The sequence below is a fragment of the Sphingomonas pituitosa NBRC 102491 genome (assembly GCF_001598435.1).
Taxonomy (GTDB): Bacteria; Pseudomonadota; Alphaproteobacteria; order Sphingomonadales; family Sphingomonadaceae; genus Sphingomonas; species Sphingomonas pituitosa.
Genome location: NZ_BCYY01000019.1, coordinates 53,142 through 101,236 on the forward strand (window position 1 = coordinate 53,142; position 48,095 = coordinate 101,236).

The 48,095-nt window shown below is 67.6% G+C and carries 56 protein-coding genes (1 of these 56 only partly in view); 24 read left to right on the forward strand and 32 right to left on the reverse strand.

All coding sequences use genetic code 11. The features are described 5' to 3' along the window. Positions 1 to 370, forward strand: partial view of an ATP-dependent protease ATPase subunit HslU gene (hslU, locus tag SPI01S_RS15440; RefSeq protein WP_066724409.1) — the 3' portion only. The gene continues 923 nt to the left of window position 1, outside the view; only the last 370 of its 1,293 coding nucleotides appear in the window; its start codon lies beyond the left edge, outside the window; its stop codon occupies positions 368 to 370. Positions 371 to 555: 185 nt separating this feature from the next. Next, the gene (locus SPI01S_RS15445) at positions 556 to 2,673 is read left to right on the forward strand and encodes a S9 family peptidase (RefSeq protein WP_066724411.1); all 2,118 of its coding nucleotides are present in this window, start codon (positions 556 to 558) and stop codon (positions 2,671 to 2,673) included. Between the two features lie 22 nt (positions 2,674 to 2,695). Here SPI01S_RS15445 and SPI01S_RS15450 read toward each other — a convergent pair whose 3' ends face one another. From SPI01S_RS15450 to SPI01S_RS15470, 5 genes are all read right to left on the reverse strand, one after another. Beyond that, a complete protein-coding gene (locus SPI01S_RS15450; protein ID WP_084253506.1) occupies positions 2,696 to 3,103 on the reverse strand; it encodes a hypothetical protein in 408 nt (135 codons plus the stop codon). 27 nt (positions 3,104 to 3,130) lie between these two features. Next, positions 3,131 to 3,865, reverse strand: a complete 735-nt coding sequence (gene gloB / locus SPI01S_RS15455) for a hydroxyacylglutathione hydrolase (RefSeq protein WP_066724415.1) — start codon at positions 3,863 to 3,865, stop codon at positions 3,131 to 3,133. Between the two features lie 4 nt (positions 3,866 to 3,869). Next, complete coding sequence (locus SPI01S_RS15460; RefSeq protein WP_066724418.1) at positions 3,870 to 4,304, reverse strand: VOC family protein; 435 nt, start codon at positions 4,302 to 4,304, stop codon at positions 3,870 to 3,872. A gap of 62 nt (positions 4,305 to 4,366) precedes the next feature. Further along, entirely contained in the window at positions 4,367 to 5,197 is an 831-nt protein-coding gene (locus tag SPI01S_RS15465) for a tetratricopeptide repeat protein (RefSeq protein WP_084253507.1), read from the reverse strand. Next, positions 5,173 to 5,904, reverse strand: coding sequence for an alpha/beta hydrolase (locus SPI01S_RS15470; protein WP_066724421.1), 732 nt, complete (start codon positions 5,902 to 5,904; stop codon positions 5,173 to 5,175). The genes SPI01S_RS15465 and SPI01S_RS15470 overlap by 25 nt, the downstream gene beginning before the upstream one ends. A 107-nt stretch (positions 5,905 to 6,011) precedes the next feature. Here SPI01S_RS15470 and SPI01S_RS23265 point away from each other — a divergent pair, with 107 nt between their 5' ends. Then, on the forward strand, positions 6,012 to 6,146 hold the full coding sequence (locus SPI01S_RS23265) for a hypothetical protein (protein WP_281179445.1): 135 nt from the start codon (positions 6,012 to 6,014) through the stop codon (positions 6,144 to 6,146). Here the strand turns inward: SPI01S_RS23265 and SPI01S_RS15475 are convergent. From SPI01S_RS15475 to ypfJ, 3 genes are read right to left on the reverse strand one after another with little or no spacing between them, the layout of a single operon-like run. Continuing rightward, on the reverse strand, positions 6,143 to 7,192 hold the full coding sequence (locus SPI01S_RS15475; protein WP_066724424.1) for a M48 family metallopeptidase: 1,050 nt from the start codon (positions 7,190 to 7,192) through the stop codon (positions 6,143 to 6,145). The genes SPI01S_RS23265 and SPI01S_RS15475 overlap by 4 nt on opposite strands. Before the next feature lie 13 nt (positions 7,193 to 7,205). Continuing rightward, positions 7,206 to 8,285, reverse strand: coding sequence for a YjgN family protein (locus SPI01S_RS15480; RefSeq protein ID WP_066724427.1), 1,080 nt, complete (start codon positions 8,283 to 8,285; stop codon positions 7,206 to 7,208). A gap of 53 nt (positions 8,286 to 8,338) precedes the next feature. Further along, positions 8,339 to 9,232, reverse strand: coding sequence for a KPN_02809 family neutral zinc metallopeptidase (gene ypfJ, locus SPI01S_RS15485; protein ID WP_066724430.1), 894 nt, complete (start codon positions 9,230 to 9,232; stop codon positions 8,339 to 8,341). 113 nt (positions 9,233 to 9,345) lie between these two features. Here ypfJ and SPI01S_RS15490 point away from each other — a divergent pair, with 113 nt between their 5' ends. From SPI01S_RS15490 to SPI01S_RS15505, 4 genes are all read left to right on the forward strand, one after another. Continuing rightward, positions 9,346 to 10,494 (forward strand): patatin-like phospholipase family protein, encoded by a 1,149-nt coding sequence (locus SPI01S_RS15490; RefSeq protein WP_066724433.1) that lies wholly within the window; start codon positions 9,346 to 9,348, stop codon positions 10,492 to 10,494. A 14-nt stretch (positions 10,495 to 10,508) separates the two neighbouring features. Next, positions 10,509 to 11,294: a 3-hydroxybutyrate dehydrogenase gene (locus SPI01S_RS15495; RefSeq protein ID WP_066724568.1), complete on the forward strand. Its 786-nt coding sequence runs from the start codon at positions 10,509 to 10,511 to the stop codon at positions 11,292 to 11,294. Further along, positions 11,291 to 11,917, forward strand: a complete 627-nt coding sequence (locus SPI01S_RS15500; RefSeq protein ID WP_066724436.1) for a DUF4893 domain-containing protein — start codon at positions 11,291 to 11,293, stop codon at positions 11,915 to 11,917. Before SPI01S_RS15495 ends, SPI01S_RS15500 begins: the two co-directional genes overlap by 4 nt. A 66-nt stretch (positions 11,918 to 11,983) precedes the next feature. Further along, complete coding sequence (locus tag SPI01S_RS15505) at positions 11,984 to 13,297, forward strand: amidohydrolase (RefSeq protein ID WP_066724438.1); 1,314 nt, start codon at positions 11,984 to 11,986, stop codon at positions 13,295 to 13,297. 48 nt (positions 13,298 to 13,345) lie between these two features. Here SPI01S_RS15505 and SPI01S_RS15510 read toward each other — a convergent pair whose 3' ends face one another. The 7 genes from SPI01S_RS15510 to SPI01S_RS15535 form a co-directional block, all read right to left on the reverse strand. Next, the gene (locus SPI01S_RS15510; RefSeq protein ID WP_066724440.1) at positions 13,346 to 13,963 is read right to left on the reverse strand and encodes a helix-hairpin-helix domain-containing protein; all 618 of its coding nucleotides are present in this window, start codon (positions 13,961 to 13,963) and stop codon (positions 13,346 to 13,348) included. A gap of 151 nt (positions 13,964 to 14,114) precedes the next feature. Continuing rightward, complete coding sequence (locus SPI01S_RS15515; protein ID WP_169804529.1) at positions 14,115 to 14,891, reverse strand: HEAT repeat domain-containing protein; 777 nt, start codon at positions 14,889 to 14,891, stop codon at positions 14,115 to 14,117. Positions 14,892 to 15,277: 386 nt separating this feature from the next. Next, positions 15,278 to 15,592: a YdeI/OmpD-associated family protein gene (locus SPI01S_RS15520; RefSeq protein WP_066724444.1), complete on the reverse strand. Its 315-nt coding sequence runs from the start codon at positions 15,590 to 15,592 to the stop codon at positions 15,278 to 15,280. 294 nt (positions 15,593 to 15,886) lie between these two features. Continuing rightward, positions 15,887 to 16,114 (reverse strand): hypothetical protein, encoded by a 228-nt coding sequence (locus tag SPI01S_RS22395; RefSeq protein WP_157084735.1) that lies wholly within the window; start codon positions 16,112 to 16,114, stop codon positions 15,887 to 15,889. 71 nt (positions 16,115 to 16,185) lie between these two features. After that, positions 16,186 to 16,602, reverse strand: coding sequence for a globin domain-containing protein (locus tag SPI01S_RS15525; protein ID WP_066724446.1), 417 nt, complete (start codon positions 16,600 to 16,602; stop codon positions 16,186 to 16,188). 90 nt (positions 16,603 to 16,692) lie between these two features. Then, positions 16,693 to 17,358, reverse strand: coding sequence for an opacity protein (locus SPI01S_RS15530; RefSeq protein ID WP_066724448.1), 666 nt, complete (start codon positions 17,356 to 17,358; stop codon positions 16,693 to 16,695). A 188-nt stretch (positions 17,359 to 17,546) separates the two neighbouring features. Then, positions 17,547 to 18,218 carry a DUF4893 domain-containing protein gene (locus tag SPI01S_RS15535; protein WP_066724451.1) on the reverse strand — a complete coding sequence of 224 codons (672 nt, stop codon included), beginning with the start codon at positions 18,216 to 18,218 and terminating at the stop codon, positions 17,547 to 17,549. A gap of 236 nt (positions 18,219 to 18,454) precedes the next feature. Here SPI01S_RS15535 and SPI01S_RS15540 point away from each other — a divergent pair, with 236 nt between their 5' ends. Further along, on the forward strand, positions 18,455 to 18,991 hold the full coding sequence (locus SPI01S_RS15540) for a superoxide dismutase family protein (protein ID WP_066724453.1): 537 nt from the start codon (positions 18,455 to 18,457) through the stop codon (positions 18,989 to 18,991). Between the two features lies 1 nt (position 18,992). Here the strand turns inward: SPI01S_RS15540 and SPI01S_RS15545 are convergent, their stop codons facing one another. Further along, positions 18,993 to 20,561: an MFS transporter gene (locus tag SPI01S_RS15545; protein WP_066724456.1), complete on the reverse strand. Its 1,569-nt coding sequence runs from the start codon at positions 20,559 to 20,561 to the stop codon at positions 18,993 to 18,995. A gap of 81 nt (positions 20,562 to 20,642) precedes the next feature. Here SPI01S_RS15545 and SPI01S_RS15550 point away from each other — a divergent pair, with 81 nt between their 5' ends. The 3 genes from SPI01S_RS15550 to SPI01S_RS15560 all read left to right on the forward strand — a co-directional run bounded on the left by SPI01S_RS15550 (position 20,643) and on the right by SPI01S_RS15560 (position 23,792). After that, positions 20,643 to 21,113, forward strand: a complete 471-nt coding sequence (locus tag SPI01S_RS15550; protein ID WP_066724571.1) for a low molecular weight protein-tyrosine-phosphatase — start codon at positions 20,643 to 20,645, stop codon at positions 21,111 to 21,113. 18 nt (positions 21,114 to 21,131) lie between these two features. Further along, positions 21,132 to 22,247, forward strand: coding sequence for a zinc-binding dehydrogenase (locus SPI01S_RS15555; RefSeq protein WP_066724459.1), 1,116 nt, complete (start codon positions 21,132 to 21,134; stop codon positions 22,245 to 22,247). 159 nt (positions 22,248 to 22,406) lie between these two features. Next, positions 22,407 to 23,792, forward strand: a complete 1,386-nt coding sequence (locus SPI01S_RS15560; protein WP_066724462.1) for a methyl-accepting chemotaxis protein — start codon at positions 22,407 to 22,409, stop codon at positions 23,790 to 23,792. A gap of 15 nt (positions 23,793 to 23,807) precedes the next feature. Here the strand turns inward: SPI01S_RS15560 and SPI01S_RS15565 are convergent, their stop codons facing one another. Further along, positions 23,808 to 24,278: a monooxygenase family protein gene (locus tag SPI01S_RS15565; protein WP_066724465.1), complete on the reverse strand. Its 471-nt coding sequence runs from the start codon at positions 24,276 to 24,278 to the stop codon at positions 23,808 to 23,810. 56 nt (positions 24,279 to 24,334) lie between these two features. On the opposite strand from SPI01S_RS15565, the gene SPI01S_RS15570 reads away from it, so the two are divergent. Next, on the forward strand, positions 24,335 to 24,892 hold the full coding sequence (locus SPI01S_RS15570; RefSeq protein ID WP_245653622.1) for a TetR/AcrR family transcriptional regulator: 558 nt from the start codon (positions 24,335 to 24,337) through the stop codon (positions 24,890 to 24,892). On the opposite strand, the gene thpR is transcribed toward SPI01S_RS15570, so the two are convergent. Next, the gene (gene thpR, locus SPI01S_RS15575) at positions 24,874 to 25,410 is read right to left on the reverse strand and encodes an RNA 2',3'-cyclic phosphodiesterase (protein ID WP_066724468.1); all 537 of its coding nucleotides are present in this window, start codon (positions 25,408 to 25,410) and stop codon (positions 24,874 to 24,876) included. The two genes, SPI01S_RS15570 and thpR, sit on opposite strands and share 19 nt — an antisense overlap. 161 nt (positions 25,411 to 25,571) lie before the next feature. On the opposite strand from thpR, the gene SPI01S_RS15580 reads away from it, so the two are divergent. The 3 genes from SPI01S_RS15580 (at position 25,572) to SPI01S_RS15590 (ending at position 27,793) form a co-directional block, all read left to right on the forward strand. Next, positions 25,572 to 26,339, forward strand: a complete 768-nt coding sequence (locus SPI01S_RS15580) for a Bax inhibitor-1/YccA family protein (RefSeq protein WP_066724472.1) — start codon at positions 25,572 to 25,574, stop codon at positions 26,337 to 26,339. Between the two features lie 135 nt (positions 26,340 to 26,474). Further along, positions 26,475 to 26,834: a hypothetical protein gene (locus SPI01S_RS15585; protein ID WP_066724478.1), complete on the forward strand. Its 360-nt coding sequence runs from the start codon at positions 26,475 to 26,477 to the stop codon at positions 26,832 to 26,834. Between the two features lie 11 nt (positions 26,835 to 26,845). Further along, positions 26,846 to 27,793 carry a cation diffusion facilitator family transporter gene (locus SPI01S_RS15590; protein ID WP_066724482.1) on the forward strand — a complete coding sequence of 316 codons (948 nt, stop codon included), beginning with the start codon at positions 26,846 to 26,848 and terminating at the stop codon, positions 27,791 to 27,793. Between the two features lie 35 nt (positions 27,794 to 27,828). Here SPI01S_RS15590 and SPI01S_RS15595 read toward each other — a convergent pair whose 3' ends face one another. Together SPI01S_RS15595 and SPI01S_RS15600 are read right to left on the reverse strand one after the other, a co-directional pair. Further along, a complete protein-coding gene (locus SPI01S_RS15595) occupies positions 27,829 to 29,577 on the reverse strand; it encodes a transferrin-binding protein-like solute binding protein (RefSeq protein ID WP_157084736.1) in 1,749 nt (582 codons plus the stop codon). Positions 29,578 to 29,671: 94 nt separating this feature from the next. After that, a complete protein-coding gene (locus tag SPI01S_RS15600) occupies positions 29,672 to 30,070 on the reverse strand; it encodes a response regulator (protein ID WP_066724488.1) in 399 nt (132 codons plus the stop codon). A gap of 144 nt (positions 30,071 to 30,214) precedes the next feature. Between SPI01S_RS15600 and SPI01S_RS15605 the strand changes: the two genes are divergently transcribed. Continuing rightward, positions 30,215 to 30,400, forward strand: coding sequence for a hypothetical protein (locus tag SPI01S_RS15605; protein WP_066724489.1), 186 nt, complete (start codon positions 30,215 to 30,217; stop codon positions 30,398 to 30,400). Between the two features lie 4 nt (positions 30,401 to 30,404). On the opposite strand, the gene SPI01S_RS15610 is transcribed toward SPI01S_RS15605, so the two are convergent. Both SPI01S_RS15610 and SPI01S_RS15615 read right to left on the reverse strand, forming a co-directional pair. Continuing rightward, positions 30,405 to 31,121: an HAD family hydrolase gene (locus tag SPI01S_RS15610; RefSeq protein ID WP_066724495.1), complete on the reverse strand. Its 717-nt coding sequence runs from the start codon at positions 31,119 to 31,121 to the stop codon at positions 30,405 to 30,407. Between the two features lie 6 nt (positions 31,122 to 31,127). Continuing rightward, positions 31,128 to 32,336 (reverse strand): toxic anion resistance protein, encoded by a 1,209-nt coding sequence (locus SPI01S_RS15615; RefSeq protein ID WP_066724497.1) that lies wholly within the window; start codon positions 32,334 to 32,336, stop codon positions 31,128 to 31,130. 189 nt (positions 32,337 to 32,525) lie between these two features. Here SPI01S_RS15615 and typA point away from each other — a divergent pair, with 189 nt between their 5' ends. Further along, positions 32,526 to 34,370, forward strand: coding sequence for a translational GTPase TypA (gene typA, locus SPI01S_RS15620; protein WP_066724500.1), 1,845 nt, complete (start codon positions 32,526 to 32,528; stop codon positions 34,368 to 34,370). 199 nt (positions 34,371 to 34,569) lie between these two features. On the opposite strand, the gene SPI01S_RS15625 is transcribed toward typA, so the two are convergent. After that, positions 34,570 to 35,097, reverse strand: coding sequence for a rhodanese-like domain-containing protein (locus SPI01S_RS15625; protein WP_066724504.1), 528 nt, complete (start codon positions 35,095 to 35,097; stop codon positions 34,570 to 34,572). Next, positions 35,094 to 35,405: an ArsR/SmtB family transcription factor gene (locus SPI01S_RS15630; RefSeq protein WP_245653623.1), complete on the reverse strand. Its 312-nt coding sequence runs from the start codon at positions 35,403 to 35,405 to the stop codon at positions 35,094 to 35,096. The genes SPI01S_RS15625 and SPI01S_RS15630 overlap by 4 nt, the downstream gene beginning before the upstream one ends. A 67-nt stretch (positions 35,406 to 35,472) precedes the next feature. On the opposite strand from SPI01S_RS15630, the gene SPI01S_RS15635 reads away from it, so the two are divergent. Next, positions 35,473 to 35,823 carry a carboxymuconolactone decarboxylase family protein gene (locus SPI01S_RS15635; protein ID WP_066724507.1) on the forward strand — a complete coding sequence of 117 codons (351 nt, stop codon included), beginning with the start codon at positions 35,473 to 35,475 and terminating at the stop codon, positions 35,821 to 35,823. Between the two features lie 75 nt (positions 35,824 to 35,898). Here SPI01S_RS15635 and SPI01S_RS15640 read toward each other — a convergent pair whose 3' ends face one another. Further along, complete coding sequence (locus SPI01S_RS15640; protein WP_157084737.1) at positions 35,899 to 36,999, reverse strand: hypothetical protein; 1,101 nt, start codon at positions 36,997 to 36,999, stop codon at positions 35,899 to 35,901. Positions 37,000 to 37,336: 337 nt separating this feature from the next. On the opposite strand from SPI01S_RS15640, the gene SPI01S_RS15645 reads away from it, so the two are divergent. Further along, positions 37,337 to 37,954, forward strand: a complete 618-nt coding sequence (locus SPI01S_RS15645) for a hypothetical protein (RefSeq protein WP_066724513.1) — start codon at positions 37,337 to 37,339, stop codon at positions 37,952 to 37,954. Here SPI01S_RS15645 and SPI01S_RS15650 read toward each other — a convergent pair. Next, positions 37,848 to 38,261 (reverse strand): EVE domain-containing protein, encoded by a 414-nt coding sequence (locus SPI01S_RS15650; RefSeq protein WP_066724516.1) that lies wholly within the window; start codon positions 38,259 to 38,261, stop codon positions 37,848 to 37,850. The two genes, SPI01S_RS15645 and SPI01S_RS15650, sit on opposite strands and share 107 nt — an antisense overlap. Positions 38,262 to 38,386: 125 nt before the next feature. On the opposite strand from SPI01S_RS15650, the gene SPI01S_RS15655 reads away from it, so the two are divergent. The 3 genes from SPI01S_RS15655 (at position 38,387) to SPI01S_RS15665 (ending at position 40,758) form a co-directional block, all read left to right on the forward strand. Then, on the forward strand, positions 38,387 to 38,752 hold the full coding sequence (locus SPI01S_RS15655) for a hypothetical protein (RefSeq protein ID WP_066724518.1): 366 nt from the start codon (positions 38,387 to 38,389) through the stop codon (positions 38,750 to 38,752). Between the two features lie 68 nt (positions 38,753 to 38,820). Next, entirely contained in the window at positions 38,821 to 40,461 is a 1,641-nt protein-coding gene (locus tag SPI01S_RS15660; protein ID WP_066724520.1) for an FAD-dependent oxidoreductase, read from the forward strand. A gap of 15 nt (positions 40,462 to 40,476) precedes the next feature. Beyond that, entirely contained in the window at positions 40,477 to 40,758 is a 282-nt protein-coding gene (locus SPI01S_RS15665) for a DUF3297 family protein (protein ID WP_066724523.1), read from the forward strand. Between the two features lie 48 nt (positions 40,759 to 40,806). Here the strand turns inward: SPI01S_RS15665 and SPI01S_RS15670 are convergent, their stop codons facing one another. From SPI01S_RS15670 to SPI01S_RS15680, 3 genes are all read right to left on the reverse strand, one after another. After that, entirely contained in the window at positions 40,807 to 41,508 is a 702-nt protein-coding gene (locus tag SPI01S_RS15670) for a hypothetical protein (RefSeq protein WP_066724526.1), read from the reverse strand. A gap of 27 nt (positions 41,509 to 41,535) precedes the next feature. Further along, positions 41,536 to 42,303 (reverse strand): hypothetical protein, encoded by a 768-nt coding sequence (locus tag SPI01S_RS15675; RefSeq protein WP_157084739.1) that lies wholly within the window; start codon positions 42,301 to 42,303, stop codon positions 41,536 to 41,538. 264 nt (positions 42,304 to 42,567) lie between these two features. After that, positions 42,568 to 43,191, reverse strand: a complete 624-nt coding sequence (locus SPI01S_RS15680; protein ID WP_066724530.1) for a DNA-3-methyladenine glycosylase family protein — start codon at positions 43,189 to 43,191, stop codon at positions 42,568 to 42,570. A gap of 63 nt (positions 43,192 to 43,254) precedes the next feature. On the opposite strand from SPI01S_RS15680, the gene SPI01S_RS15685 reads away from it, so the two are divergent. Next, complete coding sequence (locus SPI01S_RS15685) at positions 43,255 to 43,572, forward strand: 2Fe-2S iron-sulfur cluster-binding protein (protein WP_066724585.1); 318 nt, start codon at positions 43,255 to 43,257, stop codon at positions 43,570 to 43,572. A gap of 21 nt (positions 43,573 to 43,593) precedes the next feature. On the opposite strand, the gene SPI01S_RS15690 is transcribed toward SPI01S_RS15685, so the two are convergent. Together SPI01S_RS15690 and infC are read right to left on the reverse strand one after the other, a co-directional pair. Continuing rightward, positions 43,594 to 44,478: a glycoside hydrolase family 16 protein gene (locus SPI01S_RS15690; protein WP_066724532.1), complete on the reverse strand. Its 885-nt coding sequence runs from the start codon at positions 44,476 to 44,478 to the stop codon at positions 43,594 to 43,596. Then, positions 44,478 to 45,014 (reverse strand): translation initiation factor IF-3, encoded by a 537-nt coding sequence (infC, locus tag SPI01S_RS15695; RefSeq protein ID WP_029623153.1) that lies wholly within the window; start codon positions 45,012 to 45,014, stop codon positions 44,478 to 44,480. Before infC ends, SPI01S_RS15690 begins: the two co-directional genes overlap by 1 nt. A gap of 226 nt (positions 45,015 to 45,240) precedes the next feature. On the opposite strand from infC, the gene SPI01S_RS15700 reads away from it, so the two are divergent. Continuing rightward, positions 45,241 to 45,936 carry a hypothetical protein gene (locus SPI01S_RS15700; protein ID WP_066724543.1) on the forward strand — a complete coding sequence of 232 codons (696 nt, stop codon included), beginning with the start codon at positions 45,241 to 45,243 and terminating at the stop codon, positions 45,934 to 45,936. A 39-nt stretch (positions 45,937 to 45,975) separates the two neighbouring features. On the opposite strand, the gene thrS is transcribed toward SPI01S_RS15700, so the two are convergent. Continuing rightward, a complete protein-coding gene (thrS, locus tag SPI01S_RS15705; protein ID WP_066724546.1) occupies positions 45,976 to 47,976 on the reverse strand; it encodes a threonine--tRNA ligase in 2,001 nt (666 codons plus the stop codon). Between the last annotated feature and the right edge of the window lie 119 nt (positions 47,977 to 48,095).

Sequence of the window (48,095 nt, forward strand, 5' to 3'; positions counted from 1 at the left end):
GCTGCAGGGCCGCCTGCCGATCCGGGTGGAGCTGAAGGCGCTGACCGAGGAGGATTTCGTCGCGATCCTTTCCGACACCAAGGCGAGCCTGGTGCGGCAATATGCCGCGCTGCTCGGCACCGAAGGCGTCTCGATCGACTTCACCGAGGACGGCATTCGCGCGGTCGCCAAGATCGCCGCCGAGGTGAATGCCGAGGTGGAGAATATCGGTGCCCGCCGGCTGCAGACGGTGATGGAGAAGCTGCTCGAGGAAGTCAGCTTCGAGGCCGAGGACCGTGGCGGCAGCGCCGTGGTGATCGATGCGGCCTATGTCGACCAGCAGCTCGCCAGCGTGGCGCGGAACACGGATCTCAGCCGCTACGTGCTGTAACGCTGCTCCCTTGAGCCCCTCCTCCTTGGAGGAGGGGTTGGGGGTGGAGGGATTCCAGGACGCCTGTTGATCTCGGTGAGACACGGCCCCACCCCCAGCCCCTCCCCTAAAGGGGAGGGGCTTGAGTAGCATCTACCCCAACGATCTGTCAGGTTCCCGCGACCGAATCGATCCCGGGGGATTCCATGAAGAAACTCGTAATCGCCACGCTGCTGGCCGGTGCCGCCGCGGCACCGCTGCTCGCCCAGACCGGCACGCCCACGCCGCCGGTCGCAGCGAAGAAGCCCTACACCGTCAAGGCACCCTTCGGCGCGACGCGCGAGGACCCCTATTACTGGCTGCGTGACGATACGCGGAAGAACCCCGAGATGCTCGCCTATCTCGCCGCCGAGAATGCCTATGCCGATGCGGTGCTGGCGCCGACCAGGCCCAAGGCGGACGCGCTGTATCGCGAGATTGTCGGCCACATCAAACAGGACGACGCGAGCGTCCCCTACGCCAGGCACGGCTATTTCTATTACACCCGCTTCGATACCGGTGCCGACTATGCCGTGGTCGCGCGCCGCAAGGGCAGCATGGCCGCGCCGGAACAGATCCTGTTCGATCAGCCCATGATGGCCAAGGGCAAGAGCTTCTTCCAGATCGGTACCTGGCGGGTGAGCCCCGACAATGCCCGCATCGCCTGGGCCGAGGACACGGTCGGGCGGCGGCAATATGTCCTGAAGGTGAAGGACATCGCCACCGGCACGCTGCTCGCCGACACGGTGTCGAACATCGAGGCCGGGCTGGTGTGGTCGGCGGACGGCAAGACGATCTTCTATGTCGAGAAGGATCCGGTGACGCTGCTCGGCACGCGGGTGAAGGCGCATGTGCTCGGCACCCCCGCCTCGGCCGACCGGCTGGTCTATACCGAGAAGGACGACACCTTCTACATGAGCATCGGCGCCACCACCGACGAGCGCTATATCTGCATCAACCTCCATTCGACCGTGAGCGACGAGCAGCGCTGCGCCCCCGCCGCGAACCCGGTGGACTTCAAGCCAGTCGCCCCGCGGGAGCGCGACTTCCTGTACAATGCCGATCATCTCGGCGGGCGCTGGATCGTCCGCACCAACTTCCAGGCGCCCAATTACCGGATCATGGTGGTGCCCGATGCCAAGGCGGCGGCGGGCCGTGCGGCCTGGACCGATCTGGTGCCGACCAGCGACCAGGTCTTCATCGAGGGCTTCCAGCCGTTCAACCGCTTCCTTGCGATCGAGGAGCGATCGGGCGGCAACAAGCGGCTGCGGATGCTGACCCCTGCCGGGAAAAGCAGCTTCGTCGGCGCGGACGAGCCTGCCTATGTGATGAACCTCGACGTCAACGAGGATCCGGCCAGCCCGGTGCTGCGCTACACCTATGGCTCGCTGGTAACCCCGACCACGACCTATGAGGTCGATGCCGTAACCGGCAAGCGCACGGTGCTGAAGGTGCAGCCGGTGCCGGGCTATGACGCCTCCAAGTACGTCACCGAGCGCGTCTGGGCGACCGCGCGCGACGGCACCAGGGTGCCGGTGAGCCTGGTCTACGCCAGGACCTTCCAGAAGAACGGCACCGCCGCACTGTTCCAGTACGCCTATGGCAGCTACGGCAATTCGACCGATCCCAGCTTCAACCCCATGCTGCCGAGCATGCTCGATCGCGGCATGGTCTATGCCATCGCGCATATCCGCGGCGGGCAGGAAATGGGTCGCCACTGGTATGACGACGGCAAGATCTTCCACAAGAAGAACAGCTTCACCGACTTCGTCGACGTGACGCGCTTCCTGGTGGACCAGGGCTATGCCGCCAAGGGGCGCGTCGCGGCGATGGGCGGCAGCGCGGGCGGGTTGCTGATGGGCGCGGTGGCGAACCTGGCGCCGCAGGACTATCGCGTGATCATCGCGCAGGTGCCCTTCGTCGACGTGGTGACGACGATGCTCGACACCTCGATCCCGCTGACCACCGGCGAGTTCGACGAATGGGGCAACCCGGCCGAGAAGCGCTATTACGACTATATGCTGAGCTATTCGCCGTACGACAATGTGACGGCGCAGGCCTATCCGGCGCTCTATGTCGGCACCGGGTTATGGGACAGCCAGGTGCAATATTACGAGCCGACCAAATGGGTGGCGAAGCTGCGCGCGACCAAGACCGACGCGAACCCGCTGGTGTTCCGCGTCAACATGGAAGCGGGCCATGGCGGCAAGTCCGGCCGGTTCGAGCGGTACCACCAGAATGCGGAATATCTCGCCTTCGCACTCGACCAGCTGAAGGTGCAGTGACGGGTCCGGGGGCGGCTGCCGGTCAGCCGCCCTTCGGCCGGGTATAGGGCGTGAACTTGCCCATCCGGCAATAACCGCTGGGAATGCTCGTCCCCGGGGTCAGCACGCGGAACTGGTCGTTGCGGCAGAGCTGCCCGCCGCGCATCTCTACGATCACCGTGGTCAGCGGCGCGAGCGAGGGGCATTCGGCGACCAGATCGTTGCGATACAGTCGCGCGCCCTGGCGGTAGATCAGCGTCCGCGTGTCGATGATCTGGGGCCCGTCGATCATGCCGGGATTGATGCAGTCCTGCGGCTTGCCCGGTACCCGGTCGCCCAGTGCATCGGCGAGCTCGCGTCGTGCCTGGGCATCGCGCTGCGCCTGATATTCGGCATTCTGGACGCAGCCGGCGAGCGCCAGCGCGCCGGCGGTGATGATGACGAAACGCATCCTCTTTCTCCTTCCGGCTCCTGCGACTCAGCCGGCAAAACTATCCTTGGCCGCGCGACGTTCGGCGAGCATGCGCGCATCGGTGGCGCGGAGAAAGGGGTTCGTCGCCCGCTCCGCCGCGATCGTGGTGGGCACGGTCGCCTCGCCCGCCGCCCGCAGCCCTTCCACTTCCGCCAGGCGGGCGGCGATCGCGGCATTGTCCGGCTCGGCGACCCGCGCATAGCGACCGTTGGAGAGGGTATATTCGTGCGCGCAATAGACCTGCGTCTCGCCCGGCAGCGCGGCGAGGCGCTGCATATTGGCGAACATCTGCTCGGGCGTGCCCTCGAACAGCCGCCCGCAGCCCATCGCGAACAGCGTGTCGCCCACGAACACCAGCGCGTCCCCGGCGAAGTGGTAGGCGATGTGGCCCGCCGTATGCGCCGGCACTTCGAGCACGGTCGCGCCGTGGCTGCCGATCGCCACCGCGTCGCCTTCGCCGACCAGCCGATCGGCGGTGGGGATCTTCGCTGCTTCGGCGGCAGGCGCGATCACGGTGCAGCCGGTCGCGGCCTTCAGCGCGGCGTTGCCGCCGGTATGATCGGGGTGCCAGTGGGTGTTCCAGATCGCCGTCAGCGTCCAGCCTCGCTCGGCCAGCGCGGCCAGCACGGGCTCGGCCTGGGCGGGATCGACCACGATCGTCTCGGCCGAGACGGGATCGTGGACCAGCCAGACGTAATTGTCGCTGAGCGCAGGAATGCGGACGATCTGGAGCGCGGTCATCGCCTCACCATTCGCCGGTATTCGGCATCGATGCCCAGGGCTCCTGCGGCGGCAGATGGCCGTCCTGGAGCAGCTCGATCGAAATGTTGTCGGGCGTGCGGACGAACGCCATGTGGCCGTCGCGCGGCGGCCGGTTGATCGTCACCCCGGCATCCTGCAGCCGCTGGCAGGTTTCGTAGATGTCGTCGACCTGGAAGGCGAGGTGGCCGAAGTTGCGGCCGCCGGTGTAGGTTTCCGGATCCCAGTTGTGGGTCAGCTCCACCTCGGCGGTACCGCGGCCGGTTTCGGGATCGATGTCCGCATCGCTGGCGAGATAGATCAGCGTGAAGCGGCCCTTCTCGCTGGTGATGCGGTGCGTCTCCTTCAGGCCGAGTAGCGCGAAAAAGGCGATCGTCGCATCGGGATCGGTGACGCGGATCATGGTGTGGAGGAACTTCACGGGGCACTCCCTGATTGGCTTTGTCTGCCAGATAGGGGTGCCCGGCGCCAGGTTCCACCCGGCTATTTGGCCGGGGCGGCGTCGAACTGGGCGAGCGCGGCGCGCGCGGCGGTCGCCTGCGGACTGGTCGGCGCGGCGACGAGCACCTTGTTCCAGGCCGTCTTGGCGGCGGCTTCGTCGCCGCTCGCGGCAGCGATGTTGCCGGCCTCGAGCTGCACCGCGGCGTCGTCGCCGGCGCGCTTCACCGCCTCGGCGATGTCCTTCTGCGCACGCGGCAGGTCGTTCATCCGCCGGGCGAGCGTCGCGGACAGCAGCCAGGCGAGCGGATCGTCGCCCGCCTTGGCGATCGCCACATCGATATCGGCCCGCGCCCCGGCATTCTCGCCCGCGGCGACCGCAGCGCGGGCACGATCGAGATAGGCCTCGCCCAGCGCCAGCCCCTTGAGCATGCCGCTGGCCAGCGCGGCGTTGATCGCGGCGCGGGCCTTGGGCGGCTTCTTGGCGGCGAGCCAGGCATTGCCTGCCTGGGTCCAGTAAATTGCGGCGCGGGTACCATCCTTCGCCGTCTCGGCTTCGCCTGCGGCTTCCTCGAAAGCGGCGGCGGCGGAATCCCAGCGTCCCTGGTTGGTATAGGCAACGGCGAGGCACTGGCGGGCGAACATGCCGCCCTTGTCGGCGCCCCATTTCACCGCCTCGTCGATCGCCGCACCCGGGTCGCCGGTGGCGAGGTCCATGCACTTGGTGAAGCGCGGCGGCTCGCCCGCGGGCGCCGGTGCAGCGGCCTTGGCCGCCGCGGCGCGCGCGCGCTCGGCATCGCGCAGCACCGGGCCGGACTTGGGCGGAAGCGCCGTGGTCTGCTGCTGGGCGATCAGCAGGAGGAGGGGGAAGAGCATGCGGTCAGTACGTCCTCGGTGGCGCGGAGCAGCAGGCGGATGTCGGCGTCGCGCGACAGGCGGTGGTCTCCGCCCTTGACCAGCGTTACCTGCACATCGTCTGAACGGAGCGTGTCGGCAAGGCGCAGCGCCAGTTCCCACGGCACTTCCGCATCGCACTGGCCCTGGAGCAGGCGCACGGGGCCGGCAAAGCCGATCGGCGCTTCCAGCACCAGATTGGCCTCGCCCGAGGTCCAGAAGGGCAGGGTGGTGACCATCGGTTCGGGGCCGTAATCGCTGGGCTGCTCGAGGCGGCCCTGCTCGGCGAGCACGGCCTTCTCCGCGTCGGTGAAGCCCCAGCGGGTGAAATCGGGGGCGGCGGCGATGCCGACCATGCCGATCACCCGCTCCGGCCGCGCCTGCGCCACCAGCAGCATCAGCCAGCCGCCCATCGACGAGCCGACCAGCACCACGGGCCCTTCCGCCAGGCTGTCGATCATGTGCAGCGCATCGTCGCGCCAGCTGGCCAGCGTCTGGTCCTCGAATGCGCCGGGGCTTTCGCCGCAGCCCGCATAATCGAAGCGGAGGAACGCCTGGCCGCGTGCCTGCGCCCAGGCCTCCACCGCGAGCACTTTCGACCCCTGCATGTCCGATCGGTAGCCGGGCAGGAAGACGATGGTGGGCGAGGCGCCGGGCGTGTGGTGGTGGGCGAGGGACGGGCGGGTCATGCGCGGCGGTGTAGCCTTTCGTGCCGCTCGCCGCCAGCGACGGAACCGATCACCGACATCGGGATTGATCGTAGGACATCGCCGGCCCGAAGGAGTACATACGAGGCATGAGCACTGTAGAAAAAGCCATCGCCCTGCCAGTCCGCCGGTTCGTCCCGGGCACGCAGCTGATCTTCGGCGCCGCGATCGCAGTGTCGGGCCTGTCGGTGCTGGCCGGCAAGCTGATCGGCCTGCTGCCCTAACGCGAAGGCGAATCGCCGCACATCGTGCGAAGCGCCTGCCACTGCGCCGCGTCGAGCGCCGGCCGGTAGGTGGCCCCCGCGCGTGCACTTTCCTTGAAGGTGCGTTCGCGCGACGACGAAAGCGGGTGCGAGGAGAGATAGTTCAGCAGCAGGCCGGCATTGCCGGGCTCCTTGTCCTGCTGCGCCAGGCGGGCGAACAGCGCCGCGGTGGGCAGGGGAGAAATGTCGGCGGCCTGGAGCCTGCCGATGGCATAGCCGTCCGCCCCGGCTTCGGCCTTGCGCGAATAGCGGGCGTTGAGCAGTGCGTTGCCATAGCCGCTGATGTTGCTGCCGAAGCCGCCGAGCAGCAGCTTGAGGCCATATTGGCGGACCAGCGATTCCATCCCGTCGTGATGCGCGACATGGCCGAGCTCATGGCCCAGCACGCCGGCGACCTCGTCGGGCGAGGCTGCATTCTGGATCAGCCCGTCGAACAGCACGACCTGGCCGCCGGGAAAGGCGACGGCGTTGACCATGGGCGCGTGGACGACCCGGATGGTCACGTCTCCGTCCTGTCGCAGCCGGGCACCCAGCGCCTTCAGCGCCGCATTCCCCTCCCGCGTCGAACAGGCGTAGGTACCGAGATTGCCGACCATCAGCCGCCCCATGCGCTGCTCGACCGATTTCGGGATCAACCGTGCGATCAGCGGCGGCAGCTTGAGCGTGAAGCCCACGGTGAGGATCGCCAGCACCGCGAGCACGCCGATCGAGCGCCACAGGCCGAACCGATCGATCCACTTCCCGTAGCGCGCCGGCTTTGGCAGCTGGACGGCGATTTCGGACGGCGGGAATTCCATGAAGGTGATCCGCCAGCCCGGCCGTCCCTTCAGGCCGAAGGCGCGTTCGTGGTGGGAAGTGCCGTGTGGCTCCAGATCGGCAAAGGCATAGGGGCCGGGATCGGCATCGTCGCCATGCAGCGTGAAATAGCGTTCGTCGGCACCCGGCACGATGGCCGGCATGCGCCGTTGGCCGCTGCGGCCGTCATAATGCCAGACCCGGGTTTCCACCTGTTCCCCTCCCTCAGAATGCGCCCATGTCCAAGCTATCGAACAGTCCTTCGCCCTGGCGGGGGGCGGGGGTGGTCGATTGGGTGAACTGCTCCGCGTCCAGCATACCATAAGCGCGAAGATGCCGAACGAAGAAGGCCCAGTTGCGATAGCTGACGAACGCCGCGCCGACGCCCAGCGTGCAGACCACCAGCGCGGCATTGCCCAGCGTCAACTTCAGCCAGTCCATCGTGCGGGCGGTGAACTCGAACTCGAGATGGCCGAGCGTGAGATTGTTGATCCCCTGGCGGAAATAGGCGGCGTAGTAGCTCAGCCCGACAAGACCGAGCAGGCCGGCGAACAACAGGTACAGGACGATGCCGCCGCCGATCACGAAGAGCGGGTTGGGCTGGCCGTCCGCTGCCTTCAGGCCAACGGCGTAGGCCAGCAGCACGGCGAGGATCACCGTCATCAGCGGGACGAGATAGAATGGCAGATAGCGCCGCATCAGGCCGTTGGTGAGCGCGCCGCTGCGGAAGGGATAGGGGCCGAAGCTCATCGCGTTCCAGCGCTCGTTCCACATGCTGATCATCGCCCAAGGCACCAGCAGGCCGAACACGAAGCTGCCGACCAGCGAATGCCCCACATAGGAGAGCGCGTAGCGGAACCCCTGTGCGTCGCTGCCGCCGCGAATGCCGTGCCAATAGGTGCGGCTGAGGCGATAGCGAAGCGCGCGGAAGATCGCGAGACCGCCCAGTGCGAACAGGAAGCCGTAGCTCAGCGGGAACAGCAGCACCCCGACGATGCGGCCGATCGTCGAACCCTGCAGTACCAGCCCCCCGGCCAGCAGGTTGAGCGCGGCGATCGGCACGAGCACGAGCAGCATCACCAGCAACGAGCCGAGGAACAGCTCGCGGCCGGTGCCGGTCCATTCCAGCCGATCGTCGATGAAGCGTGTCTGGCTCCACAGGTAGCGCCGGGTGCGGGTCCGCGCCCAGAAGCTGTACAGCCCCAGCGTCACCATGGTGAGCAGCAGGTTGGTGAAGGCGATCGGCGCGTATTCGCGCCAAGATCCGGTGAATTCGAACGCGCCGCGTTCGCTCTCATGTTCCATGGAAGTCCCCCTTTGGCCGCCAGCGCTAGCGGCCAAAGGTTGACGTTATATGATCATTGCGCAGCGGTGAAGGTGTCGCACTGGCGCGGGTCGCCGCTTTCCAGGCCGCGCTTCAGCCACGCCATGCGCTGCGCCGAGGTGCCATGGGTGAAGCTGTCCGGCACCACGCTGCCCTGCGCCTCGCGCTGGAGGGTATCGTCGCCGATCGCGTTCGCGGCGGTCATGCCTTCCTCGATGTCGCCGGGTTCCAGCCGGTCGCGGTTTCGCGCCGCCCAGACGCCGGCATAGCAGTCGGCCTGCAGTTCCAGCTTCACCGACAGGCGGTTGCCCTCGGTCTTCGAGCCGCGGGCCTGCGCCTGCGAGACTTCGGTGGAGGTGCCGAGCAGGTCCTGGATATGGTGGCCCATCTCGTGCGCGATCACATAGTCGCGGGCGAAATCGCCCTTGGCGCCGAAGCGGTTCTGCAACTCGTCGAAGAAGGTCGTGTCGATATACACGCCGTCGTCGCTAGGGCAGTAGAACGGGCCTACCGCCGAGGTAGCGGCGCCGCAGCCGGTGTTCGCGCCGCCCTTGAAGAAGTTGATCGTCGCGGGCTGATAGTCGTTCCGCCCCATTTCCTGGAAGATCTTCGCCCAGGTGAGGTCGGTGCTGCGCATCACCCGGCACGCTTCGAGCCGCCGTTCGTTGACGCGGCATACCTGCTGGCCGGACTGGCCCGCCGTCGGCGAGCGCCCGGCGCTGCCGCCGCCGCTCGATCCCAGCATGCCGCCGCCGCCACCCAGGCCGAACATCACCAGCGCGATGATGCCGATCAGCACGATGCCGCCGCAGCCCATGCCCCGGCCGAGGAACATCGGCAGCAGGCCCAGCAGCGGAAAGCCGCCGCCACCGCCGCCCGAGCCCAGGTCGCGGGCATTGTCGGTAGGATCCAGATCGTCGAGCCGCATCGGGCCTCCCCATTGTTTGCTTGGCGTCACAATGCGCCAGCGCGCCGTGCGTTGCACGCGTTCTGACGAGGTTCGTATTGCTCCGCAGCATGGGATGGGCCACATCGCGTGCCATGGCCGATGCCGACTCCCGCCCGCACCGCCGCCGCCATGCCGCACCAGGCATGCCGTTGCCGGACACCGTTGCCTTGGTGCTGCAGGGAGGCGGGGCACTCGGTAGTTTCCAGGCCGGGGTGATCGAAGAGCTGGCCACCGCCGGAATCGACGTGGACTGGGTGGCCGGGATTTCGATCGGTGCGGTCAACGCCGCGCTGTTCGCCGGCAATCCGCCCGAGAAGCGGCTGGGTGCGATCCGCGCCTTCTGGGAGCAGGTCACCTCCGCCCTGCCGGACTTCTCGCTGCCGCTGAACGATCAGCTGCGCGAGATCGCCCATGAATGGTCGGCCGGCGCGGTGATGCTGGGCGGCGTGCCCGGCTTCTTCCGCCCGCGCCCGATCCCGCCCGCCTTCGCGGTGCCCGGTACGCCCGAGGCGCTGAGCTTCTACGACACCAGCCCCTTGCGCGAGACGCTGGACCGGCTGATCGACTGGGATTTGCTCAACGACGGGCCGGTTCGCCTCTCGGTCGGCGCGGTCAATCTGCACAGCGGCAACTTCCGCTATTTCGACACGCGCGACGAGCGCATCGACGCACGGCACATCATGGCGTCTGGTGCGTTGCCGCCCGGGCTGCCGCCGGTCGAGATCGACGGCTGCTGGTATTGGGACGGGGGACTCGTTTCCAACACCCCGCTCACCCACGTCCTCGATCGGCAGGAGGCCGAGATGCTCGTCTTCCAGGTCGACCTGTTCCCCGCCGAGAACGCACTGCCGCGCACGATCATGGACGTGATGGGGCGCGAGAAGGAAATCCGCTTCTCCAGCCGTACCCGCGCCATTTCCGACGAGCGGCTCCGGCTGCGCAAGGCGCGCGAGACGGTGAAGGCGCTGCTCGACAAGCTGCCCGAACATATCGCCGACGAGCCCGAGGTGAAGGCCGTGCGCGATCTCGTGACCGAGTACCCGGTCAATGTCGTGCAGCTGATCTACCGCGCCAAGCTTTGGGAAGGCGGCTCGCGCGACTTCGAATTCTCCACGCGAACAATGCTCGAGCATTGGGAGTCCGGCCGCGTCGCAGTGGCCGAGACGATGGCCAATGCACGGCTCGTCGCGCAGAACATCCTCGACGGCAAGACTGCCGCCTTCGATCTCACCCAGCGTTAACAAGGAGTATGGCGATGTTCCTCAAGGGCAAGTCCGCGATCGTCACCGGGTCCACCTCGGGCATCGGCCTGGCATACGCCAAGGCGCTGGCGGCCGAGGGCGCGAACGTGCTGATCAACGGATTCGGCGATGCGGATGCGATCGAGAAGGAGCGCGCCGCGCTGGCGGAAACCAGCGGCGGCAAGGCGCTGTACGACGCGGCCGACATGACCAAGCCCGAGGCGATCGCCGCCATGGTCGCGCGCGCCGAGGCCGAGTTCGGCGCGGTGGACATCGTCATCTCCAATGCCGGCATCCAGCATGTCGCGCCGATCGACGAATTCCCGATCGAGAAGTGGGACGCGATCCTCGCGATCAACCTCAGCTCCACCTTCCACCTGATGCGCGCGGCGATCCCCGGCATGAAGGCGCGCAAATGGGGCCGGATCATCTCCACCGCCAGCGCCCACAGCCTGGTCGCCAGCCCCAACAAGGCCGCCTATGTGGCCGCAAAGCACGGCCTGGCCGGCCTCACCAAGACGGCGGCGCTGGAGGTGGCGACGCACGGCATCACGGTGAACTGCATCTCGCCGGGCTATGTCTGGACGCCGCTGGTGGAGAACCAGATTCCGGACACGATGAAGACGCGCGGTCTGACGCGCGAGCAGGTGATCAACGACGTGCTGCTCGATGCCCAGCCGACCAAGGAATTCGTGCTGCCCGAGCAGGTCGCGGCGCTGGCGCTGTTCCTGTGCCGCGACGAGGCCGCGCAGATCACCGGATCGAACTATTCGATCGACGGCGGCTGGACGGCCGAATGATGCGGCACACGCTCGTCGTCCTCGGTCTCGGCGCCACGCTGGCGGGATGCAGCGTCTATCGCGAGGCGACCACGCCGGGGATGGACACCAGCCTCACCTGGCGGCGGATCGCCACGGATGTCGATCGCACCAAGCTGCGCAACTGGCGCAAGGCGTGGAGCGAGGCGCTGCCGCTCGCCCGCGCGGCCGACGCGAAGCTGATCGACGGCGATCCGGCACTGTTCGATCCCGACCGTGCGCAGGCCGATGCGATGCCGCCGGCCGGCGCCTATCGCTGCCGCATCTTCAAGCTCGGCGGCGGCGGCACCGCGGTCAGCGCGATCGTGACCTATGACTGGCGCCCCTGCGCGCTCGGCGAGGACGGCCAGCTGCGCCATTTCCGCATGGACGGCGGCGTGCAGCGGCCGGAGGGGAACTTCTTCCCGGACCTGACCGCGCGGGTCATCTTCCTCGGCACGCTGGAAGTGGGGGACGACAGCGCGCCGCTTCGCTACGGCCTCGACGACCGGCGCGACCTGATCGGCTATGGCGAGCGGATCGGCGACAAGCGCTGGCGGCTGGTGCTGCCCTATCCCTCGTTCGAATCGAAACTGGACGTGATCGAGATCGCACCCGCGGTTTGACATCCGCAGTTTGACAGGGGCGCGGCCAGGCGTGACACTCGGGCCGATGATGCGAAAGGGGCCCCGATGTTCACGTCTTTCCTGCTGGCCGGGGCGATGAGCCTCGGCACGCCCGCCGCTGCCGCCGCCGATCCGGTGCGCGATGCCACGGCGAAAGCGATGCCGCAGCTGATGGCGCTCTACCGCGACCTGCACGCCCATCCCGAACTCAGCCTGCACGAGGTGCAGACCGCCGCGAAGCTCGCTGCCGCCGCGCGCGAGGCAGGCTATGACGTTACCGAGAAGGTGGGCGGCACCGGCGTCGTCGCGGTGCTGCGTAACGGCGCGGGCCCCGTGCTGCTGATCCGCGCGGACATGGACGGGCTGCCGGTCATCGAGAATACCGGGCTGCCCTTCGCCTCCAAGGTGCGCGCGACGACCGACGAGGGGATCGAAAGCGGCGTGATGCATGCCTGCGGGCACGACACCCACATGGCGAGCTGGGTCGGCACGCTGCGCAACCTGGCGGCGATGAAGGACCGCTGGCACGGCACCGTGGTGATGATCGCCCAGCCTGCCGAAGAGCGCGGCCGCGGCGCCAAGGACATGCTGGACGACGGGCTGTTCACCCGCTTTCCCAAGCCTGGCTATGCAATTGCCTTTCACGACAGCGCCAGCCTGCCGGCCGGGCAGATCGGCATCACGCCGGGCTATGCCCTGGCCAATGTCGACTCGGTCGATCTGGTGGTGAAGGGGGTGGGCGGCCACGGCGCCTATCCGCACACGACCAGGGATCCGATCGTGCTTGCCGCGCGGATCGTAACGACGCTGCAGACGCTGGTCAGCCGTGAGATGGACCCGCAGCAGCCGGCGGTGGTGACGGTGGGCGCGATCCATGGCGGATCGAAGCACAACATCATCGGCAACGACGTGACGATGCTGCTCACCGTGCGCAGCTTCACGCCCGAATCGCGCCAGCAGCTGCTCGACGGCATCGCCCGCATCGCCCGCGGCGAGGCGATCGCGGCGGGCGTGCCGGAGGACCGGATGCCGGTGATGAAGGTGAAGGACGAATTCACCCCCGCCACCTTCAACACCCAGCCGCTCGCCGGGCGGCTGCAGGGCCTGTTCGCTACGCGCTTCGGCAAGGACCGGGTGGTGGAAACCAAGGCGGTGATGGGCGGCGAGGATTTCAGCCGCTACTGGCTGGCCGACAAGAGCATCCAGAGCACGATCTTCTGGGTGGGCGGCGTGCCCCAGGCCAAATGGGACGCGGCGCAGGGCGGCAAGGCGATGCTGCCGTCGCTCCACAGCGCCGAATGGGCGCCCGATGCGGAGGCGGTGGTCGGCACCGCGACCGAGGCGCTGACCGCGGCGGCGCTGGACATTCTGAAGCGGTAGGACTGAAGCGGTAGGACGAGCGTTCCCGGTCGTGCGCCCGGAATAGCCTCAGAGTTTGCCGAACACCGCCTCATAGCCAGCGGTGTCGCCGGTGGCGAGGAAGCGCGCCTGCTCGATCCAGCGATCGCGCGTCATGCGGCCCTGGAAACTGCCAAGCTGAGCGTCGAGCGCCGTGGCGGCTGCCTCGTCCAGCGCCGCCAGCTGGGCGAAGCGGGTGATACCCAGTTCGTTGAGGCGCGCAGCCAGCTTGGGGCCTACGCCCTTCAGCCGGGTGAGGTCGTCGCCGTCGGTCTCGGACGCTGCCGGTGGCGGCGCGGCGTTGGTGTCGGCGGCGAGTGCGGCCGAAGGCGCCGCGACCGGTGCGGCGGCGGCGATCGGCTCGTCGTCGAGCGGCGTGGGAGCGGTATCCGGCAGCGGTGCGTCGGCAGCGCTCGGCGGCGGCGACAGCGTCCCCATCGGCTCGGGTGCGTCGGCGACGTCGAGCTCGCCCCGCTCCGCGAGCTCCGCCCGCGCCTGGCGACGGCGCATGGCAAGCCGGGCACCCCAGACCAGGATGAAGACTGCCAGCGCCGCACCAAGGGCGATGAGGACGAAGGAGGTGGTCAGCCAGCCCGTCTCGCTGGTCGCGGCGACCGCGCCATAGCCCTGGGAAACCTGATCGTTCATGCGCGCCGCTCCAAGATTTCGGTTGCCTGACCTTCCCTTAGCGCGCGGTACAGCAACGTCCAGCCATCTGCGTGCGGGGCGGGGCGCAGAGATTGGCGACCGAAGCATGGCAGCCGTCGACAGGCAGTGAGACAAAGCGGCGTCTCAACGCCTAGCCGCGCGCTCCACCCCATCTCTGAAGCCGCTGCAGCGCGCCGAGCAACGTTTCGGTCGCCAGATCTCCGCTTTCGGCAAAACCGAGTAACCTGGCCGCCGCTTCGCGTGCGAAGATATCCTCCGGATCGTCATGAAGCATCGTCTTCAGGAAGCCCAAGGCCCGCCGATCGCGTCGGCGGCCAAGCCCGATGATCGCCTCGTACCGAACGTCGGCATCGTCGTCCGATAGACGTGTTGCCAATGCCTCCCGAATTTCCGGCGAATCGTCTTCACTTTGTTGGCCGAGACCGAATGTTGCCCAGTTGCGGACGTCGGCGCATCGATCCTCCATCAACAAGAGAAGCGCGGCGGTAGCGGCCAGCTGGTCCACCGCCCCGAGTGCGAACGCTGCGGCGTAGCGGATGCGTTCCCAAGGATGGTCTGCGAAAGGAATGATGTACGAAGCGGCGCGCGCGCGATCGATGTGCTGAAGCGCGAAGATCGCGCTGAAAACCACCTGGCGATCGTCGTCGTCGAGAAGCGGAAGGACGGCCGAGAAGCAATCCTCCGGAAAGGTTCGTTCCGGTAGGCCGATTTGCCCGAGAATATCTGCGGCTCGGGCACGCTCCGCAGGATCATCCGATCCGATCAGCGCAACGGCGCGATCAAGGACCTCGCGTGATCCGCGCCAATGCAGCGCAGCGACGGCGTCCCACGCGGCATCCTCGTCCGCTTCCAACGCCGCTTGAAAGAGCTCGGATACAGAGTGGATGTCACGCGCGGGGCTGGCCATGCGATCCGCATACCCGTCAGCGCCCATGGCCGCTATCCAGAGTAGCCTCCAACCGCGTCAGGGTGCGATCCGGGATCCGGTTGCCGGGCGACCTCGCCTGGAGGAAGCCCGGTGCAGGGAAGGTCGGCCGGGCGGTCGCCGCACGGCTGCCCGCTTCGGGCTTGCCCCGCGGCGTCCGGCCCGCAGGCGATGACGATCCGCCTCGGGGCGCCAGGCGCAAGACAGATGCGCGCACCTTCCCGACGATGGTGCATGGGCGGCGACATCGGCGTGCAACCGGTGCGGAACCGCGTCCGCACGCGCGACCCGGAGGCGAGCCGGGCCTGGCCGGCATCGTGCGCAGGACGGACGCGTGGTTCCCGCAGTCGGCCGCGCGCCTCCGCTGATCACGCGCGCGTCTTCCGCTTCTGGTCGACCAGAACGGCTCGTTGCCAGGGGCCCGGCGCCTTGTCCGTACGGTGGATGCACCCCGCCCAGCAGCATGGCCGCTTCTTGCCTTCCAGCAGTTCCTCGCAGGTTCGCCGGATGCGGCGTTCGCGAGTGGCGGGCTGCCTCGCATCCTCCACCCAGCAGATGAACTCGTTGCGGCCCAGCGGCGTGAGGCCAGACCAAAGCGAAAACAGCTTTTGGTCTGATCGGATCGCGGCCTGCAGGTCGTCGCCTGCGTCATGAACCATTCCCTGGGGGAAGGTGCTTTCCATACGGCCTCCGAACTGGCGGACTCGAAACGGTGCTCCCGCAGGTCGGGATCCGTCGGCTGCGGAGACTGCACGCGCTGCCGCCAGATGTCGATGACGGAGGCACTTCCGACCGGCAGTGGCGCAGTACTGGGCGCAGCGCGGCCCCGAGCATCGCCGAGCCGGCGTTCCCGGCCCCTCTGGCAGACCGCCCCCCGAAGAGTTGCGGGCCTGCCAGGATATATGTCCCGGCAGACCCGTCCCCCGCGCTTGCGCGCTGCGGGAAGCACGAGAGGGGGTTAACCCGCGCCGCCCGTTTCAAACTGCTCCCTTCGCCTTCGTCCCTTTCGCGCGCGCCGGTCTTTCGATCGGGCGGGTCGGGCGATGGCAGTGATGGCAAAACGCGAAATCGAACAACTGGCTGAGCACCCACGCCTGCTCGGCGACGCTCCATTCCGCCCATGCTTCACGCGTCACCCCCAGGCGGCCGCAATGCTCACAAGCGACTTCCAGCGGCGTATCGACGGGGGTGATCCGCGCGTTCATCACGCGGCCCCTTGTAGCGCAAGCGACCGGGCATGCGCCGGTGACCTGCTCCGAAGCGGATCAACAAGGGGTCAGGCGGTAGCGGCGTCGGCGACGGTGCGGGCCTGTACGGCCATGGCGCGGCACATGCGGTGGAGCGCTTCGCTCATCTGGCGGGCGGTTTCGGGTTCTATGCCCGGATCGGCGGCGATCGCCCGGTCCATCGCGTGCGCCCATTGCGCGGCAGTCTGCGCGGTGACCGTCAGCTGGCGGTGAAAGCCCATGATGCACATGCCCGGTCGTTCCTCGAACCAGTCGCGCGGACCGCCGAGCCAGGCGACGAGAAAGCGGGTGAGCGAGTGGCGCAGCGCGGTCAGGTCCGGCTGGTGCATCGCGTGGAGCGCCGCATAGGCGGGGTCCTGCTCGACCAGATCGTAGAAGCGGTCGACGATCGCGCGGACGGAATCTTCGCCGCCGACGCGGTCGAAGGGCAGGGAGGACTCGGACATGGAGGCGCCATAGCCGAAAATGGCGGGCGCGGGTTGACGGGAATCAACCGCGTGCCGCCCTCCCGTTTCCGGAAGGGCGGCGCTCGGGGCTTAGAAGTGCGCGATCACACCCGCCATCGGGCGGAAGCTCTTCGCGTCGCTGAACGTGTTCATCTCGAGGCGCAGGCGGACGCCGCTCTGGCCGGTGATGCCGCCCAGGCCGATGTCCTTCGGGCCGACCTCGACGCCGATGCCGTAGGTCATCGCGTGATAGTCACGGTTGGCGTTGGCGATCTTGTCGAAATTGACCCACTGGTAGCCGACCTTGCCGTAGATCAGGCCGCTCTCACCGGCGCGGAGACCGAAACGGCCGGCGGCGCCATATTCCCAATCGATGTCGCCGCTCACGCCCTTGGCGACGTTACCTTCGGCGCCGACGAACACCGGGCCGAGCGGCACGTTCACGCCCACCACGCCCTGCACCATCGCGCCGTCGAGGCGATACTTGTTCGGCTGGATCGGGATGCCGGCATTTTCCTGACGGTCGAAACGCTCCCAGCCGCCGAGCACGCCGACATAGGGCTCGATGCCGAAGGCCCTGGAGCCGTCCGGCGCGCGCGGCGTATCGTCCTGCGCGGCAGTGGTGGACATGGTGCCGCTGCTGTCGGCGGTGGTCGTCTCCATCGTGCCGGCGCCGGTGGTGGCGTCCTGGGCGAAGGCGGGGACGGCGAAGGGAAGCGCGGCAGCAGCTGCCGCGACGGCAATGATCTTACGCATGGGGGGATAACCTCTACGCTGGTGAAACACACATCTCCCGGCGCTTGCCCGCTGCAACAGGCGGGGCGGCCGGAGATGGGCGCACAATGCCCCAGCGATCGGCAAGGTTGCATCGCGGCGAAGCTTTGGTCGACAAGTGTTGCACCGCGGCAACGGTTTCTGTCGCCGCGATGAACAAACGTTGGCCTTCAGCCCTTGGGCTGAACCTCCGCAGGCACGGGGGTCAGTTCATAGACATCGACGCTGCCGGGCAGCGCGCCCGGCACCGCCAGCCGCCAGCGAAAGGTGCCGAACCGCTCGACCATGCCCACCACGTCGCGCGCGCCGGGATTGCCGTAGCCGATGTCGTTCGCCCCCGCCTTGGACTGGCGCGCGCCGAGGAACACGTAGCGCTTGCCGTCCGGGAACACATAGCCGGCGACGATGTCGGTCCCGGTCTGCTTGGCGAGGCCGAGCGGGGCGTCGTCCTTCTGCTCGTCCGTGGCGGAGATGTAGCAGAAGCCTGCCGGGCTCGGCTGCACCAGCACGCGGCCGGCGGGGCCGGGCTTCAGGTGCAACGTGCGGCAGCGATAGGAACCGGGCGGCAGCGCCGGATGCGGCTGGCCGGCATCGGGATCGAGCACTGCGCCCTGCAGCCTGCGCACCGGCGCGCGGACACCGTCGTACAGCTGGCGCCAGTGCGTCGGCAGGCTTTCGAGCCGCGGCATGTCGGCATCGGCGATGCGGGTGCGCCACAGCGGCGGCGGCGGCGGCATCTCGACGAGCGTTATCGGATGGATTCCCACGGCCCCGGTGCCGGTCTGGGTCTGACAGCCGGCAAGCATGGGCAGAGCAAGCATCGCGAAGGCGAGCCGGTGCATGGTATATCCCCTGTGAATCTACAGGACGCGCTATGCCGCGACGGTCCTCACAAGCACAGTCGTAAAGGAAAGTTAACGAATAGTAAAAGCTGCGATGGGCGTGCGGTCTGGTGCGACGAGCCGACGCGGCCCGCCGTGCTACGCCGGCGGATCTGCTGAGCCCCCCGCATTGGCCTTGGAACCAGACGCGCGAAGGCCCATTAGGCGGATGCAAGGATATGGCCGGGAGACTGAAGATGAAGGCTTGGGAAATCGGCGCGAGTGCGGCAGCCATCGGCGCACTGCTGGGCGGCTGCGCGACGACGCAGCAGAACGCACGCTATATGGCCGGCCACTTTCGCGCGCAGGCGGAACTGCACGATGCCGCCGGCACGGTGGTCGGCACCGCCGTGGCGGAGCAGGTGGAGGGATCGATCCGCGTGCTGGTCGACGTGAACGGCATCTCGCCGGGGCCGCACGGCGTGCATGTCCACACCACCGGCACCTGTACCGCGCCCGACTTCGCCAGCGCCGGCGGCCACTGGAACCCCGGTGCCACCAAGCACGGCAAGGAAAACCCGATGGGCCCGCATGCCGGCGACCTGCCGAACATGAAGGTCGACGAGAAGGGGCATGGCCATATCAGCTTCACGCTGGCCGGCGGCACCTTCGACCAGCTGATGGACCAGGACGGCGCGGCATTGGTCGTCCATGCCGGCGAGGACGATTACAAGTCCGATCCGGCGGGCAACAGCGGCGGGCGGATCGCCTGCGGCGTGTTCCAGACGGCCTGATCTACACCGCTTCGCCGGCGGCGCGGGCGCGGGCGAGCTTGCTCGCCTCCGCCGCCGGCAGCAGCCGATAGGCGCCCCAGATCGCCGCCAGCGCGAGCGGCACGCTGGCGAGCAGCGCCAGCACGCCCGTCGCCAGGTCGCCGGTCAGCGTGGCGATGCGCCCTGCGCAATAGGGCCCGAGCGCGAGCCCGATCAGCGTGGTGCCGATGAAGAAGGCGGCAGTGGCGGTGCCGCGCATCCGGGGCAGCACCAGGTCCTGCGTGGTCGCCGCGGCCGCGCCGAGCCCGCCGCAGATCAGGAACTGCGCGATCGGCAGCATCACATAGGCCATGGTCAGGCTCTTGGCGGTGAAGAGCAGGATGATCGGCATGATCGGCGTCAGGCACGCGAACAGCAGGACGTGGATGCGCCCGACCGGGCTGCGCGCGCGCAGGGCGTCGGCGATGCGCCCCGCCAGCGTCACCCCCAGAAACCCCGCCAGCGCGACCGGCGCGCCGATCCAGAAGCCGAGCGATCCCAGCTGTTCGGGCGGAATGTCGAAGGCGCGGCGGATGAAGCTGGGCGCGAACCCCGCCATCGCATAGGCAAGGAAGGTGTTCAGGCCATAGGCCAGCACCACACACAGAAAGGCGGGCGAGCCGACGATCAGCGCGTAGGTGGGCGGGTCGCGCTGCTTGAGCGCGGTTGCCCAGCTGTAGACGGCATAGGCCCCGATCCCGACAGCGATCCATTGCGCCGCCGGCTCCCCGAGCGCGACGAGCAGCGTGACGAGGCCCGCGACCAGCGCCAGCACCGCCAGGTTGCGTGCCAGCGCGGCCGTGCCCAGCCGGGCGGCGCCGATCAGCGTGAACGGCGGGATGATCGTCAGCAGTTCTTCGAAAAAGGCGCGAAACGGCGCGGGGTGGGGCGGCGTCGCCATGCCTTCGGAAAGGCCGCGCGGCGGCTCGCGCAGGGTGACGATCCAGGCGGCGACGATCAGGCCGGGCATGCCGACCGCGAGGAACGCCGCCTGCCAGCCGACCAGCCCCAGCGGCCCGCCGCCCGGATAGGCCTGGTTCCAGCGCTGGACGATCAGCGCGCCGAGGAACAGCGACAGGCCGCCGCCCAGATAGACGCCGGAGGAATAGAGCGCGAGCGCGGTGGCGCGCAGCCGCTTGGGAAACCAGTCGGAGATCAGCGAATAGGCGGCGGGCCCGGCGGTCGCCTCGCCGACACCCACGCCCATCCGCGCCAGTCCGAGGACCAGCCCGGTGCGCGCGAAGCCGGACAGCGCGGTCATGCTCGACCAGAGCGCGAGGCCTGCGGTCATCAGCCGCACCCGGTGCCAATTGTCCGCAAGCCGCCCCAGCGGGATGCCGAACAGCGCGTAGAACACGCCGAACGCGGTGCCGTAGAGAAAGCCGATATCCTGGTCGCGCAGGCCCAGGTCGCGCTTGATGTCGTCGGCGAGGATGGCAACGATCTGGCGATCGATGAAGTTGAGGATATAGACGAGCAGCAGCAACGACAGCACGTACCAGGCATAGGGGGTCGCCTTCGCCCCGTCGGGCGTTGGGGGCATGCTGGCCATATCCTCTCCTTCGGCGTTGGTCGTGCCGTTGCCAGCCAGGCTAGCAGAGCGTACCCGTTTTACGAAAGGATGATTTTCGCGATGGCCGAACCGGCATTCCTGTTCGTCTGCTTGGGCAATATCTGTCGCTCGCCGCTGGCCGAGGCGGCGTTCCGCGCGGCGGCGGAGGACGCGGGCGTCGCGGTGGTCGCCGATTCGGCGGGGACCGGCGGCTGGCATGCGGGGGAGGCGCCCGATCGCCGCTCGATCGCGGTCGCCGCCAAGCACGGCATCGACATTACCGGCCTGCGCGCCCGCCAGGTGACGCGCGCCGATTTCGAGCGGTTCGACCATATCCTCGCGCTCGATCCGCAGAACCTCGCCGATCTGCGCCGGATCGCGCCGCCGGGCCCCCGCGCGCGGCTGCGGCTGCTGCTCGATGCGGTGCCCGGCTGGGAAGGCCGCGCCGTCGACGATCCCTATTATGGCGGGCCCGAAGGTTTCGATCGCACCTGGGACGAGGTTCGGGCGGCGGCCGACCGGCTGGTGGAAGAACTCGTACAGACCCGTTGAACAACAAGGAGAGGGACCATGGCATTCACCGGACGCGAACTGCGCTCGACGCTCAGCGAGGACGGCACGCTGCGCCTGTCGCTGGAACAGGTGACCTATGAGGAGCCGGCCGCCGACGAGGTGCTCGTCCGCATCGAGGCGGCACCGATCAACCCGAGCGATCTCGGCCTGCTGCTGGGCCCGGCCCAGGTCGACAGCCTGCGCGAAGACGGCGACGCGCTCGTCTTCGAAGTGCCCAAGGGCCGGCTCGGCAGCATGAAGGCGCGGCTGGGACAATCGATGCCCGTCGGCAACGAAGGTGCGGGCACGGTGGTCGCAGCGGGCGCCGATGCCGCGCAGCTGATGGGCAAGCGCGTTTCCGCGATCGGCGGCGCGATGTTCGCCGACTACCGGCTGCTCAAGGCGCGTGACGTGGTCGAACTGCCCGAGGGCACCGCGGCGGCGGACGGCGCGGCGATCTTCGTCAATCCGCTGACCGCGCTCGGCTTCGTCGAGACGATGCGGCGCGACGGGCACAGCGCGATCGTCCACACCGCGGCGGCCTCGAATCTGGGGCAGATGCTGCAGAAGATCTGCCTCGCCGACGGCGTGCCGCTGGTCAACATCGTCCGGTCCGAGGAACAGGCGGCGATCCTGCGCGAGATCGGCGCCACCCATATCGTGAACAGCCGCGACGAGGATTTCCGCGCAAGGCTGACCGACGCGGTGGCCGAAACCGGCGCCACCATCGCCTTCGACGCGATCGGCGGCGGCACGCTGGGCAGCGACATCCTGCAGGCGATGGAAGCCGCGGCGGTGCGCAAGATGACCGAATATAGCCGCTACGGATCCGACCAGTTCAAGCAGCTTTACATCTATGGCGCGCTCGACCTGGCGCCCACCACGCTCAACCGGCTGGCCTTCGGCTTCCAGTGGAGCGTGTCGGGCTGGTTGCTGATGCCGTTCCTGCGGCGTGCCGGCATGGAAACCCTGGGCGCGATGCGGCAGCGGATCCTGGCGGAGCTGACCACCACCTTCGCCAGCCGCTATACCCGCACCGTCGGCCTGGCCGAGGCGCTGCAGCCGGACGTGCTGCGCGCCTATGAGCGCAAGGCCACGGGCGAGAAGTTCCTGATCGATCCAGGACTGGGCTGAGCCGATCGCTTCGTCCCATTTCCGGTTGAATTTCCGGACAAATTGTTTCCGTCGCATGTCGGAACGAACCTTTCGGCCGCTTGCCCTCTACAATGCAGCTGGGTGGGCTGAACGCGGGGCCGGCAACCAATGCCGGCACCCGACGCGCGAGGGACGGAAATGCTGCATTGGTTGGAAGTAAAGGCTCCTATTCGAGAGAAGCTGAAGGTCGCCTTCGGATCGATGATCGGGATCATGACGGTCTTGGCGATCCTCAATCTGGTGCTGCCGCACTGGGTGATGCTGGGGCTGAACGTGGTGGTGATCGTGGCAGGGTTCGTGCTCACCCGCATGTTCAGCCGCATCATCGCCGACCCGTATGTGACGACCGTGGTGCGCATGGAGGGCCTTGCCGCCGGCAACCTGGCGGCGCCGATCGCGCATACGGACTATGAGGACTGCGTCGGCCGCATCTCGCGCGCGATGCTGGTGTTCCGCGATGCCGCGGTCGCGCAGCGTGAGGCCGCCGAGCAGCAGGCCGCGGTGGTGCAGGTGCTGGGCCAGTCGCTCGAACGGCTCGCCAAGGGCGACCTGACCGCCGACGTCACCGCCGATTTCCCCGGCGCCAATGCGGTGCTGAAGAGCAATTTCAACGAAGCGCTGGCCGCGCTGCGCGAGCTGGTGCGTTCGGTCACGCTCTCGGCCGAGACGATCAGCACCGGCTCGGCGCAGATCGCCGTTGCGTCCGAGGACCTGTCGCGCCGTACCGAAAGCGCGGCCGGAAGCCTGCAGGAAACCGTCCACGCGATCAGCGAGATGGACCAGCGGCTGCGCAGCACCGCCAGCAGTGCCAGCCAGACGGTGGCGCGCGCCGATGGCGCGATCACCTCGGTCCAGGCGGGCCGCGACGTCGCCGACGAAGCCGTCGCCGCGATGAGCCGCGTGTCGGAAAGCGCGAAGGGCATCGACGACGTGATCGAGGGTCTCGACAAGATCGCTTTCCAGACGCGCGTTCTGGCGATGAACGCCGCGGTGGAGGCCGGTCGCGCCGGTGAGGCGGGCCGCGGCTTTGCCGTGGTCGCGGACCTGGTCTCGGCACTGGCGATGCGCGCCGAAGAGGAAGCCGGTCGTGCCCGCGATCAGCTGACCACCACCCAGGCGGACGTGACGGCGGCGGTGGGCATGGTCCAGCGGGTCGATGATGCCTTCGCCGCGATCGCCACCGATGTCCGCGAAGTGCACGACCTGCTCGGCAGCATGGCCAGCGCGAACCAGGCCCAGGCCTCGTCGATCGGCGAGATCAGCACCGCGATCACCGTGATGGACCAGGCGACGCAGCAGAATGCCGCGATGGTCGAGGAGACCTCGGCCGCCGCACGCAACCTGAGCGGCGAAGTCGAGACGCTGAAGCGTTCGGCGCAGGCCTTCACCGTCGGCGACGGCCACAATGCGCGGATGAACCTGCCGCTCCGCCGCCCGGTGATCGCCGGCAAGCGCCCCGCAGGGCAGGGCCGCGCTGCGGCGCCCGCGCCCGCCATGGCGGACGGCGACTGGGCGTCGTTCTGACGACGGCCGACCGGTTCAGCCCTCCACCCCGGCATGGGCGTGGAGGCGCTGCCGGGCCGACAGCAGCGGACCCACCGGCTTGGCGAGCGGCGCGAACAGGCCGAGGCCTACCCGCTGGCCGGGCAGGTTGACATACACCGCCTCGATGCCGCGGGCGCTATAGGCCTCGTGCCAGAAGCCGGCGCCCTGCGGATCCTTCAGAAAGTCGCCCCACCAGCCCTTGTGCGGCGCGCTGCGGGTGAACGTCTCCAGGCTGGGCAGGTCGCGCCAATATTGGCGGAAGCCGACATGGTTCCAGCCGAACAGCATCCCGTCCTCGGCCAGCAGCCCGTCCGGCGGGTTCTTCTTGATGTCGGCGAGCCCGCGGCCGATCCGCATCATGGCGGGGAGCGCGCGCCAGCGGCGCAGCTTGAACCCCAGAATCACGACGATCAGTTCGGGATAGGCAGCGAGATCGACGGTTTCGCGGAGCGTGTTGGCTTGCATGGCGAGTCTCCTTGTTTACACTGTACACGGTACGGTTGGTTTACGGTGTAAACAAGGTGGAAATTACAGATGGACTGCGCGCGCGGCTGATCGGTGCCGCGACGGTGCTGCTGGACGAGCAAGGCGAGGCCGGGGTGACGCTGCGCGCGCTCGCCAAGGCGACCGGCGTGTCGGCGATGGCGCCCTATCGGCACTTTGCCGACAAGGCGGCGCTGCTCGGCGCGGTAGCGGAGGCGGGGTTCGCCGAACTCGCGGCCGTGCTTGCGGAAGCGGATCGGGCGGAGCCGGCCAAGGCGGCATTGGTCGCGCAGGGGCGCGCCTATTTCCGCTTCGCGCAAGCCCATCCGGCGATGTTCCGGCTGATGTTCGGCGGCGTGCCCGGCTGCACCGTCGCGCCCAAGGACTATGGCGAGGCCTTCGCGATCCTGTCGCGCCGCGTCGCGAGCCTGGCGGAAGGCGACCCCGGCCCGGCGACGCTCACGGCCTGGGGCGTGGTACATGGCCTCGCCACGCTGGCGCTGGACGGCAAGGTGCCGGCGGACGACGGCGTCATTACCAGTGCGATGGCGCTGGTGGCGGAGGGGATCGCCGGCGCTCAGGCCCGCAACGGGTAGCGCTCGATCGCCTCGTAGCTTGCACCCTCGCGGCCAAGGTGGCTCTCGTAGAGGAGGAAGCTGTCGACGGTGAACGGCGCGCTGGCGAGCCCGGCATGCGTCTCGAGGAAGCGATCGTTGGCACCCGCCGCCGCGTTCATCCGGGCAAGCGTGACGTGGGGCAGATAGGCGCGGCGTTCGGGCGCCAGACCGAGGCGGACCAGCGCCTGGTCGATCTTCTGGTGCAGCTGGGTAACGGCCTCGTGCGGCCGCAGCCCCGCCCACAGCGCGTTCGGACGTCCGCGCGAGTCGAATTCGCCGGCGCCGGCGACGGCCAGTTCGAACGGTGCGAAGCGGACGTTGCCGAGCGCGATCGCGACCTCTTCCGCCACCGGTCGTTCGACTTCCCCGATATAGCGCAGCGTGCAATGGAGCTGCCCGTCATGCTGCCAACGCGCGCCCGGCACGCCGCCGGCAAGCGCCAGCAACTGGGCGCGAATCGCAGGGGGCGGGCGGAAGCCGACGAACAGACGATGCATGTCGCGCGTTCTAGCGGACCGGCCAGCTTGTTCAAAGCGAACGGAAAGTCGAGCCGCGCCGTGTATCGAAACGTTGCTGGACCCGGTTTTGCTTGAAAACCACTGTGGCGAAGCCGATATTCGCAGCATCCGGCACTGCGCCGGGAAAAGGAGTTTTTCGAATGGCTAACTGGTCCGATCCCCGCACGAGCGAGTCGCCCTTCGCGACCGCGAGTGCACGCGCCGCGGCGCATGACGCGGGGCTCCGGTCGTACATGCTGTCGGTCTACAACTACATGCTGTCCGGCGTGCTGCTGACCGGCATCGTCGCGCTGGCGTTCGGCAAGGTCGCTTCGCTGCAGGCGCTGCTGTTCCAGCTGGTGGAAACCAGCCGCGGCACGCAGCTGCAGCCGACGCTGCTCGGCTGGGTGGCGATGATCTCGCCGCTGGCGATCGTGTTCGCGATGAGCTTCGGCCAGAGCCGCATGTCCGAAGGCACGCTGAAGGCGCTGTTCTTCGCCTATGCCGGCCTGCTGGGTGCGTCGCTCTCGACGATCTTCACCACCTATACCGACATGTCGATCGCCCAGGTGTTCTTCGGCACCGCCGCCGGCTTCGGCGCGCTGAGCCTGTATGGCTACACCACCAAGAAGGATCTGTCGGGCTTCGGCACCTTCCTGATCATCGGCCTGGTGGGCCTGCTCGTCGCGTCGATCGTCAACATCTTCCTGCAGTCGGGCATGATGAGCCTGGTGATCAGCGCCGTCGGCGTGCTGATCTTCGCCGGCCTCACCGCCTATGACACGCAGAAGATCAAGAGCATCTACAGCTATGTCGCCGGTACCCCGGAGCAGGGCAAGGTCGCGATCATGGGGGCGCTGAACCTCTATCTCGACTTCATCAACATGTTCCTGTTCCTGCTGCGCCTGTTCGGCAGCTCGCGCGACTGATCCTGCGCGAAATTTGATGCGACAAGGGCCCGACGGAGCGATCCGTCGGGCCTTTTGTTTTGCCCGCTTCCGTCACGACGGAACGCGAATCCACGCCGAACCGTTTTCTCCCGGTAACGCTCAGGAGAGTGCAGCATGACCAACAATCCCCTCGACCCCGCGATGGACCGGATGTCGGTCGCCCCCGACCCCCGCGCCGACGACGAAGCCAAGGGCGCCGTCCATTCGGCCGATGCCGGCACCGACGCTTCGATCGAGGAGCGGCTCGCCCGGGATCCGGCGAGCAAGGAAGCCCGGCTTGACCGCGCGCTGGACGAATCGATGGACGCCTCCGATCCGCCCGCCTCTACGCAGCCGGTCCACAACAACCAGATCCCCGAAAGCTCGGGCTATGACGCCAAGGCGGAGGCCGCGCGCGCCGGGGACAAGGATGCTACTCCCAAGGAAGACCGGGGCCTGATCGACAAGGCCCTGCACAAGCTCGGGATCGACTGAGGCAGGCGCGGATGGCCGCTTCCCCCGCGTCGGGCTGGCGCGCCAACCTCGTTCTCTATGCGGCGCTCGGCGCCAATATCGGGATCGCCGTCGCGAAGTTCGTCGCGGCGGCGATCACCGCGTCGTCCTCGATGCTTACCGAGGGCGTGCACAGCCTGGTCGACAGCCTCAACCAGATCCTGCTGCTTTACGGCCAGCGCCGCGCGAAGCGGCCGCCCGATGCGCAGCATCCGTTCGGCTATGGCCGCGAGCTCTATTTCTGGGCGTTCGTCGTCGCGATCCTGATCTTCGGGCTGGGCGCGGGCGTGTCGGTATATGAGGGCTATCTCCACATCCTCGATCCGGAGCCGCTGCGCGATCCGCTGGTAAACTACATCGTGCTCGGCATCGCGACCGTGATGGAGGGCAGCAGCTGGGTCATCGCGATCCGGGAATTCTCGCAGAGCAAGGGCGATTGCGGCTGGTGGAAGGCGATCCGGGAATCGAAGGACCCTGCCGGTTTCATCGTGCTGTTCGAGGATTCGGCTGCGCTGGCCGGCCTGGTTGTCGCCGCCGCGGGCGTGTGGGCGAGCCATGCCTGGGACGATCCGCGGATCGACGGCGCCGCCTCGATCGCGATCGGACTGATCCTCGCCGCGGTCGCGACGCTGCTGGCACGCGAGGCCAAGGGGCTGCTGATCGGCGAGCCCGCCAATCCGGACCTGATACGGCAGGTGCGGTCGATGCTCGAGGCGGAACCCCGCATCACTGCCGTGAACCATGTCCGCACCATCCACACCGCGCCCGATCGCGTCTTCGTGGCGATCAGCGCCGATTTCGACGACAGCCTGGCAATGGGCGAGGCCGAGACGCTGATCGAGCGGGTCGAGGCCAGTCTGAAGGCCGCGCTGCCGCAGCTCAGCTCGATCTATATCCGTCCCGAAAAGCGTGAGGATGCGGAGGTGGCGGTGCCGGCCTGAACCACGGGCGGCGCGATGCCGCCCGTGGCGAAAGGTCAGCGCCGCTTGGCCAGCGCGGCGCCGGTGATCGACGTGTTGGGGGCCACGCTGTTCGACGGCAGGTTCAGATAGAAGGTTGCCGCCACTTCGCCTGCATCGGGCCCGAAGAAGTTCGCGGCCAGCGTGCCGAGCGTGCTCTGATCGCGGATGAAGCTGGCGTCGCCGGTCGCGCCATAGGACGACAGCGTTCCGGCGAAATCGAAGCTGCCGAAGTTCACGCCGGCACCGTTGCTCATCGCCTTGCCCGCCAGCACCAGCGTCGCGTTGAGCTTCGCCGCGCTGAAATCGACGACGAAGCGCGAGGACCCCGTTACGTCGTATTTCTCGCCAGTGGTGTAGGTGGAGCCGGTGCCATAGGCGACGCCGGAATATTCCGCCGTGCCGGTACGCGCCGCGAACATCGCCGTGGGCGTGTTGAAGCCATAGACGAAATACTGGTCCACCCGCGGCTTGTTGCTGCTCCCGATCACCTCGGTGGTGATCCAGTGGCCGAACGTGGCATAGGTCAGCGCCAGTTCGGTGTTGGCGCTGCCGGGCTTGTACAGCTCCAGCGTAACCGGCTGCTGATACTGGCTGTCGTAGGACGTCGGGAACGACTTCTTGTAGGTGGTGAAGTTCGGGTTGGTGCTGGCGATCTTGTCCGCCAGGGTGAATTGCCCGCCCGAATAGCCGCTCGAGTAGCTGGAGGCGGTGAACGTTTCCGAATTCTGCCAGGTCAGCTGGCCGCCGATATTCCTGCCGAACCGGGTATAGAATAGCTGTTCGTGGGTCAGGTTGGTCAGCGTGAAATTGTCTGCCCGGAGTGTCTGGTCGCGCGCGCCGACGAACGAGCCCGCGACGGAGAGGCCCGCCGCATTGTTGGCGGAGAAAGTGGCGCCCAGTTCCTCGCCGTTCGGGCCGTAGAAGCGGCCCGCAAGCGTGCCCCCGGCCTGCCCCAGCGCGCCGGAATAGCCCAGCGTGCCGCCGAAGCTGCCGTCCGCGGCGATCTTGCCGCCGGCGTTGAATTCGAGGCCACCCCCGAAGGTGCCGCCACCACTTACAAGCTGCATCTCCTGGAGAGAGCTGTACGCGGAGAAGAGGCCCTGTTCCAGATCGAGGCTGAACGTGCCGCTGCCGCTGATCGAGCGCGGTTCCCCGCCCGGTGCGGAGACCAGGCCGAACGTGTCGATCTTGTACGCCGCGGTGCCGGTACGCGGCAGCACGCCCGCCGGCGTCGGCAGGCCATAGGTGAAGCTGACATAATCGGTATTCTGCCGACCGTCCGCCGAGCTGTTGCGCTGCCAATAGCCGAGGCGGACATAGCGAGTGGCCGCCAGCCCGGAATAGCCCGACTTCAACAATGTCAGATAATCGTTCGAGCCGGTCCCGGCTTTCCGATAAACGGTCTGCTTCGCATCGTCGCTGGTGATGTCGGCGGTGCCGAACGTCTGCGCGCGATCCGGGACGCTGACCGTGTAGCTGTTGGCCGCGGCATCATAGCGTACGGTGAGAGCGCTGCCGTTGGCCGCGCCCTGGATACCGGTGCTGGTCTTCAGGTCCCAGATGGCGGTGTTGACCGCCGCATCGTTCGTGAAGCTCTGGCTGGTTCGCAGGTCGGTGAGACTGGTATTCGTCGGCGCGGGTGGAAGGCCCCCACTGCCCCCGCTGCCGATGCCCCCGACGCCGCCATTCCCGCCGCCGCCACCACTGCACGCGCCCACCATCAGGCAGGTAGCGGCACCTGCCAGCAAAAACGTCTTCTGCACGAATTCCCCCCATATGGTCTCCGGGAATTTCTAGCGTGTCCCCGGCGAAAGCAAACCCGAATTCGCGTGCCAGATGTGCGTCTTGCGCAGCGATTTACGCACCCGGCGTGCTTTGCTCCGCCTTCACTTCGAGCGCGCTGAGCAACTCGTGGCCGCGGAGCGGCTTCTCCAGCAGGGCGGCATAGCCGCCCGCAGTGGCGCGAGCGACCAGGCCGGGACTTGGATAGGCGGTTACCAGGATGGCCCGGCCGCTCCAGCCCTTTGCCTGAAGGTCGCGGAGCAACTGGACGCCGTCGCCGTCCGGAAGGCGGTAGTCGGCGACCAGATAGGCAGCCTCGAACGCCAGCGGATCCGCGAGCGATGCGGCGGCCGCGCTGTGCGCCCGCACCCGATAGCCCCGACCATGCAGCAGCAGCTGGGTCGCGCGGCGAACGCCATCATCGTCTTCGACGAGCAACACGCTGGGGCGCTGGGCGGGGTGGGGCGTGGTCATGGATCGGGCCTGATCGCTTCGACTGCCACGACGCGCCTGTCCCGTCTCTACGCAAACCTCCTAGGGTTGGCTGGCCGCAGATACCGGACCGCTGGCCCAAGGGGCGGTTGCGGCCCGACGGGAGATGCGGCACCCTCGGTCCCGATGTTCTTTGACGAGAATCGCACCTGGCCGCGGCCCGAGCCGAGCCGGCCTACCCCGGCGACGCCGGGCAAGCGGGAGCGATTCCTCGCGCGGATGTTCCTGCTCTACGCGCTGATCCTGCTGCTGTTGCCGGTCAGCGCGAGCGGGATCGCCGACCTGATCCACTACGTGCTCGCGCTGTTCTGAGCGTTCAGCCCAGCTCGTCGTCCTTGTACTTGATCTGCAGGAAGGTCCCGCGCGTCGCCAGCGCGTCGAGGTCGCCCTGCGCCAGCTGCGCGGTCATCTCGGCGATTTCCTCGTCGATCACCTGCAGGCCCTGCGCCAATTGCTGGTCCGGCGTCATGCCGTTGCGCGGCACGGTGCGGAGCGGCTCGGGCACGCGGCCATAGCCGTTCACCAGCTCGGGCAACTGCTCGCCGATCAGCTTGCGGACCTCGTTCGCGGCGGGCGAGGCTTCGTCCAGCCGCGCGAGCTGCGGTGCCAGCGTCTCCAGCTTCACCCCGATCGAATCGACGAGCGTGCGGGCCGGGGCGGGGAGCGCCAGTCGCTGCGTTTCCAGCCAGCGCTCGGTGGTGGCGGGCAGCGCCTTCAAGGGCACCTGGACCAGCTGCTCGACGCGCGGCGCGCTGGTCACGGGCAGCGAGGCGAACACCAGCGTCGCGAGAATCAGCAGCGCCATCACCGCCAGCGCGCCGAACATGCCGATGCCGGTGGGCAGCAGCATGCCGATGACGATCGCGGCGATGATGATGACGGCGTCCGCCGCAGCGATGCGGCCGAGCCGGGCCAGGATCTCCGCCTCGCGCCGCTTGCGCGTGCGGGTGGCGAGCGCGCCTTCGGTGCGGGCGCGGGAGCGCTCGATCAGTTCCTCGCCGCGGGCGAGCAGGCGGTCCACGTCACTCGGCATTGCGGCTTACATTGCCTCCAGCTTGAAGCCGTCGGACGGGCCGCCGAGGCGGTTCTGCTCCGCCCCTTCGGCGCGGGCGATATAGCCCTTCGACTTCTCGACCTCGTTCGACAGGGTGTTGACCGTCACCTTCATGCTGTCGAGCGCCTTCAGCTTGAACGTGTCGATCGCGTCCATCGTGTCGTAGATGTTCTGGAACGCGCGCTGGAGCGTCTCGACCGGGATGGTCGCGCTTGCCGCCTGCTCGTGGATCGCCGCGGTCTGGCTCTTGAGCAGCTGGCCGGTCGAGTCGATCAGGTTGGCGGTGGTGGTGTTGAGCGCGGTGATCTGGTCGAGCACCAGCTTCTGGTTGTTCAGCGCCTGCGCCACGGTAACCGCGGTGCGCAGCGCCGAGACGGTAGTGGTCGAGGCGCGGTCGACGCCCTTGATCAGCTCGACATTGTTCTTCTTGACCAGATCGAGCGCGAGATACCCCTGCACCGTCACCGCCATCTGGGTGAGCAGGTCCTGGGTGCGCTGGCGGACGTAGAACAGTGCGGTCTCGCGGATCGCCTTGGCCTTGGCCGGATCGGTGTGATCCAGCTCATTGGCCTTGTCCTCGAGCTTTTCGTCCATCGCCTTGGAGAGATAGATCATCTGCTCCAGCCGGCCCATCGCGTTCCACAGGTTCGCGCGCTCGGTTGCGATCGCGGCATTGTCCTGCAGCAGCTCGTCCTTGCCGTTCGACAGGCTCTTGAGCACCGCGTTGATATGGCTCTGCGACGACTGGTATTTGCGGAAATAGTTGGTCAGCCCGCCGCCGCCGCCGAAGATCTTTGACAGGAACCCGTCCTTGCCGCCGATCAGCTTGCCGTTGCGCGAGGGGTCGAGCTCTTCAACCGTCTTGCGCAGCGCCAGCAGATCGGCGCCGACGCCGCCTTCGCTGCCCATCGCGCGCACCGGGCGATCGAGGAAGCGATTCGACTGGCCGGCCGCATCCCGGATTTCCTTCTGGCCCATCGCCGCGATCGCATCGACGCGCTTGCCGAACTCGGGCGAGTTCACGTCCTGCGCGATCAGATCGTCGATGAAGCCGTCAACGCGCTTGTCGAGCTCGGACTTCTTGGTGTCTTCCACCGGCACGAGCCCGGACGCCTTTTCGGGTGCCACGACCGGGACGGGATCGGGGGGCGTGAGCACCAGGTTCTGATCGGCCGTCGCAGTTTCCGTCGCCATCGTCACTCTCTCTCCAACTCCGTCCTGCAACCATGCAGGCGAAGCGCGCATCCCGCAAGTGTGTCATGTAGATAGCACACACCAGGAATCAACCGGATGGCCCTCGCGATTGGGGGGGCCTTCCCGCGACGCACCATTTCGGCTATGGGCGCGCCGGTACCCGCGCTCCCGCGCTAATCAGGAAATCGCATGAACCTCCGCAACGTGGCGATCATCGCCCACGTCGACCACGGCAAGACCACCCTCGTCGACCAGCTTTTCCGTCAGTCCGGCACCTTCCGTGACAACCAGCGCGTCGAAGAGCGGGCGATGGACTCCAACGACCTCGAGAAGGAGCGCGGGATCACGATTCTCGCCAAGCCGACCTCGGTCGACTGGACTCCGCCGGGTGCCGATGAAGCGATCCGCATCAACATCGTCGACACGCCTGGCCACGCCGATTTCGGCGGCGAGGTGGAGCGCATCCTGAGCATGGTCGACGGCGTGGTGCTGCTGGTCGACTCGTCGGAAGGCGCGATGCCGCAGACCAAGTTCGTGACCGGCAAGGCGCTGGCGCTGGGCCTGAAGCCGATCGTCGTCGTCAACAAGGTCGACCGCAGCGACGCGCGCATCCAGGAAGTGCTGGACGAAGTGTTCGACCTGTTCGTGTCGCTCGACGCCAATGACGAGCAGCTCGACTTCCCGGTGCTCTACGCCTCGGGCCGCAACGGCTATGCCTCGACCGACATGGACGCGCGCGAAGGCACGCTGATCCCGATGTTCGAGACGATCGTCAGCCACGTGCCGGCGCCGAAGGTCGAAGTCGAGGACGTGCCCTTCACCTTCCTGGTGACGCTGCTCGACCGTGACAACTTCCTGGGCCGTATCCTCACCGGCCGCGTCAATTCGGGCACGGTGAAGCTGAACCAGCCGATCCACGCGCTGGATAACGACGGCAACATCATCGAGACCGGTCGCGCCTCGAAGATCCTGTCGTTCCGCGGGCTGGAGCGCGTGCCGGTCGAAGAGGCCAAGGCAGGCGACATCATCAGCCTCGCCGGCCTGGCCGTCGCCACCGTGTCGAACACGATCTGCGATCCGTCGGTCACCGAGCCGCTGCACGCGCAGCCGATCGATCCGCCGACGCTGTCGATGCGCTTCGCCGTCAACGACTCGCCGATGGCGGGCCGCGAGGGCACCAAGGTGACGAGCCGCATGATCCGCGACCGCCTGTTCCGCGAAGCCGAGTCGAACGTCGCCGTGAAGGTGACCGAGGCCGCCGATCGCGACAGCTACGAAGTCGCCGGCCGCGGCGAGCTTCAGCTGGGCGTGCTGATCGAGACGATGCGCCGCGAAGGCTTCGAGCTGGGCATCAGCCGCCCGCGCGTGCTGTTCGGCGAAGACGAGGACGGCAAGAAGACCGAGCCGTACGAAACCGTCATCATCGACGTGGACGAGGAATATTCGGGCACGGTCGTCGAGAAGATGAACCTGCGCAAGGCCGAGATGACCGACATGCGTCCGTCGGGCGGCGGCAAGACCCGCATCACCTTCTCTGCCCCGTCGCGCGGCATGATCGGTTACCACGGCGAGTTCCTGTCGGACACGCGCGGCACCGGCATCATGAACCGGCTGTTCGAGAAGTACGGGCCGCACAAGGGCAAGATCGAAGGCCGCAAGAACGGCGTGCTGATCTCCAACGGCGCCGGCGAAGCGCAGGGCTATGCGCTGGGTCCGCTCGAAGAGCGCGGCATCCTGTTCGTCGGCCATGGTGAGGCCCTGTATGAGGGCATGATCATCGGCGAGAACGCCAAGACGGAAGACCTTGAGGTCAACCCGATGAAGGCGAAGCAGCTGACCAACTTCCGCGCTTCGGGCGGCAAGGACGACGCGATCCGCCTGACCCCGCCGAAGAAGATGACGCTGGAACAGGCCATTGCGTACATCGACGACGACGAGATGGTGGAAGTGACGCCGAAGACGATCCGTCTGCGCAAGCGCTACCTCGACCCGAACGAGCGCAAGCGCGCCAGCCGGGCGAAGGCCGCCGACTGATCCTCTCGGGACAGTTGAAGAAAAGAGCCCCTGCCGGCGACGGCGGGGGCTTTTTCGTTGGAGGCGTTCGGCCTCCCCTCGACTGTCATCCCGGCGGAAGCCGGGATCCATTTGCCAGGACGCCGGGGCTTGAGCCTAAACGGAGGCCCCAATGGTTCCCGGCTTTCGCCGGGATGACGGTTGGAGGGACAGGCGCGCCTCAGGCCGCCACCTGGTTCCACGGCATGCGCTGGAGCAGCAGGCCGAGGCCGCACCAGCCGCTGAACCCGGCAAAGGCGAGCATCCCGCCGAAGAACCCGGCCGCGTAGAAGCCCGTCGAGAACCCGGCGAGCCCCGCCAGCGTGCCGGCGAGCACCAGCAGGCCGACGATCATCTGCACCTGGCGGAAGATCGAGACGCGCGGCGCGCCGTCGCCCGCCAGCGGGAGCCCGGCAGCCGCCCAGGCTTCGATCCCGCCTTCCAGGTTGCGCACCCGGTCACCGAGCGTGCGCCCGGCGACGGCGCAGGCCTGGCCGCCGCGCGCGCCCTTCTGGCACTGGAAGATCACCACCCGCTCGGTCGGCAGATCGGCATCGGCGAGCAGCGCCGGCAGCGCGCCCAGCGGCATCGAGACGGCGATGGGGATGTGGCTGGCCCGGAACTCGTCGGGCTCGCGCACGTCGATCAGCACGGCCGCGCCGCTGGCGAGCAGGCGCTGGGCCTCGGTGGCCGAAATCGTCGCGGTCATGCGTTGTCCTTTCCGCAGAAATGGGCGTGGAGCACCGCCATCAGGTCGCGCGCGGCGGGGTGGGTGATCGAATAGAACAGCGTGCGATGCTCGCGCCGGGCGGTGACGATGCCTTCTTGCCGGAGCTTGTTCAGGTGCTGCGACATCGAGGTCGGCGCGAGGCCGGTCGCCGCGATCAGCGCGCCGACGCTCTGCTCGCCTTCCACCAGCGCGCACAGGATCATCAGCCGGTGCGGATTGGCGAGGCCGGAGAGCAAGGCGGCGGCGCCGGCGGCCTTGGGCGCCATCGCCTCCATCAGGAGATTCACGGGGGGGCTTGCGTTCATTCCATGGATATATCAATTCATGGATATACGAATCAAGAGGAAGTTGCCCATGGCCAAGGATTATCGCGCGCTCACCCAGGACATTTCCGCCTATTCGGCGCAGCTGCGCAAGCTGGCGCCGGAGACGATGGCGGGATTCCACGCCCTGGCGAAGGCGGCGGGCGCGGACGGTGCGGTGGACGCCAAGACGAAGGAGCTGATCGCGCTGGCGATCGGCGTCACCCAGCGCTGCGACGGCTGCATCGGCTTCCACGCCAAGGCGCTGGTCGGCATGGGCGCGACCCGGGCCGAGGTCGCCGAGGTGCTGGGAATGTGCGTGTACATGGGCGGCGGCCCGGCGCTGATGTACGCCGCCGATGCGCTGCGGGCCTATGATCAGTTCGCGGAAGAGGCCGCCTGACACGGGCGGCTGCAGCCCGATTCTCCTGCAAGGCTGGTGCTCGGCTGAGCCGGGGCGAGATCCTCGCCTGTGGCATCAGGGCTTCGATCTGGCGGATCGTTTCGGGGAGCGGATCGGGCGGCGCACGATCCTTCGGAATTCGGCATCATCGCGGAAGTCTGCCAGGTCATCATCCGAGCTGTCGGGACTCGCAATGGCCCACAGGCGGTCCGCGAAGGTGCGGTCGATCGTCACTGCCCGTCTGCTGGCATCCAGTGCATTGTCTCTCGCCGACGATAGCTCTTGTGCGCTCGCTCCGCTGTCACGCAGTGCCCGATGCTGTTGTCCAAAGGCGGCTGCGAGATAGAACCAGTACTCTCCAGTGCTCGACAGGGCGGATGCGGAGAGTTGCGCTGCGAGGTCTATGACCTCCTTGTAGCCTTGTTCTTGATAAAGAAGGTTGAGCATCAGGTCCAGGCCGTTGCTGACGGAGACCTTGTTGCTTTTGGCGATCGCCTGGATCGCGGGGTCTTGCGAGATGGGCGCCAGCGCCTTGGCTGCATCTACTAGGGCCTGGCGCGCCGGACCCTCGACCGGGGTGCGCGCGATTTCGCTGTTCGTGAGATCGCGTTCGGCGCGGTTAAAGGCGCCCGACAAGATGATCCGGGTATAGAGGTACAACGCAAGGAACCCCGCGACGCACCCGAAGATCAATATCATCGGCGCTACCGCGGGAAGTGTGCCCGCGGAATAGGTTCCGGCGGCTTCTGGAAAGACCTTCGCATTCCGTGCAATGAACGATCGAAACCCGTTGAGGGCAGTGTTGATAGAGCCCACCTGGCTCAATCCGACGCCGACCAGCATCGTGGTCAGCCAGTCGGAAATGCGCTCCAGATTGGTGTTAGATCGAAGCAGGCGCGTCGAGCCGGCGGTGCCGGGTACTGAATTGGACGCGTTGAGCGCAGCCTGCATCTCGCCGCCCTCCGAAAGAAGCCGTGGAACCGCGAAAAGGAAGCCGAATGCTCCACCGACGGCGCCCGATGCCAGAAAGATGCAGCAGCTAATCCCGACCGCTGCACCCCAGCCCGTTAGAGGAGAGGCGCAGATCGCGAAAAGCAGGATAGCTGAGATGCCAGCGCTAATCCTGCCGAGATACGGAAAACGGCCCGGCGGTTCTGCATATGCTGTATCAGTCATGAGGCTCCCCCCCCTCCGGATGGCAATAATATGCCTTGATGATGGGGTCGTGCAACATTGCATTGACTGGCGTGGATCGTTCCCGCCGTCGGCTGTCGAACTTGGTGCCGCAGATTTCTAGGAATGACCGCCAGGATATTGGCTATCGCATATTTGAGGAATTACTTTCTTCCGGAGATGTCCGGCTTTTCTGCATCGAGCGCCGGCCCGACGGTCCCTTCGCGGAGAACGCACATGGCGCGGCACGCCTTTGGCGGTCATGCGAAGGGGATGCGGGCATGGCTTTTGTTTTGCCCACGTGATGGTCTAAAAGGCGGAACTTGCCTGGAGACCGTCCATGTTGCTGGCCGCCTTGTTGATGGGCCTGTTGCCCCAAGATCAGGCGCCTGCGCCCGCCGCGACCACCACGGTGAACGCGCCGCAGCAGGCGGCGAACGGCGGGCAGCGCTGGTCGGTGCTGGCGGACCCCTGCGCCTCCGCCCAGACCGGCGGCGATCAGGTCGTGGTGTGCGGCAAGGGCGAGCAGGCGCCGCGGCTGCCGCTGCCGGGCGAGCGCGGCCCGCCCGACCGGCCGATTCCGAGCAATCCGGAGCGCACCGGCATCGGCGCGCTGGGCGCGGTGCCCACGCCGTGCGCCGCGCGGGTGGGCGGCTGTCAGGTCGGCGTCGACATCTTCGGCGGGGCAACCACGCTGGTCCGCGGCATCGGCAAGATCATCGATCCGGACAGCTGCTGCGAGGAGCCGGGCGAATCGCGCAACTTCTTCAAGCTGGTCGGCGATGCCGGCAAGGGCGTCGGCCGGGCGTTCAGGAAGAAGCCCGACAAGTCGAAGCGCGTGCCGATCGACCTCAACGATCCGGTGCCGTTCCGCTCATCTCCAGCAGCACCGCCCATTCCTCCGGCCGAACCGGCGTCACCGACAGGCGCGACTGGCGAACCATCTCGAGGTCCTTGAGCCGCGGTTCGGCCTTGATCTCGGGCAGGGGGACGGGGGCGGCGAGCTTGCGCAGCGCCTTCACCTCGACGCTCGCCCATTTGCCGTCGTCGCCGTCGGGCTGCCAGGCGCGGACGATTTCCATGATGCCGACCGCGGCCTTCTGGATGTTGGAATGGTAGAAGATCGCCTGGTCGCCGGGCACCATGTCCTTCAGGAAGTTGCGCGCGGTATAGTTGCGCACGCCGTTCCATTCGGTGGTGCCGTCGCGCACCAGGTCGTCCCAGCCATAGACATCGGGTTCGGAGCGAAGGATCCAATAGGCCATGCCGCCCGTTACCCAGCTAAACCGCGGCTGAACAGCCGGTTCCGCACCGATTAAGCCGCGATTGCCTATCGGAAGCCATCGGCGCCGGTCGACTCGTCGGCGCCCCGAGGTGAGGAGCGAGGAGTATGAACCATCTGGCCAAGAAGCTGGTGCTGGGCATTGCCACGGGCGCGAGCCTGCTGGCCGCCGTGGCGCCTGCGCAGGCGCAGGACTGGCGCTATCGGCGGCATTATTACCGGGATCGCGGCGGCGATGCGGCGGGCGCGGCGCTGGTGGCGGGGATCGCCGGCATCGCGATCGGCGCGGCGCTGTCGAACGACCGGCGCTATGATTACGACCGGCGCTTCTATCGCGAGCGCGGCTATTACCCGACCGACGGCTATTGGTACCGCGACAACTACCCGCGCTATCGCCGTTACGAGGTTTGCGACGTGCGACGGGTCTGGGATCCGTATCTGGGCCGCCCGGTGCTGATCCGCTATTGCGACTAAACGGCGCGTGCGCGCGACCATATCTTGAGATGGGTCGCGCGCTGCGCTGCGCGCGTTAGGGTGTCGCCATGGCACCCACCGAATCGCTCGACCCGGCCGATCCCTATGCGCGATCCGCCCAGACCTTCCCGGTCCTGACCGACGAGATGATGGCGCGCGTTGCCGCCTTCGGCAGCGCGGAGGCCGTGGACGGCGGCGCGATGCTGTTCCGTCGCGGCGATCGCAGCGTCGATTTCTTCTTGTGCCTGTCGGGCGGGATCGAGATCATCGATACCGACGCCGAGGGCCACGATCATCCGGTGCACACCCATGCCCGCGGCCAGTTCACCGGCGAGCTCGACCTGTTCAACGACCGCAAGATCCTGGTGAGCGCCCGCGCGCTGGCGGACACGCGGGTGGTGCGGATCGACCGCGCGTCGTTTCGCCGGATGATGACGGCCGAGCCCGATATCGGCGAGATCGTGATGCGCGCCTTCATCCTCCGCCGCGTGGGCCTGCTGCGGCACAGCGATGCCGGCGTCGCGCTGGCGGGGCCGGGGCACGGCGCGGACATGGGGCGAATCGAGACGTTCCTCACCCGCAACGCGCTGCCGCACCGGCGGATCGATACCGACACCGATCCGGATGCGGCGGGCTTTCTCGAATGTTTCGCGCTCACCGCGGCCGATCTGCCGGTGGTGGTGCTGGAGGGGCGCGTGCTGCGTAACCCCGGCAATGCCGCGCTGGCCGATGCGCTGGGCCTGGCGACCGCGCTCGATCCGGACAAGGTCCATGACGTTGCCGTGGTGGGCGCGGGGCCGGCGGGTCTCGCCGCCGCCGTCTATGCCGCGTCCGAAGGACTCGAGACGATCGTGATCGAGGCGGTGGCGCCGGGCGGGCAGGCGGGGACGAGCTCGAAGATCGAGAACTATCTGGGCTTTCCGACCGGCATCTCCGGCCAGGCGCTGGCCGGCCGCGCGCAGGTGCAGGCGCAGAAGTTCGGGGCGCGGCTGCTGGTCTCGCGCTCGGTGACGCGGATCGAGTGCGAGGAACGGCCGCTGCGGCTGCACCTCGACGACGGCGCCAGCCTGCTCGCCCGCGCGGTGGTGGTCGCCACGGGCGCGCGCTACCGCAAGCTCGACCTGCCGCGCTATGCCGAGCTGGAAGGCAACGGCATCTATTACGCCGCCACCGCGATGGAGGCCGGGCTGTGCGCCGGATCGGAAGTGGTGGTGGTCGGCGGCGGCAATTCGGCGGGGCAGGCGGCGGTGTTCCTTGCCCGCCATGCCGCGCACGTCCATGTGCTGGTGCGCGGGCCCGGGCTCGCCGCGACCATGTCCCGCTACCTGATCGACCGGATCGAGGCATCGGACCAGATCACGCTCCACCCCTTCACCGAAGTCACCGCGCTGGAGGGAGCGCGATCGCTGACCGGCCTCGAATGGACCGATCGCAGGAGCGGTGCGGTGGAGCGCCGCGCGATGGGCGCGCTGTTCGTGATGATCGGCGCGGTGCCCAACACCCATTGGCTGGAGGGCTGTGTCGACCTCGACGGCGGCGGCTTCGTGCGCACGGGCAGCGGCGAGACCTTCTTCTGCTCGTCGGCGCCCGGCGTGTTCGCGGTGGGCGACGTGCGCGCCGGATCGGTGAAGCGGGTCGCGTCGGGCGTGGGCGAGGGATCGGTGGTCGTCTCCGCGATCCACCGCTATCTTGAACCCGCGGCCGAATGACGGCATGAGCCGGGCATGAGCGATACCCCTCCCGATCGTCTGTCGGTCAACCCGAGCAGCCCCTATTTCACCCGCGAACTGCTGGAGCGCGGCGTCGGCATCAAGTTCAAGGGCGTCGAGCGCCGCGATGTCGAGGAATATTGCATCTCCGAAGGCTGGGTGCGCGTGGCGCTCGGCAAGAAGACCGATCGCAAGGGCAACCCGCTGACGATCAAGCTGGTCGGCCCGGTCGAGGCCTGGTTCCAGAGCGGCGGCGAAGCGGCGGCCGAGACCGACACGGACAGTGCCGAGGGCTGATCCCGCGTGGCGGTGGCGGGCCGGTTCAGGCCGCCCCGCCCGTTTCCCTCAGTAGCGGACGTCCAGGACCACGATCGTCAGCCGTCCGTCGATACGTCCGGCCAGCGTCACATTGCCGCCGGGCCAGTCCGGCCCGTTCATCGCGGCGATCGCGAACACCTCCATCCGGATGGCGAAGAACGGTTCGAAGGTCTTCGGCCAGGGCCGAGTGACCAGCGTTTCCGCTGCCTTGTCGTCAAACCACGCCGAATAGCTCCAGCGCGTGCCGACATGGCGGAGCGCCGAGCCCTCGGGCGGCGCGGCGCCGGGTTTCTCGACGATCCGCCGCGCATCGCAGCCGATCGGGCGGAGCCGGGCATTGGACAGCGTGCCGCCGACATAGTCCGCACCCAGCGCGAAGCAGGTGCCGTCACTGCGCTTGAGATTGAGCGGCAGATAGCCGAGCCCCCATGCGTCGACGAAGCGCGCGCGGCGGGTTTCGGCGACGGTATAGGCGCCCACCACCTTGGCAAGTGCGTGCGCCGCATTGGCATAGCCCGGGAGCATCCGAATGCGCTGCCCGATCGCAGACCGATCCAGCGCCTCCAGACGTGGCAGGCCGGGTTCCGCAGGCTCGGCCACGGCCGGGCCGGGCGTGCCGGGATAGCCGGCGGGCGGCACGAACTGCGCCAGTGCGGCGCCGGGCGCCAGCGAGACGAGGGCGGCGAGCAGGCGCATGCCATAGCGAAACACGGCCTTTCCGTTCCCCATGGCTCGAAGCAATCCCCGCTCCACGTCCTATCGTGCCGCCGCTGCCCGCGACAGCTTGAGCATCCCCTCACCGACCGTCGCGCGAGCGGCGGCGCGAGTCAGGCTGATGGTCTGCCCCTGCTTGATGCAAGCGGTGAAGGCGGGCTTGAGAGCGTCGATCGCCGCGCTTTCCTCCGCGCTGCCGGGCTGGGCGAGCAGCAGCGCATGGGCGTCGGCACTATCCTCGCGGGCGACGCAATCGCCGAACAGGCGGCTGGCGATAAAGTCTCCCGGCAACTCCGCCGCATCACCGTCGAACTCGTCGGACAGGAGGAGCGGCGGCAAGGCCTTCAGCCCGGCTACCGGGCCGGTCTTGCCGAATTCGCGTCGGTAAAGCGACGGGTACAGCGCAGCGCGGAAGCTGTTCGGCTGGAGCCGCATCTCGATCTTGCTGTGCATCCGCGCAGCGGCGCGATTGAGGCAGGTGAGGTCGGCCGCCTTCAAGCCGGCTTCGCCGAAGCCCGGCCGATCAGGGATCGTGCGGAGAAACGCCTGAATGGCAGGCTGCCGGGACTTCTGCGCGGTGACGCAGTCGGTGAACTCCGCAAGGAGCCGCAGCTTTTCGGTCGTGCTCGGTTCTTCCGATGCGGGCCGGGCCACGGCAGTAGTGGCGGGCAGCAATCCAAAGATCAGCGCGAGATGCGTCAGTGCTTTACGTGCCTGCATGATCCCCTCCTGACTCGTTCTATTGTCGAGGAAGTGTCGCATGAGTTGGAGACGGCCCAAAGCAAATTGTCGTGCTTTGCAATCGTTCATCTACATCTTTTGCGATTGCGGGCAGGCACATTTGCAAGGCGCGACGCTCCTCCGCTCAGGAGCAAGGCAATCGCATATGGCCAAAGAATGCCGTCATCCCGGCGGAAGCCGGGATCCATTGGCGCTGAAGGGACGGTTCTTTCCCTCAGCGCTCAGGGCAATGGATCCCGGCTTTCGCCGGGATGACGATGGTTTTGGAGGCGCCGACATCCCCCGGGGCTCAAATGCGATAACCCTACCCTCAGGAGGGGGGCGGCAAAGCGTTCAGATCGCGCTCTTGATCATGCCATAGTGGTGCCAGGCGAAGATCGCCGCGGCGCCGCGGTGCGGGCGCCAGGCCTCGGACCATTCCCGCGTCTGCTTCTCGCTCGGGCGTTCGGGATGGCCGAGGATGCGCCCGATCTCGATCTGCACCGCCAGGTCGCCTGCCGGCCAGATGTCGACCCGCCCCTCGGCGAACAGCAGATAGATTTCCGCCGACCAGCGGCCGATACCCTTGATGCGGGTGAGCGCGGCGATGGCTTCCTCGTCGTCTCGCGGCAGCGCGGCGAGGTCGAGCGTGCCGCTGGTAACTTCCCCGGCGAGGCTGCGGGCATAGCCCATCTTCTGGCGCGAGAGGCCGGCGCTGCGCAGCAGCTCGTCGCTCGCCGCGGCGAGCCGTGCGGGATCCTCGGCATCGCCGAGCGCAGCGCCCAGCTTGTTCCAGACCGACGCGGCGGCGGCCACGCTCACCTGCTGCCCGACGATCGTGCGCAGCAGCGTGGCATAGCCTGGTGCTCGGATGCGCGGCTCGGGATAGCCGGCGCGCTCCAAGGCGGCGGCGAAGGCGGGTTCGATCGCGGCCAATGCGTCGATCGACCCCTTCAGCTGGTCGGCGGTCAGGCCCATATACTGGCTCCTTGAAACGGGCCCGGTTCACCGGCATGGACGCGGCGAACCAAGGAGATGCAGATGCCCCAGCTTACGGTCGTGACGCGTGACGGAACCGAACGCACGGTAACCGGTGAGGCCGGTCTCAGCGTGATGGAAGTGATTCGCGACAATGGCTTCGACGAACTGCTGGCGCTGTGCGGCGGCTGCTGCAGCTGCGCCACCTGCCATGTCCATGTCGACCCGGATTTTGCGGACAAACTGCCGAAGATGAGCATGGACGAGGACGATCTGCTCGACAGCACCTCGGATCGCGACGCCACCTCGCGGCTGTCGTGCCAGTTGCCCTTCACCGATGCGCTGGACGGCCTGCGCGTGCGGATCGCCGCCGAGGATTGAGGACGGGCAGGGGCGGGCAGGTCACCGCCCCTTTGCCTGGTCCGCAGTCTGCCAGACGCGCACATAGTCGACTTCCATCCGCGACGGGAAGGCGGCGGGATCGACGCCCTGCATCCCGCCCCAGCCGCCGACGGCGACGTTGAGCAGCAGATATTGCGGCTTGTCGAACGGCCAGGTGGCGGGATCGCCCCGATGGTCGTTGTCGAAGCGCATATAGGCGTGCCCGTCGACGCCGATCAGGATGCGGTCCTTGTTCCAGTCGAGCTGATAGCTGTGGAAGGCGGTGCAGGCGTCCGCTACCCGCGTCGTCGCGCCCTTCTGGGTGTGCTGGGCGTGGTTATAGGCGCCGGTGTGGATGGTGCCGTGGACCGTCTGCGGGTCCCAGCCGACCAGTTCCATCACGTCGATCTCGCCGAGGCGCGGCCAGCCGGCCTTGCCGTCGGTGCCGAGCAGCCAGATCGCCGGCCATAGGCCCTTGCCGCAGGCAAGCTTGGCGCGCACTTCGATGAAGCCATAGGTCCAGCTGGCGAGGCCGCGCGTGAGCAGGCGGACGGAGCTGTATTCCTGGCCGCCATAGTCGGCCTGGTCGGCAAGCCGCTCGCGACGGGCCTCGATGATCAGGCGGCCGTTCTCGATCCGGGCGTTTTCGGGCCGGCCGGCGGCATAATATTGCAGTTCCTGGTTGTACCAGCCCTCGCGGTTGCGGGCGGTGTCATAGGCCCAGCGCTTCCGATCGGGCAGGCGGCCGGAGTCGAACTCGTCGGCCCACGCGAGTCGCGCGCCTTTCGGCACGGCGATCGATTCGTCGGTTGCGGCAGGAACAGGCGGCAGGGCGGCGGTCTGCGCGACCGCCGCTGCCGGCAGGAACCAGGCGGCGGCGGCCGCGAACGACCGCCGCAAGCGCATCACTTGGGCGAAAGCACCATCAGCATCTGACGGCCTTCCATGCGCGGATAGCTCTCCACCTTCGCCACTTCCGCCGCATCCTGCTGGACGCGCTGGAGCAGTTGCATGCCGAGCTGGCCATGCGAAAGCTCACGGCCGCGGAAGCGCAGGGTGATCTTCACCTTGTCGCCTTCGCCGATGAACTTCAGCACGTTACGCATCTTCACGTCGTAATCGTGATCATCGATGTTGGGACGCATCTTGATCTCTTTGATCTCCTGCGTCTTCTGGGTCTTGCGTGCGAGGTTCGCCTTCTTCTGCGCCTCGTACTTGAACTTGCCCACATCGAGGAACTTGGCGACGGGCGGATCGGCGTTGGGCGACACTTCGACGAGGTCGAGACCGACCTCGGCTGCCTGCGCCATCGCCTCGCGCGTGTACATCACGCCAAGGTTTTCGCCGTCCTGGTCGATCACGCGAACCTTGGGCGACTGGATGAATTCGTTAAACCGCGGCCCGTTCAGCGGCATCGCGGGCGCCATCGGGCGCCGGGGCATGGGAGAACGTATAAGACTGGCTCCTGTAGTTAGTCAGCGCCCTATATAGACAATTCCGGCGCCCGAGAGAAGGTCCCCTACGGACCATTTCGCTGCGATATTGCGCGGCAAGTGCAGAACATGGACGGAAAATCTCGCGCGAGCCGCCGCCATGTGCCTGTTTCGGCGTCTATAATCCATGCAGCGCCGGCGGACATCTCCGCGTGCCGGCCTTGTGGGGAACAACATGCAGCGACTGTTTCGTGCGGCGGCGTATCTTGCCGTGATGACGCTTGCCGGCCAGGCGCTGGCGCAATCCACCGGCGACGATCCGCAGGGCAAGGCGAGCGTGGGCGTGACCGCGGGCTCGCTCGGCGTGGGGCCGGAAATCGGCTATCGCTTCGACCAGCATGTCGGCGTGCGCGCCAATGGCGGCTTTCTGGGGCTGGATCATGGCTTCAGCTCGGGCGGCATCGACTATGAGGGCCGTGCCGGGCTTTCGTCGGTCGGTGCGATCGTCGACCTCTATCCGTTCGGCGGGGGGGTCCGCATTTCGGCGGGTGCGCGTTACAACGGCACCGACGGCAATGTCCGCGCCACGCCCAATGGGCCGACCCGGATCGGCAGCCTGGTATTCACGCCGGCGCAGATCGGCACCATCACCGGCCGCGCCGACCTGCGCGAATTCGCGCCGCAACTGACGCTCGGCTATGGCGGCAAGCTGCGCAAGGGGCTGGCCTTCACCGTCGAGGCGGGCGCGCTGTTCCAGGGCGCGGTGCGGATCCGCGACTTCACGTCCAACGGCACGCTGGCGACCGACCCGACGGTAGCAGGGGCTACCTACCGCGACGAACTCGCCAAGCAGCGGCAGAAGCTGCAGGATTCGGCGAACGACTATCAGGTCTACCCGATCCTTCAGGTCGGGCTGAAGTACCGCTTCTGAAGGGGGCGGGCGGCGCCCAGGGGTGCCGCCCGCAGTCCGTTACTCGGCCGCGGCCAGATCCGGCGCCAGCGCCTCGGCCTTCAGCCGGGCGATCGCTTCGTCCAGGCTCAGCATGGTCTGGCCCTGGCTGCCGAGGACGCGGAGCGCGACGGTGCTCTCCTCCGCCTCGCGCTTGCCGACGACCAGCAGGTTGGGCACCTTGGCGAGCGAGTGTTCGCGCACCTTGTAGTTGATCTTCTCGTTGCGCAGGTCGCTCTCGACGCGGATTCCCGCGGCCTGGAGCTTCGCCACCACCTCACGGGCATAGTCGTCGGCGTCGGACACGATCGTCGCGACCACCGCCTGCACCGGCGCGAGCCAGGTCGGCAGCTTGCCGGCGAAATGCTCGATCAGGATGCCGATGAAGCGCTCGTACGAACCGAAGATCGCGCGGTGGAGCATCACCGGGCGGTGGCGCTCGCCGTCCTCGCCGACGTAGCTCGCATCGAGTCGCTCGGGCAGCACCCGGTCCGACTGGATGGTGCCGACCTGCCAGGTACGGCCGATCGCGTCGGTGAGGTGCCATTCCAGCTTCGGCGCGTAGAAGGCGCCTTCGCCGGGGAGTTCCTCCCAGCCATATTCGGGGGTGGCGAGGCCGGCGGCGACCACGGCGTCGCGCAGCTCGTTCTCCGCCATGTCCCACATTTCCTCGGTGCCGAACCGCTTCTCGGGGCGCAGCGCGAGCTTGATCGCATAGGTGAAGCCGAAATGCTTGTAGACCCGGTCGGCCAGCGCGCAGAACGCCTTCACCTCGTCGACGATCTGGTCTTCGCGGCAGAAGATGTGGCCGTCGTCCTGGGTGAACTGGCGGACGCGCATCAGACCGTGCAGCGCGCCGTGCGGCTCGTTGCGGTGGCAGCAGCCATTCTCGACCAGCCGCATCGGCAGGTCGCGATACGACTTGATGCCCTGCTTGAAGATCAGCACGTGCGCCGGGCAGTTCATCGGCTTGAGCGCCATCCACTGGACGTCGTCCGACACCATCGGGCCCTCGTCCTCGATGTTCGGCGTCTCGTCGGGGATGACGAACATGTTCTGGCGATACTTGCCCCAGTGGCCGGACTGCTCCCACTGGCGCGCGTCCATCACCTGCGGGGTCTTCACTTCCTTGCTGCCCGCGCCGTTGACCGCGCGGCGCATATAATCCTCGAGCACGCGGTAGATGACATAGCCGTTCGGGTGCCAGAACACCGAGCCATGCGCCTCCTGCTGGAGGTGGAACAGGTCCATCTCCGCGCCGAGCTTGCGGTGGTCGCGCTTGCCGGCCTCTTCCAGGCGGGTCAGATGCTCCTGGAGCTGCTTCTTGTTGAGCCAGCCGGTGCCGTAGATGCGGCTGAGCATCGCGTTCTTCTGGTCGCCGCGCCAATAGGCACCCGACACGCGGGTCAGCTTGAAGGCATCCGCCGCGACCTTGCCGGTGGAGGCGAGGTGGGGGCCGCGGCACATGTCGAGCCAGGCGTCCTCGCCCTTGCCGGCGCGGTAGACGGTCAGTTCCTCGCCCTCGGGCAGCTCCTTGGCCCATTCGGCCTTGAAGCTTTCCCCTTGCGCGGTCCAGCGCGCGATCAGGTCGGCGCGCGACCAGACTTCGCGGATCAGCGGCTCGTCGCGCGCGATGATGCGGCGCATCTCCTCCTCGATCGCCGGCAGGTCCTCCTCGGTGAAGGGGCGGTCCTTGGGGGCGAAGTCATAGTAGAAGCCGTCGTCGGTCGACGGGCCGAAGGTGATCTGCGTGCCCGGGAACAGGTGCTGCACCGCTTCCGCCAGGATATGCGCATAATCGTGGCGCGCGAGCTCGAGCGCGTCGGCCTCGTCCTTGGCGGTGACGAGCGCGAGGTTCGCGTCGCCCTCGAACGGACGGCCGATGTCGCGCAGCTCGCCATCGACGCGCGCGGCGAGCGCCGCCTTGGCCAGACCCGGACCGATCGCCGCGGCGATGTCCGCCGGGGTAGTCCCCGGGGCTACCTCGCGGACGGAACCGTCGGGCAGCGTAATGCGGAACATCTCGGACACGGGAAGAACCCTTCTGTTGGGTGGGAAACGGAGCGCGGCTTATGCCCGCGTGAGGCCGATATAGGCAAGCGCTGCCGAAAAGGGGATGGGGATCGCATTTCGGCGGCCAT

Coding starts and splice junctions, on each gene's coding strand:
- SPI01S_RS15535 (WP_066724451.1), bottom strand. CDS start 18,218: ATGCACCGGCTCGCCTTCGCGATGCTTGCTCTGCCCATGCTTGCCGGC.
- SPI01S_RS15655 (WP_066724518.1), top strand. CDS start 38,387: ATGAACCATCTGGCCAAGAAGCTGGTGCTGGGCATTGCCACGGGCGCG.
- SPI01S_RS15515 (WP_169804529.1), bottom strand. CDS start 14,891: ATGGCCAGCCCCGCGCGTGACATCCACTCTGTATCCGAGCTCTTTCAA.
- SPI01S_RS23265 (WP_281179445.1), top strand. CDS start 6,012: ATGAGCACTGTAGAAAAAGCCATCGCCCTGCCAGTCCGCCGGTTCGTC.
- SPI01S_RS15585 (WP_066724478.1), top strand. CDS start 26,475: ATGACCAACAATCCCCTCGACCCCGCGATGGACCGGATGTCGGTCGCC.
- infC (WP_029623153.1), bottom strand. CDS start 45,014: ATGCCCCGGCGCCCGATGGCGCCCGCGATGCCGCTGAACGGGCCGCGG.
- thrS (WP_066724546.1), bottom strand. CDS start 47,976: ATGTTCCGCATTACGCTGCCCGACGGTTCCGTCCGCGAGGTAGCCCCG.
- SPI01S_RS15590 (WP_066724482.1), top strand. CDS start 26,846: ATGGCCGCTTCCCCCGCGTCGGGCTGGCGCGCCAACCTCGTTCTCTAT.
- SPI01S_RS15555 (WP_066724459.1), top strand. CDS start 21,132: ATGGCATTCACCGGACGCGAACTGCGCTCGACGCTCAGCGAGGACGGC.
- SPI01S_RS15615 (WP_066724497.1), bottom strand. CDS start 32,336: ATGGCGACGGAAACTGCGACGGCCGATCAGAACCTGGTGCTCACGCCC.
- SPI01S_RS15605 (WP_066724489.1), top strand. CDS start 30,215: ATGTTCTTTGACGAGAATCGCACCTGGCCGCGGCCCGAGCCGAGCCGG.
- SPI01S_RS15600 (WP_066724488.1), bottom strand. CDS start 30,070: ATGACCACGCCCCACCCCGCCCAGCGCCCCAGCGTGTTGCTCGTCGAA.
- SPI01S_RS15660 (WP_066724520.1), top strand. CDS start 38,821: ATGGCACCCACCGAATCGCTCGACCCGGCCGATCCCTATGCGCGATCC.
- SPI01S_RS15560 (WP_066724462.1), top strand. CDS start 22,407: ATGCTGCATTGGTTGGAAGTAAAGGCTCCTATTCGAGAGAAGCTGAAG.
- SPI01S_RS15525 (WP_066724446.1), bottom strand. CDS start 16,602: ATGTCCGAGTCCTCCCTGCCCTTCGACCGCGTCGGCGGCGAAGATTCC.
- SPI01S_RS15450 (WP_084253506.1), bottom strand. CDS start 3,103: ATGCGTTTCGTCATCATCACCGCCGGCGCGCTGGCGCTCGCCGGCTGC.
- SPI01S_RS15610 (WP_066724495.1), bottom strand. CDS start 31,121: ATGCCGAGTGACGTGGACCGCCTGCTCGCCCGCGGCGAGGAACTGATC.
- ypfJ (WP_066724430.1), bottom strand. CDS start 9,232: ATGCGGCTCGACGATCTGGATCCTACCGACAATGCCCGCGACCTGGGC.
- SPI01S_RS15520 (WP_066724444.1), bottom strand. CDS start 15,592: ATGGAAAGCACCTTCCCCCAGGGAATGGTTCATGACGCAGGCGACGAC.
- SPI01S_RS15505 (WP_066724438.1), top strand. CDS start 11,984: ATGTTCACGTCTTTCCTGCTGGCCGGGGCGATGAGCCTCGGCACGCCC.
- SPI01S_RS15580 (WP_066724472.1), top strand. CDS start 25,572: ATGGCTAACTGGTCCGATCCCCGCACGAGCGAGTCGCCCTTCGCGACC.
- SPI01S_RS15545 (WP_066724456.1), bottom strand. CDS start 20,561: ATGGCCAGCATGCCCCCAACGCCCGACGGGGCGAAGGCGACCCCCTAT.
- SPI01S_RS15470 (WP_066724421.1), bottom strand. CDS start 5,904: ATGACCCGCCCGTCCCTCGCCCACCACCACACGCCCGGCGCCTCGCCC.
- SPI01S_RS15490 (WP_066724433.1), top strand. CDS start 9,346: ATGGCCGATGCCGACTCCCGCCCGCACCGCCGCCGCCATGCCGCACCA.
- SPI01S_RS15685 (WP_066724585.1), top strand. CDS start 43,255: ATGCCCCAGCTTACGGTCGTGACGCGTGACGGAACCGAACGCACGGTA.
- SPI01S_RS15645 (WP_066724513.1), top strand. CDS start 37,337: ATGTTGCTGGCCGCCTTGTTGATGGGCCTGTTGCCCCAAGATCAGGCG.
- SPI01S_RS15675 (WP_157084739.1), bottom strand. CDS start 42,303: ATGAACGATTGCAAAGCACGACAATTTGCTTTGGGCCGTCTCCAACTC.
- SPI01S_RS15510 (WP_066724440.1), bottom strand. CDS start 13,963: ATGAACGATCAGGTTTCCCAGGGCTATGGCGCGGTCGCCGCGACCAGC.
- SPI01S_RS22395 (WP_157084735.1), bottom strand. CDS start 16,114: ATGAACGCGCGGATCACCCCCGTCGATACGCCGCTGGAAGTCGCTTGT.
- gloB (WP_066724415.1), bottom strand. CDS start 3,865: ATGACCGCGCTCCAGATCGTCCGCATTCCTGCGCTCAGCGACAATTAC.
- SPI01S_RS15465 (WP_084253507.1), bottom strand. CDS start 5,197: ATGCTCTTCCCCCTCCTCCTGCTGATCGCCCAGCAGCAGACCACGGCG.
- SPI01S_RS15670 (WP_066724526.1), bottom strand. CDS start 41,508: ATGGGGAACGGAAAGGCCGTGTTTCGCTATGGCATGCGCCTGCTCGCC.
- SPI01S_RS15690 (WP_066724532.1), bottom strand. CDS start 44,478: ATGCGCTTGCGGCGGTCGTTCGCGGCCGCCGCCGCCTGGTTCCTGCCG.
- SPI01S_RS15635 (WP_066724507.1), top strand. CDS start 35,473: ATGGCCAAGGATTATCGCGCGCTCACCCAGGACATTTCCGCCTATTCG.
- SPI01S_RS15500 (WP_066724436.1), top strand. CDS start 11,291: ATGATGCGGCACACGCTCGTCGTCCTCGGTCTCGGCGCCACGCTGGCG.
- SPI01S_RS15700 (WP_066724543.1), top strand. CDS start 45,241: ATGCAGCGACTGTTTCGTGCGGCGGCGTATCTTGCCGTGATGACGCTT.
- SPI01S_RS15480 (WP_066724427.1), bottom strand. CDS start 8,285: ATGGAACATGAGAGCGAACGCGGCGCGTTCGAATTCACCGGATCTTGG.
- SPI01S_RS15640 (WP_157084737.1), bottom strand. CDS start 36,999: ATGACTGATACAGCATATGCAGAACCGCCGGGCCGTTTTCCGTATCTC.
- SPI01S_RS15445 (WP_066724411.1), top strand. CDS start 556: ATGAAGAAACTCGTAATCGCCACGCTGCTGGCCGGTGCCGCCGCGGCA.
- SPI01S_RS15540 (WP_066724453.1), top strand. CDS start 18,455: ATGAAGGCTTGGGAAATCGGCGCGAGTGCGGCAGCCATCGGCGCACTG.
- SPI01S_RS15565 (WP_066724465.1), bottom strand. CDS start 24,278: ATGCAAGCCAACACGCTCCGCGAAACCGTCGATCTCGCTGCCTATCCC.
- SPI01S_RS15550 (WP_066724571.1), top strand. CDS start 20,643: ATGGCCGAACCGGCATTCCTGTTCGTCTGCTTGGGCAATATCTGTCGC.
- SPI01S_RS15530 (WP_066724448.1), bottom strand. CDS start 17,358: ATGCGTAAGATCATTGCCGTCGCGGCAGCTGCTGCCGCGCTTCCCTTC.
- SPI01S_RS15665 (WP_066724523.1), top strand. CDS start 40,477: ATGAGCGATACCCCTCCCGATCGTCTGTCGGTCAACCCGAGCAGCCCC.
- SPI01S_RS15625 (WP_066724504.1), bottom strand. CDS start 35,097: ATGACCGCGACGATTTCGGCCACCGAGGCCCAGCGCCTGCTCGCCAGC.
- SPI01S_RS15495 (WP_066724568.1), top strand. CDS start 10,509: ATGTTCCTCAAGGGCAAGTCCGCGATCGTCACCGGGTCCACCTCGGGC.
- typA (WP_066724500.1), top strand. CDS start 32,526: ATGAACCTCCGCAACGTGGCGATCATCGCCCACGTCGACCACGGCAAG.
- SPI01S_RS15650 (WP_066724516.1), bottom strand. CDS start 38,261: ATGGCCTATTGGATCCTTCGCTCCGAACCCGATGTCTATGGCTGGGAC.
- thpR (WP_066724468.1), bottom strand. CDS start 25,410: ATGCATCGTCTGTTCGTCGGCTTCCGCCCGCCCCCTGCGATTCGCGCC.
- SPI01S_RS15680 (WP_066724530.1), bottom strand. CDS start 43,191: ATGGGCCTGACCGCCGACCAGCTGAAGGGGTCGATCGACGCATTGGCC.